Source organism: Candidatus Omnitrophota bacterium (assembly GCA_016209275.1).
Classification (GTDB): Bacteria; Omnitrophota; Gorgyraeia; order Aquiviventales; family Aquiviventaceae; genus JACQWM01.
The window spans coordinates 1-56,668 of record JACQWM010000015.1; the positions used below are offsets into that span (position 1 = coordinate 1).

The following is a 56,668-nucleotide window of genomic DNA, read 5'->3' on the forward strand; positions in this document are numbered from 1 at the left end:
CGGAGCTGATACAAATCCGCGAGTCCGAAGCTCTCGGCATCGTTGACGATCAGCGTATTCGCGTTAGGAATGTCAATGCCGGATTCAATGATCGTTGTGGTCACCAGCACATCGACCGCGCCTTCCATGAAGGCCATCATCGCCTGCTGCAGCTCCGCTTCCCCCATCTGGCCGTGCGCGATACCGACCCGCGCTTCAGGCACCAGCGCCGACACGTCCCCCGCGACCCGGTAGATATTATGCACCCGATTGTGCACCACGTATACCTGGCCACCCCGTTTGAGCTCCCGGAGCACCCACCGCCGCAGGCTGGCATCATCCTTTTCAAGGATCTGTGTCGCGATCGGATGGCGATTCTCCGGCGGGGTCGTGATCATGGAGAGCTCCCGCGCGCCCACCAAGGCTAAATACAGCGTGCGCGGAATCGGCGTGGCCGAGAGTGTGAGCACATCCATTTGGCTGCGCCATTGCTTGAGCCGTTCCTTATCCTGCACCCCGAACCGCTGCTCCTCATCCACGATGAGCAGCCCCAGCGCGTTAAAGCGGATATCCCCGGAGAGCAGCCGATGCGTGCCGATCACGATATCGACCGCCCCGCCGGCCACATCGCGCGCGATCTGCCGCTGCTCAGCCTCGGATTGAAAGCGGCTGAGCATCTCCACGCGAATCGGAAAGCCCCCCACGCGCTTGGCGAATGTCCGGTAGTGCTGATACGCCAGGATAGTCGTTGGCACTAGCACGGCCACTTGCCGCTGGTCCATCACGGCCTTAAAGGCGGCCCGCAACGCCACCTCGGTCTTGCCGTAGCCCACATCGCCCAGCAGCAAACGATCCATCGGCCGTGAGGCCTCCATGTCGCGTTTCACATCCGCCACGGCGGTGAGCTGATCCGGGGTTTCGCGGTATGGAAACATGGCCTCGAATGCGCGCTGCCAGTCATGATCTTTCGCGCACGCGTGGCCGGGAAGGGCCAAGCGCTTGGCATGCACATCCAGCAGCGCTTTCGCGTACGTCCATGCGCCGACATAGGCGTTGACCTTGGCCCGCTCCCAAGCCGTGCCACCGAGCGTGTGCAGCGCCGGACTCCGGCCGCCGAAGGCCACATAGGTTTGGAGCAAATGGACCTGGTCGATGGGGACGTAGAGCAGATCGCCGCCGGCATACTCCACGACCAAGGTCTCTTGCGGCCCCTGGCTGCCCTCAATGGTCGCGCGCCGCAGATAGCGTCCGATCCCGTGGTCCAGGTGCACGACATACTGGCCTTCGCGCAGATCCAAAAACGCTTCAAACGGCACCTGCGCCGAGACCCGGGAATGCACCTGCCGCGGCAGGACCACGAGCATGGTGTGGCGATCCAGCGTCTCAAGCGTTTGGGGATTAAAGCTGCGGATAGAGTTCAGGCGCGAGCCGTCCCATTCGAGCCGAACCGGCGATTCAAAGGTGGCAGGGAACAGATCCAGAATGCCGCCGCGGAGTGCCACCTCTCCTGGGTCGGCTACGGCATCGACGCGCTCGTAGCCGAAGGCGAGCAGCTGCTTCAGCACAGGCTCGAGCGATTCGCGCGATCCAACAGAGAGCCGACAATACTCTAACATCGAAGAACGATATCAGATATCAAACGGCCGTTTGATATCTGATATCGCCTTTGCGTTACATCCGGGTGGGAGCCGAAATGCCCAGCAGGCCTAGGCCGTTGGCCAGCACCTGTTGGGCGGCGCGGATTAACCCTAAGCGCGCGGCCGTCAATTCCTGGTCCTCGCTGATGACGCGGTGCTTCGTATAAAACACATGGAACGTCTCGGCGAGCTTGCGCAGGTAGATGGTCAGGCCGTGCGGCTCAAGCGAGGCGGCGCAGAGCCGCAGCACCATCGGGTATTGGACAATCGCGCGCAGCAGCAGCCGCTCCTCGGTTTCGGCGAGCCGTTCGAGCGCCTTAGGGGAGGGCTCGCGCGGCGCGCCATTAGCTTTCGCCAGGATGCTGCAGATGCGAGCGTGGGCGTATTGCACGTAATAGACCGGGTTCTCTTGAGATTGCGCGGCGGCGAGCTCCAGATCGAAATCAAGGTGGCTCTCCATCGTGCGCATCACGAAGAAGAATCGCGTCGCATCCACGCCGACTTCATCCAGCACCTCTTCAAACGTCACGAATTCGCCGGCGCGCTTGGACATCGGCACCGGCGCGCCATGGCGCGACAAGGTGACCAGCTGCACGATCTTGACCGTCAGGCGCTCGGCCGGTAATCCTAAGGCTGCCACCGCCGCTTTGACGCGCGCGATGTACCCGTGATGGTCCGGCCCCCACAAGTTGAGGATCTGATCGTACTTCCGCTCAAACTTGAACTGATGGTAGGCGATATCCGGGGCGAGATACGTCAGCTCCCCGTTGCGCTTCTTGATCACGCGGTCCTTGTCATCGCCATAGGCCGTCGAGCGGAACCACATCGCCTCCTCAGCGTCATACACGGCCCCGGCCTCGCGCAAGGCCTTGAGGGCGGCGTCGATCCGGCCTGAGGTGCGCACCCATTGCTGGCTGGTCCACACATCGAACACCAGGTTGAATCGCGCCAGCACGCGGCGGATCTCGGCAAGCTGCTCGTCCATCCCGAACGCCATAAAGGCCTCGAGCGGCTGATCCGCCCATCGATCGCCGTGCTGCTGGATCAGGCGCGCCGCGCTCTCGGTGACGTACGAGCCATGGTAGCCGTCCTCGGGAAACGGCTCGTCGCGTCCCAGAGCCTGGAGGTATCGCGCCCGCAGCGAACGTCCGAGCATTTCAATCTGGCGGCCTTCATCATTCAGATAGTACTCGGTGGTCACGCGGAAGCCCTGCGAGCGCAGCAGCCGAGCGAGCACATCCCCGACGCCGGCTTGGCGGCCGTGGGCCAGGCTCAGCGGGCCGGTCGGATTCGCGCTGACGAACTCGATGTTGATCAACGGCGATGGGTCGCGGCGGCAATGGCCAAAGCGGCCGCCCTCTTCAAGCGCTTGCGTGAGCGTCTCAATCAGGGCGCTGGGGGAGAGAAAGACGTTGAGAAACCCTGCGTTAGCTTCCGCGCGGTCAATCGCCTCCCCGGCGTTTGTCTGCCGGCTGCACGCCACAAAGGCCTCGGCGAGCGCTTCGGCAAGCCGGGGCGGCGGCTGGCGCAGCGAGGCGGCGAGCTTAAACGCCGCCGCGCTTGAGACATCGCCGAAGCTGGGGTCTTTGGGCATGTCCCAGCGCAGCAGCGCCTCAGGCACGGCCGCTTCGGGGGAGAGCCGGCTGATGGCGCTGCGTAAGATCTGGCTGAGTTGGGTCTCAAGCGTCTGTACAACCATGCCCTATGCGGTGCGTGGCGCTGGGGTGCTGGCGATTATGATTTCAAGGTGGGATGCTCTTCCACGGCAATGCGGGGGGCGTCAGCCCACAGATCTTCCAGCCGGTAGAAGTCTCGCGCGGCGCTGTCCAACAGGTGCACCACGAGGGGGCCGAAATCCATCAGGATCCACGGCGCGCCGGATGCGCCCTCGATATGCCACAGCGAACAACCCGCCGTTTCCAAGACCGCTTCCAGATGCCCTTTGATCGCGTCAAGCTGCCGCGAGCTGGCCGCCGTGCAGAGCACAAAGAAATCGGTGACGTTCGACAACCCGCGCACATCCATCACCAGCACGTTCTCCGCCTGCTTCTCCAGCGCGGCGCGTGCGGCGATCAGCGCGTAGGTCTGGCTGGTCAGCGTTATTTGCCCAGAATAAGGAACACCGAGGTGCCGCACGAGGCGCACTTGCCCTTCATGGCGGAGCGGCCGTTCTTCATCTTCACTTCCTTGCCGTCCTTCATCTCTTTCTTACCCTTGCACTTCATGCAATACGCCTGCATCATGCCTCCTTGTGATCCGCGTGCTGCGTGCCTCTTCAGCCGTCTGAAGATTGGCACAAGCCTAGCATGGCGTTCCGCCTGCTGTCAAGCGCGCCGCGTGGGGGGCCGCTCTTCATGGATTTCTCCGACAATTTCTTCCAGCAGGTCCTCGATCGTCACCAGGCCCACGGTCGCTTTGCTTGCATTCTGCACGATGGCGATCTGCGCCTTTTGCTGCTGGAACTCGCTCAGGAGCTCGGCGATGCGCTTGGTCTCGGGCACGAAGGCCACCGGACGGATCAAATCGGCCAGCACGAACAAGCCCCCATGCCGCACCATGGTCAGCAAATCCCGCGCGTAAATCACGCCGACGACGTGATCCAGGCTGCCCTGGTAGACCGGAATCCGCGCATGCCCTTGCTCAATGAGGACGTCCAGCACCGCCTCCGGCTTGGCGCGCAAATCCACGCCGGCGATCTGCGCGCGCGGCACCATCGCATCTCTGACAATCGAATCGCTGAACTCGAAAATCCGATGCAGCAGCCTCAGCTCCTGCTCCGCCAGCACGCCGGCCTCCCGCCCCATCTGGATCATCACTTTAATCTCTTCTTCGGTGACGAGCGGCGCGCGGCGCTTCACCGGCACCCGCAGCAGGTGCAGCAACCCGCGGCCGAGCCACGTCCAAAAGGTGGAAAGCGGGTACAACACCGCGGTCAGCAGGCGAAGCGGTCTGGCCATGATCAGCGCCACCGTCTCGGGGTGTGTCACCGCGAAGAGCTTCGGCGTGATTTCCCCGATCAGCAGCAGCAGTGCCGCCAGCACGATCGTGGCGATGGCTAGCCCGGGATCAGAGCCGAAGATCGACACGATCCACCAGGAGCCGATGGCGGTAAAGACCACATTCACCGTCGTGTTGGCCACCAGCAAGGTGCTGACGAGATGATCGAGTTGTTTGAGCAGGTCAAAGGTGATCTGCGCGCTGCGATTGCCCTGCTCCACCAGGTGGCGGAGGCGGACTTTGTTGATCGAGAGCATCGCCGCCTCAGAGGCTGAAATGAGGGCGGAGGCCAGCAGGAGAAGGCCAAGCACGATACTCATCGGCACATGGATCATGAGGCGGCCAAGGCTCCTGCGCCGTAGAGGCGCTGCGAGTACAGGTGGCGCGCCACGGCAGGAGGAACCAGATAGCGGATCGACCGGCCCGCCTTCAGGCGCTTGCGGATGTCAGAGGAGGCGATGTCGACTTGCGGCATGTCCAGCCATTTCACCCCGGCCTCCCGGCGGCACTTCGGGCTGTTGGGGCGATGGGCGATCACGATGGCGCACAGTCCTTTAAGCTCCTTCCACGACAACCAGCGCACCGCGAGCATGTCTTCGCCCATCAGGAGGAAGAGCTTGGCCATGGGCAATTGCGCATGCAGCGTCTTTACCGTCTCGATGGAATAGGAGGGCCCGCCCCGGGTCAGCTCAATATCCGACGCGACGAAATTCGGATGGTCCTTGATCGCCAGCTGCACGAGCTGAAACCGCTCAGCACCGGGGAGCAGATTCGCGGCCGTCTTATGCGGCGGCTGATGCGTCGGCACGAAGAGGACCCGGTCAAGCGAGAGCTCTTCCCGCGCCGTCTCCGCCAGCAGAAGATGGCCGATATGAATCGGATTGAACGTCCCGCCGAAAATGCCGAGTCGCATGCCTTGTCAGGTGCGAAGCTGTCCGGTGCCATACACGACATACTTATAGGTCGTCAACTCTTCCAGCCCCATCGGTCCGCGGGCGTGCAGCCGGTCGGTGCTAATGCCAATCTCCGCCCCGAGGCCGAACTGGAAACCGTCGGTGAACCTGGTCGAGGCGTTGACGTACACCGCGGCCGAATCTACCTCGCGCGTAAATCGCTGCGCATGCGCCGCATCGGCTGTCACGATGGCATCCGAGTGCGCCGACCCGTACCGCTGGATGTGCTCGATCGCTTCTTCCAGCGAGTCGACCACGCGGACCGACAGGATCAGATCCAGATACTCCGCGGTCCAATCGTCTTCCGTTGCCGGTGCCACGGATGGCGCGATGGCGCGCGTCTTCTCGCACCCGCGCACCTCCACCGCCGCCTCCTGGAGCTTCTGAATCACCTGAGGCAAAAACGATGCCGCGACCGTTCGATGCACGAGCAGCGTCTCCATGGCGTTGCAAGTGGCCGGCCGCTGGCATTTGGCATTCAGCGCGATGGCGCTGGCCATGCGCAGATCCGCCGCCTCATCCACGTAGACATGGCACACACCCTTGGCGTGCTTGATCACCGGAATCCGCGACTGCTCGGCGATCTTGCGGATCAAGGTCTCGCCTCCACGGGGGATCACCACGTCGATGAAGGCCTCCATCTCGAGCATCGCATCAACGCCGGCCCGATCCGCGGTTGGAATCATGGTGACCGCGGCCTCGGGCAGTCCTGTCTCACGCAAGGCCGCCTGCAGCGGTTTGGCGATCGCGTGGTTCGAGGCAAACGCCTCCGAGCCGCCGCGCAGCACGACCGCATTGCCGCTTTTAACACAGAGCGAGGCGCACTCGCTCGTCACATTCGGACGCGATTCATAGATGATGCCGATCACACCCAGCGGCACGCGGACCTTCTTGATCGCCAGGCCATTCGGCTGCTGCCAGCTGCGGATGACAGCACCCACAGGATCAGGCAGGGCGGCCACCGCCTCGATGGACTGCGCCATCTCCGCGATGCGCGGCTCGGTCAAGGCCAGCCGATCCACCAGTGCCACTGAGAGCTGGGCGTGCTTCGCCGCCGCGACATCGCGCGCATTCGCGGCAAGGATCTCGGCCGCCGCGCTCCGCAATGCCGCGGCCATAGCGCTAAGCGCATTGTTCTTCTGCGCCGTTGAGGCGCGGGCCAGGACGCGGGAGGCCTCTTTCGCCGCCCCGACAACTTCGCGAATCGCCTCCTGAAGCTCACCGGCAATGGTCATGGGGCAAACCTCGTTCCCACCTGGCGGCCGCTGACTGCGTGCGTCACAACACCGGCCATCGTGCCATTCGCCAGGATCATCGAGATTCCGCGGCGCCCGACAATCCGAGCCGCGTCAAGTTTTGAGGCCATGCCGCCCTTCGTGGTGTGCCGCGTCCCGGGCTTCACCGAAGAGTACAACCGCGTGACCGATTGCACCCGGGCGAGCGGCTTGCCATCCTTGAGAAATCCGTCCACATCGGAGAGGATCACCAGCAGTTGCGCTTCAACCGCGCACGCGACGTAGGCGGCCAAGCGGTCGTTATCGCCGAAGGTGATCTCCTCCACCGAGACCGTGTCGTTTTCGTTGACAATCGGCACGACGCGCCGATGCAGCAGAGTCAGCAGCGTTTGCTTCGTATTGCGCAGCCGGGCGTCCTGCGAAAGATCATCTTGCGTGAGGAGCACTTGAGCGGTCAAGACGCCGTGCTCGGCAAACAGCGTCGTATAGCGATGCATCAGCTCCCCTTGCCCCACCGCGGCGCAGGCTTGCAACTGTGCTAAGGCCGTCGGACGTGGCGCGATCCCAAGCTGGGCCATGCCGCAGGCGATCGCGCCTGAAGACACGACGATGAGCTGGCGGCGGGCGCGATGAGCGGCCGCGATCTCCTCGACGAGTTGCGCCATGCGCTGGGGCAGCAGCCGGCCTTTCGCATCGGTCAGGACGCTGGCACCCACTTTCACGACAACACGTTGCGCGCGCAGTGCGTGGCGCTGGGTCATGTGGGTAGCTTAGCGAGTGCTTGCGCGATCGCGCGAAGCAATGCCGGGATCCCAGCGCCTGTCGCACAGGAGATCGGCCACACGGCAGCCTGAGGTGCTGCGGCTCGGAACGCCGCCAGATGCGCCTCCGCCTGCGGCAGGTCCATCTTATTCGCCGCGATGAGCTGCGGTTTTTCCTGAAGGGACGGGCTGTACACCGCAAGCTCCTGGTTCACGTGCGCGTAGGCGTCCGCCGGGTCGCGCCCATCGATGGCCGCCATGTCGATAAGATGCACAAGCAGGCGCGTGCGCTCGATGTGCCGCAGAAACTGAAATCCCAGCCCTTTGCCCTGTGACGCGCCTTCGATGAGCCCTGGGATGTCGCAGGCCACAAACCGGGCTCCTCCCGCCGCCTCCACGACCCCCAGCACCGGGTAGGTCGTGGTGAACGGATACGGGGCGATTTTCGGATGGGCGGTTGAGAGGCGCGACAGCAGCGAAGATTTTCCCGCATTGGGGAACCCGATCAGCCCGACATCGGCGAGGAGCTTCAGCTCAAGGGTGAGGCGCTTTTCCTCCCCGGGCGAGCCCTCTTGCGCCTCCGGCGCTGCGGCATTGCCGAACCCCCCGCCTCCGCCGCACGCGATCACGACATGTTCCTGCGGGCTGGACAGATCGCGCAGCACGGCACCGGTGAGGGTCTCATGGATCACGGTGCCCACCGGCACGTGAATCGTCAGGAGTTCGCCGCGCTTGCCTGTTTTCGTATTGCTGCCGCCGTGCCCGCCGCGGCCGGCTGAGAATTCATGCCGAAACTGAAAATCAAGCAGGGTCGCGATATTGGGGTCAGCCATCACGATGACGTCGCCGCCGTCACCGCCATTGCCGCCGTCAGGATACGGATACCGGGTATACGGGGGGTGGGCAAAGGAGGAGCAGCCGCGGCCGCCATCTCCGGCCTTCACAACAATGTCGGCCTGATCGACAAACCACATCGCGGCTCATTTCAGGGGTTCAATGCTCACAACGCCGGGTTTGGGAAACCGAACGATACCATCCGCCTTCGCGTACAGGGTCCAGTCGCTGCCGATTCCGACAAACCAGCCCGCGGCAAACTTGGTGCCGCGCTGCCGCACCAAAATCGAGCCGGCGGTGACGCGCTCGCCCTCGAAACGCTTGACGCCTAATCGACGCCCGGCGCTATCGCGGCCGTTCTTCGTTGATCCTGCTCCGGCTTTATGCGCCATCGTTTACTCCTTAGTCGTCTTTTCGTCCAGTGGTAATCTTTCGTGGTTTGGCAGTGACTGTCGGGGTTTTCTTCACCACTCCGGTGCCGCGAGGCTTGGCCGCAGGCCGCGCGGCGGCCTCGATCTGCGCCTTCGGCGCGCTGCCCGGCCAGAGAATATCTTTCACGATCAGGCGGCTCATCGGCTGGCGATGCCCTGAGGTCTTTCTCCAGTTCTCCCGCCGGCGATAATGATACGTGATGATCTTCGGGCCGCGCCGGTGCTCAAGGACCTCGCACACCACCTTGGCCCCCTCGACATACGGCCGCCCGATCTTCGCCTCATGCCCGTCGTGAGCAAAGAGCACCTGCTCTACCGTGACAGACTCGCCGACCGGTGTGGCGAGCCGGTTGATATCCAGCCGCGTGCCCGGCTCAACCTTCCATTGGCGTCCGCCAGCTTCAATAATCGCGTACATGTTGTGCTCCTATGGCAGTGGGATAGTATAACTTGACTTCTTCAGCCGGTCAACGGAAAGCTATTGATTGCCGACGTTCACCTTGATCTGCTCAAAGTGCAGGCTCGGGTCCGAAAGTACGAGGATCTTGGCTCGGCTCGTGTTCTCAAGCGCGGTCAGGCTGGGCCGATCCTCCTGCAGCAAGCGGACAGCCACCTGCGGATGGACCAGCAGCTCGACCGTCTTGTGGTGCCCTGCTTTCAGCACCCGCTTCGCCTCCCGGATCGCCTCGATGGCCATCGTGACCGCCGACTTGATGCTGCCCTTGCCGTTGCAGTAGGGGCAGGACTGATGGCTGACGGTTTCGAAGGAGCGCCGCATCCGCTGGCGGGTCAGCTCGGCCACGCAAATCTCGGAGAACGACACCAGGTTCGTCTTGGCCCGGTCGCGCTCCAGCGCATCCTCCAGCGTCTTCACCAGCTCCCGGCGGTGGGCGGCGATGTCCAAATCGATGAAATCGATCACCACGATGCCGCCGATATCGCGCAGCCTCAGTTGCCGGGCGACCTCGATCGCCGCCTCTTTATCCACATGGAACGCCGTCTCCTCCAGGCCTCGCCGGCCGGTGAACTTCGCGGTGTTGACGTCGATCGCGACCATGCTCTCGGTCGGCTCAATCACGATCGATCCGCCGGAGGGCAATTGCACCCGCTTATCAAACAGCGAGGCGATTTGATCCTCCAGCCCCTCTTTCTCAAACAGCGGCTGATCGCCCTGATACCAATCGACCCGCACCCGGACCCCGGGAATCAGCACTTGCAGGAAATGGCGCAGCTCGTGGAACGGCTTTTTCGAGTCGACGACAATGCGGTGGGTATCCTCGGTGAAGCTATCCCGGATGACGCGCTGGGCCAGCTCGTATTCCTGGTACACGCAGGCCGGGGCCTTGGCCCTCGCCGAGCGGCGCTTCGTCTCTTGGTAGATCCGCGAGAGGTACCGCACGTCCCGCGCAAACTCTTTTTCCCCTTTGCCGATGCCGGCGGTGCGGATGATCAGCCCGGCCTCCTGGGAGAACCGCAGTTTCGAGAGGATCTCGCGCAAGCGGCCGCGCTCCTTGCCGTCCTCGATCCGCTTGGACACCCCGAGCCTTGAGTCGTTGCACATCAGCACCATGTAGCGGCCGGGCAAGCTGATGTGGGTGGTGAGGCGCGCTCCCTTGGTGCCGAAGGGCTCTTTCACGTCTTGGACCAGGATTTCCTGCCCGACCTTGGCGTCGTCCTCGATTCTGGAGCGCCGTTGGCCGCCGTGGTGCTGCGGCCGCGCTTTCTGGGCCGGAGCCTCGCCTTCAAGGATCGCGTCTTCTTCCGGCTTGGGCTCGACGATATCCGCGACGTACAAAAATCCATTTTTCCCCAGCCCGATGTCGACGAACGCCGCCCCGATGCCGGGCACCACCGACGTGATCCGGCCCTTATAGATGCTGTTCACCATGCGGGTATCCGAGGCGCGCTCGACGTAATACTCCTCGAGCCGTTTCTCCTCGGTGACCGCCACGCGGGTTTCCTGGGCGTCCGCGCTGATGAAGATTTCTTTGAGCTTAGGCATGGGACGTTTTATTATATCAGAAGAACCGCCAGCACGCTGATCGCCGCCGTCTCAGAGCGCAAGACCGCGCGGCCCAACGAAACCGCCACAGCCCCTGCGGCCGAGGCGTGGCGGACTTCCTGCGGCGTAAAATCGCCTTCCGGCCCGATGCAAACGAGCATTGACGATAAAGCCAGAGTCGGCTGGGGGCTAGGAGCTGGGGGCTGGGGGTTCAGGGAGGATAGCACCTCGCGCAAGGGGATGGTGCCAGGACCGAGGGTGGGCAACAGCACGCGGGAAAATTCATGAAAGCGCTGTGTAAGTTCGGCGAAGCGCTGCGGCGACTCGATGATCGGCAGCACCGCCTGGCCGCATTGCTGGGCGGCCTCCCGGCTGATCGCTTGCCACCGGCCAACCTTGCGCTGCCCCTGTTCCTTGGTCAAGCGGATGATCGTCCGCTCTGTCACCAGCGGGATGATCTGTGCTGCCCCAAGCTCGGTCGCCTTCTGGATGGCCCAATCAAACCGATCCGCAGGCAGCAGGGCCATGGCCAGCGCGATCCGACGCTGCTGTGCCGGGACTTGCCGATGCCTACGCACCGCCACGCGCACCTGGCCTGACGCGCACTGGTCGATCACGCCGTCATAAATCGCGCCAGAGCCGTCGAAACATTCAAGGCCGTCCCCGGCTCGCAGCCGCAGCACGCGCACCAGATGATGCACGTCCTTCGGGTTAGCGATGGTGATGGTCGAGCCCTTGATGTCTTCAGGCGGGACAAAGACGCGGTGCATCATTGTCGTGGTTCCCTCGGACAGCCTTATTGATCCCGGCTGTCCTCGGGATCAGATTCCCGTCCCTTTCCGGGACGGGAATCCGTGGAGCTGGCGGGAGTTGAACCCGCGACCTCTTGGGTGCGATCCAAGCGCTCTCCCAACTGAGCTACAGCCCCTCGTCGAGCGTGTGACGTTTAACGTGAAACGTGTAACGTGGAAGGGTAGACGTCGCGGCCTAAGACACAGAAACGGCCATATACGCGGAATGCGCCTGTGGGTGCGGAATCGGCGAGCGGTCCTCTTGAAGTCCCAGCACATGAAATTCGATAGCTTCACGAATACTGCGCTCGACCGCCTTCATGGTCTTGCCGGTTGCCACACAACCAGGCAAATCTGGGACATAGGCAGAGTAGTTCCTCTTGGCTTTCTCAATGACAACAAGAAATCTGTACATTGGCGTTCCTCATCCAGGCTTTCTTACTTGAGCCTGCTTGAAAACGCTATTCAACGTGCCAGGCGCTAATTTGTCACTCGGGTGCCCCGCAACCGTCACACGGCCCGGCTTGCGCAGGTGTTTGTATTGTCTGTGACTGCCCTTTGTCGCAACCAGGTACCAACCATCTTCCTCGATTAATTTAATAATATCACGAATTTTCACAATTTACCAACCTTACGCATTAACCATCACGGCGCCATGACAGCACAAATCCACTGTGACGGCACCGTGTATGATACCACAAACCGATTATGCCGTTCTAACTCACGATCTGAGTGATGGCAATAGCAGCGCGAGCTTAAAGAATGCATAGCCGGCTGCAAACGCCAGCACCCCCATCACATACCGGTGCTTGATGAGCCACTTATCCAGCACCGTAACGGTTCGATTCATCCGAGTGCTCACCTTCAGGAGCGCGCTAGGCTGTAAAAATAGCAGACTGCCCATCATCAGCCCTAGTAAGGCAAGCAGCAAACAACCTGTATCAGGCATTGCGCTTCCCTCCACGTTTACGGGCCTGGTGCTGGTGCTGGCGCGCCTGCGCACGCGGTCCCTCCATAGGTGGCCGGATCATCCGTACACACATCACCGGTCGAAAATGTAATCTTTATGATCTTATCTTTACTATCGCCCCCGTTTCTTTTAGCGGTGGCTGTTCCGCCGGCCGCATCGACAGTAAAGTCCCACGACTTGCCCGCGGCGGCAAGGTCGATATCAAGGTCAGCAAATGCCGCGTACGCACCAGTGTTCGAGAGCGCTTTCGCGCGAATTTCCGAGCTTCGGACTGCAGCCAGCGCGCTTAACGCTTCCGCCGCGCGAGCGCGCTCGCTGGTTCGCAAATATTGCGGCAGCGCAATGGCCGCAAGAATCGCAAGAATGATGACCACCATCATCAGTTCCAACAGCGTAAACCCTCCCCTACTCCTGGCTCGTCTCATGCTCTCCTCCTTTTTCTTGGTTACGCCCGCAATCCTGTCCCCGTCGTCATCTGAAAGATCGGTAGGAAGATGGATAATACCACAAACAGCACGATGCCGGCCATGATGATGATCGCCACCGGCTCAAACAGCCGCGTCATGCGCGCGATGAACGTGTCGGCCCGCTCTTCGTAATATTTCGCCAGGCGGGAGGCCATCTTGGCCAGCTCGCCGATTTCCTCCCCCACCTGGATCATCTGCACGACGATCGCCGGAAACATGCCGGTCGCCTCCATCGGCCCGGCCATGGGTTTGCCTTCCCGCACCTGCTGCTGCACCGAACTGATCGCTTGGGCATAGAGCTTGTTGCTCGCACTGCTCGATAAGATTTCCAGCGTCGTCAGCATGGGCACGCCGCTTTCCAGCATGGTCGCCAGCCCGCGGGAAAACTCCGCCAGCTGGATGTACGTCAGCAGCGTCTCCACCACCGGCAGCCGAAGCACCAACCGATCCCTGGTCCATTGGCCGGCTTCAGTCCTGAGATACCGCTTCACCAGGAAAAATCCTCCGATTCCCGCGGCGACAAACAGGAAGAAATACTGCCGGGCCGCGTGGCAGAACCCCACCACCATCCGGGTCAGCAGCGGCAGCTCCATGCTGCCCATGTACGACTCAAAGATCTTGGCGAACTTCGGGATGAGCCAGTACACGAAGACCGCCATGACCACCGCCGCGACCACGGCCAGAAACATCGGATAGGTGGCGGCGGTCTGCGCTTCGTTTTGCAGATGCCGCACGCGCTCTAAGTGATCCGCCAGGTGCCTGAAGGTCTCGGCCAGCCGGCCGCTGGCTTCGCCGGTTTCCACCATGTTGAGCCAAATCTTGGAAAAGATGGCCGGGTGCTTGCCCATCGCCGCGCGCAGCGAGCTGCCCGCCCCCACGTCGCGGTGCACCTGCTCAAGGGCCGCGAGCATCGAGCGGCTTTCCACCTGGGCCGAGACGACCTCAAGGCTCCGTAAGAGCGGAACACCGGCTTCAATCAGCGTGCCCAGCTCCTCGCACATCAGCACCTGGTCATCGATCGTGACCCGCTGGTGCATGCGCAGCATGCTGCGCCTGGCCACCGGCCGAGGGGCTGCGGCCAAATCCCTCTTGGCTACAGACGTCACGAGCAGCCCGCGGCCCTGCAGCACTGTGATCACTTCATCTTCGCTGGCCGCATCGAGCTGCCCGGCTTGGGCGGCCCCTAACTGGTCGCGTGCAACGTAAGAGAATGTTGGCATTGTACTGTGATTACGGTGATTTCAAATTCTGATTACAATGATCAGACGTCCACGATGCGTTATCACTGTAATCGCTTTGTAAAATCACTGTAATCATCGTCGAATTATCTGTCGAGTAACACCACGTTGCCAAGCTCCTCAAGGCTGGTCAGGCCGGCGCGCACTTTCTTCAGCCCCTCCTGCCACAGGGTGCTGAAGCCGTTCTTCAGTGCCGCATCCTTCAGCATCGGAGCCGCAGCCCCCCGCGCGATCAAATCCCGGATCTCCCGGGTGAGGACGAGCACTTCATACACGCCCAGGCGGCCTTGATAGCCGGTATTAGCGCACTCCTCGCACCCTTTCGGGCGGTAGAGCAGCTCTTCGGTGATACCGTACTGCGCGCGAAGCTCCGGCAGCGGCTCATACGCCTCTTTGCACCGCTCGCACAGCTGCCGCAGCAGCCGCTGGGCGATGACCAGGCTTAACGTGGAGGCGAGCAAAAATGGGGCGAGCCCGATGTCGATCAGCCGGGTAATGGCGCTTGGCGCGTCATTCGTGTGCAGTGTTGAGAGGACCAGATGTCCTGTGAGCGCCGAGCGCAGGCAAATCTCGGCGGTTTCCTGGTCGCGGATTTCTCCCACCATGATGATGTCCGGATCCTGCCGCATGAACGCCCGCAGCCCGCTCGCAAAGGTTAACCCGATGGCCGGCTTGATCTGCACCTGATTCACACCCTCCAGCCGGTACTCCACCGGGTCCTCGATCGTGATGATGTTCTTGGTCGGCGAGCTGATTTCGATGAGCGACGCATACAGGGTGGTCGACTTGCCTGAGCCGGTCGGCCCGGTGAGCAGGATCAGCCCGTACGGATCGCGGATCGTTTTGCGGAAGACCTCCAGGCTCTGCGGCGAAAAACCGAGCCGCCCGAGGTCTAAGAGCGACTCTGGCTTATCCAAAATCCGGATGACGAGCTTCTCGCCGTAGATCGAGGGGATGGTCGAGACGCGGAAGTCCACCTGCCGGCCCTCCATCATCATCATAAAGCCGCCGTCCTGGGGCAGCCGCTTTTCGGCGATGTCCAGCTTGCAGAGGATTTTGATGCGCGAGACGATCGGCGGGTGGAATTGCTTGGCCGGCGGCGAAATTTCCTGCAGCACGCCGTCGATGCGGTAGCGCAAGCTCACGCGGTCCTTGAACGGCTCGATGTGGATGTCGCTGGCGCGCTCTTTGATGGCTTGGCGGATGATCAGATCCACCAAGCGGACCACCGGGGCTTCCTCGGCGGCTTGCTTGATCCGATCCAAATCCAGCACCTCGCCGCCTTCGAGCGTGTCGGCCTCGGCACCCTCGTAAGACCGGCCGATGGCCTCGGAGAGCATGGAGCTATCGGTGTAAAATTTGTTGATCGCCTCTTCAAGATCCGATTTCGTGGTCACCACCGGGTTAATCTCGCAGCGCGTCATCCGCGTGAGGTTATCCATCGTGATCAAATCCAGCGGATTGACGCACGCGACCGTGACCGAGCTGAGCGTCCTGGAAAGCGGGAGTACGAGGTACTGGCGGGCGAAGCTGGCCGGTACGAGCTGCGCTAACTCGTCCTCTTTCCGCGGTGTCAGCAGGCCGGAGGCGCTGGTGGCAAACGGAATGCCGAGCTGCTTGCTCAGGGTGAGGGCCAGATCCAGCTCGCTGATTAAGCCCAGCTCAATGAGCACTTCGCCCAGTCGCTTCGTCGTGCCTTTTTGCACCTCCAGCGCCTTCGAGAGCTGCTGCTCGGTGATCAGGCCGTTTTGGATCAAGATTTCGCCGACCTTTTCTGTCGTTTTGAGCATGATGTCTCTACTTCCGCACACTAGAGGTAGCGCAGGTTTAAACCTGCGCTACCTTGTGTGCGCTACTTTTTACTCTGTTCTTGCTCGAGGGCGTTGAGGGTTTGCTCAATCGCCTGCTGCTGGCTGCCCCCACCTGGCTCCTGCTCCCGCAGCATCGGCGTCACGCCGCTCGCCACCGCTTTTGGCAGCCGATCATGGAGAATGCGTGGTGTCACAAACACGATCAGCTCGCTATTGGTGCGCGTGGTTTCCTTGTTCTTAAACGCTTCGCCGACGATCGGGATCCCGGAGAGCACCGGGACTTTCCTCACCGTCTGCTCATCGCTGTTGTCGATCAGCCCGCCAAGGACCAAGGTTTCGCCTGCCCGGATCCGCACCATGGCCCTGGCACTGCGCGTCTTCGGATCGAGCACGCTATTGCCGAGCCCACTCGGCGGTGTGAGGTTCGAGGTCACGGTCTTCGTCACCGAGGGCTCCACCAGCATGGTAATACCCCCCCCTTCATTGACTTGAGGGGTGACCACTAAAATGACACCGGTGATCGTCCGTTCAGGCGTTGCCGTCACCGAGGCGGTCCCGCCACCAGTGCTCGTGGTTTGCGTCTGGAACCCGATGACCTGATTGGCGCTGAGCCGGATCACCGCGGCTTCATTGTCCAACGTCAGCACCTTCGGCCGGGCCAAAATTTTTGTGTCGGTGTCTGTCTCCAGCGCCTGCAACGTGGCGACGGCGCTGCTGGCGTCAAGCGTGCTCAGGCCGAAATGCGTTGGGGTTGTTGACGGCTGGATCTTCTGTCCGAACACATTGAAGGGAAACCGCGTGGTGCGCGATCCCGGGGTGAAGGTGGCGAATGTCCCTTCGGAGCCAGTACCCCATTCAAGACCGAGGTCTTTGACTTTGCCCAGGGTGGTTTCAAGCACTTCGGCCTCGATCAGGACTTGGGCGGTTCGGATATCCAGCGCTTTGAGCACCGCTTCAATCCGCGGAAAGTTCTCCGGGATATCAGTCACGATCAAGCTGTTGGTCCGCTCATCCACGACGACCGTCCCGTCTTCGGTCAATAACTTCGCCACCACTTTATCCACACCGATCTCCTTCGCCCCTCCGCTCGTACCTGTTCCCCCGGCCGTGGAGCCGCCAGCGCCGCTCGAACCGCTTGTGCCGCCGGACCCTGAGGAACCTCCCCCGCCGCTTCCAATCGAGGCGTTGATCGCGGCGTTGGTCGCTTGCGCCGCCTCAAACGGGGTTTGCGAACCGAGGGCCTCCGCCGCGCGGGCCAGCCGCGAGGTGGACACTCGCGCGTATTTCAGCCGATACACGCGGGTGATCGTCTGCACCAGGCTCTCGGTGGATTTCTTGCCCGGCTCCTTCGGCCTAACCACGTAGATTTGGCTGCCCACCGGCCGCTCATACCGCAAATCCGCCGCCTCAAGAATCCGATCCAGCGCATCGAGCACGGTGACATCTTCCAGATACAGCGTGATCGGCTTATCACCCACCTTCTCGCTGGCGATGACGTTGAGCCCGGTCTGCTGGGAGAAGGTCTTCAGCACGTTCTTCAGCTCGGCGTCTTTGAAATCCATCGAGATGCGCGTGGGCTCTGCCTCCGCGGCTGCATCAGGCGCGCCGCGAGAGGGGGCCTGCAGGGCCGGCTCCGGAACGGATGCGGCTGAGCCTGAGCCGCGATCGCCCTCCAAGGCTTGCGCCGACGCTCCGCACAGCGACAGGAGCGCCACCCACAACACCACGTGCCCGCATCTCGCGTTCATCAGCCCCCCTTCGGCGTTAAGGTCAGCACCTGCCCTTGAAATTCAACCTTGACACCGGTTCGATCCACCGATTTGATGATGACACCCTTGACGGCTTCTCCCACCCCATACACTTCGCTGTTGATGATCGCCGAAGGTTTCGGCCCGCCCCAGAGCACTCCTTGCAACTCCAACACCGGCATCGGGGTTTTGGCCAGCTTCTTCGCGTTCTTCCCATCGTCATCGCGGGCCGGGCGAAGCATCTCCTCATGCTGCGGTAGCAGGCTTTTCATCGGATCGCGCAGCGATTGCGCGGTATAGAGCGGGTCTCCTGAAATCGCCGGCGCTGCCGAGACCTCTTCACGGGTTGCGGCAAGCGCCGACTCCCCGATGATGAGCGCCCCGAGCCCTCCCACCACGATGAGGTTCCGCGCAGCCAAGTACTTCAACAGATGCATGTCACGCCCCTTTCTTCGTGGCGGGCTGGATGCGGGGCAGATGGAATGTGCTCAGGACCAGCAGCACCGAGGAGAGCTCCCGATCCGTCTGCGGCTTGGCCATCTCCATTCGCTCCACGCGGAAGAAATGCTCCGCGCGCTCGAGCTGGTCGAGAAATGCGCCGAGCTGATGATAGGAGGCTTGAAACTGCAGCGTCACCGCCAGGCGCGTGTAGTGCGCGGACGCCTGCGGGGCCTCGCGGTCGATGGTGGTAAATTTCAATCCGGCTTGCTCCCCGAGGGCCACCACGCGGTTCGCCAGCCATGAGGGATCCGGCTCAGGGGCGAGCCGCGCGCGGTAGCGCTCAACCCGGCCGTACAACGCCGCCACATCCGCCTGAAGCTTCTGGGTCTGCTGTTCCTGGACCGTCAGCGCGCGCAGCCGGCTCACGGTCGCCTGATGCCCTTTGTAGATGACATGATAGCCGAAGAGCCCGGCGAGGGCAAACATCACCGCGCTGAACACGAGGACCGGTCGCATCACCTTCTCCTGTTATAACCTTCGCTCGGCTTTCGCGTTGAGCTCAAACGTCCGATACGTGTACTCTTGCTGATTGCGGCGCTCCACCTGGTCGTGGATTTTCTCGACACCGGCCGACCCGAACGCCGCCTGGCTTTTCACGCGGGATTCAAAATTCCGGATCACTTCATCCTGGCGGCCTGGATCATCCAAGTAGCAGGCACCGGAGACCCGCAGCGTGCTCTGCCCTCTGCCGGTCGGATCCGGCCGATCCTCGAATGCCACGCCGGTCAGCCACACCCCATCCGGCAGCAACCGGGCCAGCACATCAAGCTTGGCGGCGACCCCGCTTCGCTGATCGACGAGCGCGGCCAGCACCCTGGCTTGCTCGCTGGCCTGCTGCATGAGCGGGGTCAACGCTTGCTGCTCCAACGCCGCCAGCCCAAAGCCGACATCGGGCCGCGAGCGTCGCTTCTGCGCGAGCGCGCGCTCTCCCTCCGCGTCTTGCTGCGCGAAAAACGCCCACGCGCTGATGAGCGCAATCACCGCGATGCTGACCGCGGCGAAGCTCTCCGTCGTTAGAAATTGCTCGAGAAGGTGTTTCAGCGCGGCTCGTCCTTGAGCCGCCCGAGCGCGCTCGGCCGGTTTGATCGTGCTGCGCTTCAAAAAGTCCAGGGCGGCGGCTGACCGATCGCCGCGGTGCCGCTGAAGCAAGCCTAAGGTCGCGGCAAACATCAAGGGCAATTCCTGGCCCGCCACCAGGGGCTTGAGCAAACCGCTTCCAAGCTCGACGACGCATCGCAGCTGATCCGACAGCCAGGCCTGCCACGCGCCGATTAAGGCGTCATCCCCGAAGAGCAGCACGGTGGGGATGATGGCCGAGGGATTCTCCCGGGTGAAGAAATCCATCGAGACGCGCAATTCGCTGAGGAGCCGCTGGGCGCGCGGGTCAACGCTCTCAAGCCCCGCCCCCCCCTGCGGCGATGCGGACAGGCTCGCGTGAGCATCCTCCGGCAACGCGATGTCCCTCGTCAGGTACGGCACCCCGCCGCGCGCGATCACCAAATGCGCCTGGCCAGGCTCCATATCCACCAAGCAGATATATTCGTTCGGATTGGAGGTCCGCTCTTTCTTTCCGATGGCCAGGCGGGCCAAGCTGAGGCTGCCGGGCTCAATGCTCGTCGGCTCCACACCGGCTTCGGTGAGCGCTGACAGAAATTGCTGGAACGCCGCGCGCTGGATGGCGGTAAACACCACGTGCAATTTCTTTTTGTCTTTGGATTCGAGCACATGATAATCCCACACCAGGTTTTCCGGCTTAAACGGCACGTAGCGGCGGGCCTCAAACTGCACCGCCCCCTCCCACTCCGCTTTCGGCAGCATCGGAAGGGTGAAGAAGCGCACCAAGACGTCCTTCGTCGGGATGGCCACGGCCAGCCGCGCGTCCGCCAGATGCGCCTCGGCCACCGCCTGCCGGATGGCGGCGATCAGCTCTTGCTTCTCCGGCCCGCCGAGCGGCACGCGCACGCGCGCCGAAACTTTTAAGCCCTGCATGGCCAGTAGTTCGACCTCATGCGCCCGAATCACCAACCCTGCCGACGGTCCCGCGCTAAAGAAGCCCATCTCTTAACCCATCCTCATCTGCGTCATCTGTGTCATCATCTTTTCATAATCTCTGTAATCATCCACGAATATCACTTAACGCTTCATAGCATTACTCAAAAGCTTGCCTGATCTGCATGTCAAATGTCAAGCCCACCCCTGTTTTTCTTTACAGGCACGCCCCTGCCGGCGGCGGACTCACGTTATTCACGTCGATCCCAGGCCCGGTATCTCCTGCCGGCACCTGGGCATTGGACTCGGAAATGAGTCGAGCGATGGCTTCCCCGGAAAAGACGTGGGTATTGCCAGCACCATCATTCCAGGTGAACGCATATTCAACAACGTTATTGCCCACAGCACCCGGCAGCGCACCGCTTTCGTTGCGGAAGTTGAATGTCAGCGCAGTGATTTGGTTGGCCAGCACCTTGACCGGCGCGCAGGGAGCACCTGCGCCGCGCTCGATAAATTCCAGCGCGTTGCCAACGGTGCGCCGGTATTCTTCCCACCGGTAGTTGGCCGCGTTATTAAAGCACGCTGGATCGCCTTGGGGAGCCGGCGGCGGCGGGCACTCCACATGCCGCGCCTGCAGCACAGTTCCATTCAGGATGCGAATCCGGTTGGCGCGCTCGATCGCTCGTGTGAGCGTCATCGTGGCCAACCCGGCGTTGGCTTGCTCGCCTTGGGTAAGCTGATACGTGTCTTTCAGCGCATCGTGCATGCGCGTGCGCCCCGCGTCAATCATGGCCATGCCGACTAAGACGACCACGGCGATGGCCGAGGCCACGAGAAGCTCCAGTAAGGTGATCGCTCGATGGCTAACGATGTCTACGTGCATGTTCCACACGCTTGCGCGGTATTCCAACAAATTTGGACATCGATGGCTATGCATCCTCCCCCAGGACAATCCACTCCGGCACCAAGTTGGCGAACTCGATAGCATCGAAGAGGACCCGCCAACCCCTTGCTTCCCCTGGCATCAGCAATGTTATCGGCCTGCCATCCTTGCGCGATCAGGTTGCAGTTCGCATCAAACCATGCTGGATCATCACATGCAATGTGGTTTCGCAATCGCTCAATCGTCTGCTGGGCCAGGGCGCTGGCCTCCGCATAGCGGGTGTTGTTTTCATTCTTTGACATGCGGGCGGTGGACATGATGGCCATCATCGCGCCGGCCGCTACCACGGCAAACAAAATCGCGCCGATCATCACTTCCATGAGCGTAAACCCTTTTGGGGCGATCGGCTTCATGGTCATGGTTCAGGCCACCCTGAAACATCCAGCCTTCCAGCTTCATTCATCGTCATCGACTGTGCACCGCTGCTGGCCGTGGCTGTAAACGTGGCGTTTGGTCCTGTGCCAGCGCCAGCCGCGATGGCGTAGCCGACAGGACCCCCATTTGGGTTATCCATAAAAATGTCCGCCCAGTTGGCGCTGTACTGATCGGCCTTGGACCAATAGGTGATCTCTCCGGCGCGGATGGTATGGAGCATGTCCCGGGCCTGCATCCAATGGCTGCGCTCGATGGCGCGCTGATACATGGGCAGCGCGATCGCGGCCAAAATGGCGATGATGATCACCACGATCATGAGTTCCATTAGGGTCATGCCGTGCGCAACGCCTGCCGTCGTTCGTCTCATTCGATCACCGGCTCTTCCGGCAGCGGATCACCAAGCAACGGAGGAGACCCGCCGCCAACCGGCCATGTCTGATCCGCGCCTGGCGGCTTCGTTGTCGGATCCCAGGCATGAGTGACAGACAGAAACGAGTTGACGCCCTGCCGTTGCGCTGTGGCCGTAAACGTTGCCAATGCCCCTGCTAAAGGTCTGCCGGTCCCATCGGTTGAAACCGCCACCCGAAACACGACCCCATCAACCGTGGGCAGCGGAGTGTAAATCTGCCGAAAGTCCGCCACGGCGGTGCCCGCAGTTGAGTCGACCGGCAGGAAGGTATTGTTCTGCGCCCAGTAGGCCCGTTCGCCAGCATAGATGGCACGAAGGATATCGATGGCGGCTTCCCGACGACGATTTTCAACCGCGCGCTGATACTGCGGCAGGGCGATCGCGGTGAGGACCGCCAGCAGCAAGACCGCAGCCAGCATCTCCATCAAGGTGAACCCTTGCGATCGCATCAATACGCCACTCGGGTTGAAATTTCACGCGGCGTTGGACATGGCCCGGGAGGAGTGCACACCCCCGGACACGCAGAGACCGTCACCACAACACTCACTCCATTTACCGCCAGCGGCCCGGCAGGGCTCCAACAGCCATTGAGTCTGAGCTGCTCTTGCGCCCACGTGACGCCGGCTTCGGAGGCGTAGAGCGCTTGGCTGCGCAGGCGGTGGAACCTGGCCCGGTGCGCCTCATTGCTCGCCATGGCCAGCAGCGCCATGCACACGATGGCGATCAAAATCGCCGCCACCATCGCGAACGTCAGCACAAATCCTCTATTCTTCATCGTCTCCAGGCGATATCAGATATGAAACGGCCGTTTCATATCTGATATCAACAAAAAACCGAGCCACCTGATTCGGTAGCTCGGCAATCTCTGCCTCTGGTCGGCCTCGGACTTCGTCCTCGGCACGCTCATCGGCGACCACGCACGCTGTGCGTGGTGCCCGCCTCGAGCGGCAGCTCGGCCATCTCAAGAGACCCGTAGCTTTGCCCCTCCTACGCTCAAACGTTTTCACGTTTGAGCTTCGGAGGGCCCTGCGTAGCTCAATCGTGCAAACGATTGAGCGAAGCAGGGGTCCCCAGATTACTCTGGGTTTGCCTTTATCGACAATTATAAGTATGCCTCATCGTCAGGTGCGCGTCAAGGCAGGGACGAGTCGTCACGCCCATGTGTTGGCGATCACCCAGGACAGATACGGGGGATGACCGGCCGTGACCGGCCAGGCAATGATCTCAGGGACATCATAAGGATGGAGCGCGCGGATCGTCTTGGAGAGCTCGGCAAATCGCTTCCGCGCGGTCTTGATCACGAGCAGGATTTCCGGGGCGCGCTCAATCTTGCCTTGCCACCGAAACACCGACGTCAGCCCTGGAACGATGTTCACGCACGCGGCCTGCCGCCGTTGCACGAGCCGCCCTGCGAGCCGCTTGGCCACCGCCATCGTTGGGCATGTCACGAGCACGACGACCACGTGCCCCGAGCGCGGCTTCATCGCCTCAGCGCGACGCTGAAATCATCCCCCTCGGCTTTCACGATCACATGGCCTTCCCGCGCGAGCCAGCCGAGGCTCATGAGGGCGATGGCATTCGTGCGGGCAATGCCTGCGGCGATCTGAGAAAACCGGCTGTCCCCATGCTCGTCCAGGTAGTGCCAAATTTCTCCGGCGACAATGCCGATTTCTGTGATCATCCCACCTCCTGCTCTTATTGAGCGGATTCCCGCCGCTCGCGGCGCAACGCGGCGAGGCGCTCTTCAACGACGTTGGCTTCAGGAATCGGCTCGGCGGCCAGCTCTTGGTAAATCGCCTCGGCGGCGTCAAAACGCTCCTGGCGCTCCAGCAGCTTGGCCAGCGCCAGGCCGCCCCGCACGCGCCACGGAGGCTGGTCAATCCGCTGGTACCAGGCCATGGCGGTCTCAAGATCCCCGCCTTCCTCATAACACGACGCGATGCGATACATCGATTCTCCGCGATCCGTCGGCCAGATCCGCAACGCCTCATCATACCATGAGATCGCATCCGCGTGCGCATCCGCTTGCCGCGCAAGGTCCCCAAGGCGGACCGCGAGTTTCGCGCGGTGGCGCGCGCTGAACGTGCCCGACTGGTACCACTCGCGCAAGCGCCGCGCCATCGCATCGCCCGGCTGCTCGCTCGATTGCACATCGATCAGCAACAGCTGAGCCTCAAACGCCTCATCCGTGCGCGGGGCCCCTGCGATGGCTTCTTGGCACAAGCGCAGTACCTCCGCCGGCTCCTCGCGATTGAGGGCGAGGAGTGCGGCGTAATACGCGGCCCGGGCCGCGAGCAGCGCGTTGGCAGGCGCTTGGCGAAGGCCCTCCAGCGCGCGCGCGGCGCGCTCCTCATCGCCCTGATTGAGGTAGGCGACCACCAGAGTCAGCTTCGCGTCATCAGCGATGGAGGCCTGAGGCATGGCGGCGACTCGCTCAAACATCGTGACCGCGTCATCAAACGCCCCGTCCTGCAGATGAATGCGGCCGAGCTGGTACGCGGCGTACGCGCCCAGCGGCGTTTCCGGTGCGACCGCGGCCGCCCGCTCAAACTCATGCCGAGCGGCGGCGAGATCGCCCATGACGATCTGCGCTTCGCCAAGCCCATTGAGCGCGGCCTGACGGATGGCGGGATTTGCCGAAGCGGCCGCTAATTCATAAATCGTCTTCGCTTGCACCGGATTGCCCGCATCCAAGGCAATGGCCGCCAGCGGCACCTGGAGACGCTCGCGGGAGGCCGCATCAAGGTGGAGGCGCAGCAGCGTATGCAGCACGCTCTTGGCGGCCTCCAGCTGCCCCCAGCGACGGTGGAAATCCGCGATGACCACCCCGGCATCAAGCGCCAGCGGATGCCCGGGATCCTTGGCCATGAGCTGCCTCAGCGAAGCCATGGCCTCGGTGTCCTTGCCGGCCCGCAGCAAGCAGCTGCCCTGCGCAAACAGCGCTTCGGTCTGATGGTCGCCGGCAGGCCGCGCGAGGTACTGTGTGACGAGCGGCACGCTCTCCTCGCACCGTGCCTGTTGATACCGCGTCCAGCCCAACCCGAAGAGTGCGACCCCGGCCCACGAACTTTCCGGTGCCGCCTCGCGCACCCGCAAGTACGCGGCGGCCGCTTCGTCGTACCGCTTCAGCCCTCCATAGGCCTCGGCCAGGTAGAGCGAGGTTTGGGCGATGAGCTCCGGCCCTTGCGCTTGCTCCAACAGCGGCTCCAGCATGTCCGCGGCTTCCCGGTAGTCCTGCAATCGCAGATGGCAGAAGCCTTCAAACAGCTTGGCGTCGACCGCCACAGCACCCGACTCCTCGCGCAGAGCGACACGGTGAAAGTGCGGAAGCGCGCCTCGCACGTCCTGCTGATGCAAGAGGACCAGCCCAAGGCCGATTTCAGCTTGGGGTCCCCAAGTCGATTCCGGATAGGCCTCGAGCAGATGTCTGTAGGCTCGCGCGGCCCGGACCATTTGAAACGATTGGCGGCACACCTCACCCTCCCAAAACAGGACCTCCGACCACCAGAGGCCGTCGTCTTTGGCCAGCCGGAGCTTGAGCTGGTCCAGCTCGCCGAGCGCATCGCTGGATCGCTGCAATCGATGGAGGCTCAGGGCTAACCACAGCCAGACGCGCCGCGTTTCCGGCGCGGCAGGGCTCTGGGTCAAAAACCGCTGGGCTAAGACGGCGGTCGTTTCGAAATCTTCGCGCAGAAACGCTTGCTGGACGGCCGCATAGCTCGACGCGAGCTCCGCCTGCGCCCCTGAGGCCCAAGCGCTCAGAAGGATCAGGATGAGCCCGGCACGAGCCGAGCGGAGAGAACCGGTTCTAGGCATGCGCATGGTGTGGCGCGCGCGATGGGCGCAGCAACGGTTGCAACCACGTCCCGGTCGAGGAGCCGGGGGTGGCCGCAACCTCTTCCGGCGTGCCGCTGGCGATCAAGCGGCCGCCCGCCTGGCCCCCCTCGGGTCCCAAATCAATCACGTAATCCGCGGTCTTGATCACTTCGAGATTATGCTCGATGACGATGACGGTATTGCCATAGTCCACCAGCTGATGCAGCACCGCCAGCAGTTTCTCCACATCGGCGAAATGCAGCCCGGTCGTCGGCTCATCCAGCAGGTAGAGCGTTCGGCCGGTCGCCCGGCGGGAGAGCTCCTTGGCCAGCTTGATGCGCTGCGCCTCCCCCCCGGAGAGTGTGGTGGCCGATTGCCCCAGCTCCAGATAGCCTAAGCCCACCGCCCGGGTGGTCTTCAGCTTCTGCGCGACGGCGGGAATCGGCTCAAAGAGTTCCAACGCTTCTTCGACCGTCATCGCCAAGACATCCGCAATGGAGCGGCCCTTGTACGTCGCCTGCAGCGTTTGCTCATTAAACCGCCGGCCCCGGCACGTTTCGCATCGCACATGCACATCCGAGAGAAAATGCATCTCGATGCGCTTGATCCCATCGCCCTGGCACGCCTCGCACCGGCCGCCTTTGACGTTAAAACTGAACCGCCCCGGGCGGAACCCGCGCAGTTTCGCCGTCGGTGTTTGGGCGAACAGATCCCGGATCGGGCCGAAGGCCTCCGTATACGTGGCTGGATTCGAGCGCGGGGTCCGCCCGATCGGCGATTGATCGATCACAATCACTTTGTCGACCAGGGGCATCCCGGTGATCCGCCGATGGCGGCCCGGGTGGTCTTTCGCGCCGTAGAGCCGGCGAGCCAGCGCGCGGTAGAGGATATCATCCACCAGGGTGGATTTGCCTGAGCCTGACACGCCGGTGACGCACACGAAGCAGCCCAGCGGGATCTTCACGTCGATCGCTTTGAGGTTGTGCTCGGCCGCCCCCTCGATCACCAGCGCTTGGCCCTTGCGCTGCGGCCGCCGACGCGGCGGCACCGCGATGAATCGTTTGCCGCAGAGGAATTGGCCCGTGAGGCTCTGCTCGGCGCGCATGATATCCTCGATCCCGCCGCAGGCGACCACTGCTCCGCCATGTTTGCCGGCTCCGGGCCCGAGATCGACGAGATAGTCCGCGCGGCGGATCGTGGCCTCATCATGCTCCACCACCACCAGGGTATTGCCCGCATCGCGCAGCCGCTGCAAGGTGTTCAGGAGCTTTTCGTTGTCCCGCTGATGCAAGCCGATGGACGGCTCATCCAGAATATAGAGGACCCCCACCAAGCCTGAGCCGACTTGCGTCGCCAAGCGGATGCGCTGCGCTTCCCCGCCGGAGAGCGTTCCGGAGGCTCGATCGAGTGTTAAGTAGCCAAGACCAACGTCGATGAGAAATTGCAGGCGCCGAGAAATTTCCTTGATCAGCGGGTCGCTAACACTCCGTTGCTGGGCGGTCCACTGAAGCCCCTGCACCCACCGTTGGGCGGCCGTCACCGCATCCGTGGTCACCTCGGCAATGGACCGGCCGGCGATCAGCACCGCGCAGCTCTCCGGTTTCAGACGAGCGCCCTGGCACGCTTGGCAAGGCAGCACGCTCATGTACCGGCTGATGTTTTCTTTCACGTAGTCGGAGTCGGTGTGGCGAAACCGCCGCTTGAGATTCGGGATCACGCCTTCCCATGGCTCGCCCCAGATGATCTCTTCGGAGCCGTAGAGCAGCGCTTTTTGGATGCGGCGGTCCAATCGATGAAAGGGCGTGCCCAAACCGACACCGAAATGGCGGGCGGCCTCGCGCAACAGGCGGCTGTAATAGATGACCATGTGGTGCCCGCTTCGCCGCCATGGCGCAATGGCGCCGTCCTGAAGGGATGCGCTGCGATCCGGAACGACGAGCTCTTCATCAAGCTCCAGCCGGGTGCCCAACCCATCGCACGTCGGACACGCCCCATAGGGCGAGTTAAAGGAGAAGGTCCGCGGGGAGAGTTCCTCAAAACTGAACCCGCAGCGGGAGCAGGCGTAGAGTTCGCTCAAGAGCTGTTCGTGTTTGCCATGAACAACGGCCACGAGGCCCTTGCCGACTTTCAAGGCCGTTTCAATGGATTCGGTCAGGCGGATTTTGTTGTCGGGCTGGGCGTTCAAGCGATCGATCACGATGTCAATCGTATGGGCGCGCTTTTTCTCCAGCGCCATCGGCTCATCCACATCGTGGAAGGCGCCATCGACGCGGACCCGCACGAACCCCTGGCGTTTGGCATCGCGAAAGATCTCGGCGTATTCGCCTTTTCGGCCGCGGACGACGGGTGCCAGGATGGTGAGCGGCGTTTCTGCGGGCAACGCCAAGACGTGGGCGACAATTTCCTGCGCCGATTGCTGGCTGATGGGCATTTGGCATTTCGGGCAGTGCGGCTGCCCCAGCCGCGCAAACAGGACGCGGAGATAATCATAGATTTCCGTTTGCGTGGCGACGGTGGAGCGGGGATTCGACCCTGCGGTGCGCTGCTCGATGGCGATCGCCGGCGAAAGCCCATCGATGGCGTCAACATCAGGCTTTTCTAGCCGCTCCAGGAACTGCCGGGCATACGCCGAGAGGCTCTCCACATAGCGGCGCTGCCCCTCGGCATACAGCGTATCGAATGCCAGAGTGGACTTGCCGGAGCCTGAAAGCCCGGTCACCACGATGAGGGCTCCGCGCGGCAACTGCACATCAATCGACTTCAGATTATGTTCCCGAGCGCCTTGAATCGTAATGCACCCATTGGCTCCGGGAAGCGTGGGGTCTCTGCTGGAGGGCATCGCAATCGTTCAACACGCAACAACGATTATCGCAGATAGCACATAGCACACAGCACATAGCAACAGCGTCATCTCTCTGCTATTGGCTATCTGCTATGTGCTATGCACTATCGGCTTCACGAGCAGTTTCTTACCGACGACGACGTCGGCGTTGGCCGCCCCGCGCCATCTTCGCGCGAGAAATGTCACCCTGCTTGTCTACGAAGTACAGATAGCCGGCCTGCTTTCGAATGCCCACTTTCGCTACTTTCTCTGCCACGACAAGTCACCCCCTTCCACCAGTTGTCGGTTGTCACTCCGCTGTCGCCCCGGGTCGTGACAGCGAATCGCCTCAGGTGCCGATGTGCACGCGGTCGAAAATCCGTCCGAGCGTTGCGACGGCGGACCGCACCGCGAGCTCGCTTGTTTTCGGGTTAGCGCTCGGCGCGCTTTCAATCTGGCAACGAATCGACCCGCAATCGGCGTCCACTTCAAGTTCGTGGCGGTTGACGCGAATTGTGGGGTCCGCGACCACCCGAATGCGCGGGGTCGCGGCATGCTTGGCGGCGGCCAACGTCAAGGTGGCGGCGATATTCGTATTTTGGGGGAACGCGTTGACGACGGCAGCCGCGGAGCCTTCGAAAATGACGAGGGGTCGCTTCAGACGGTCCAGCCGAAGCCGCTTGCGGCGGATATACGGCGCGCTCATCAGAGCCTTCGGGGGTTTGCGCGTCGTCAAGGCCAGGCGCGTGATGCGCCCGATGGCGAGGGCCTTGAGGCCATCCACGGCGGCGAGGGCTCCGCTTGGCAGATAGACCCGCCCTCTGGAGCGCCGTGCTGCGCGTTGCCAGGCCCGGCGTCCGAGCAGTCCGCCGACGCTCATGATGAGCACATCATGATTCGCGCGGAGAGCGGCGAGTGCCACCGAAGCGGCCACGTCGGCTGAGGCGGCCTCAAGCACCAAGCGGCTTCGCCGGATGAGTTCAGCGCGGGAAACAATCGAGGGATGGTTTGCAAGCCGGCGCTGCAGGGCGCGTGCGCGCGTCTCATCCACATCATGTAGGGCGATCAGTCGTGCGGTTGATCGATAGGTTCGCTCAACAGCTCTTGCGAGTTGCGAGCCGATGGTCCCGCAGCCGATGAGGCCGACAGGCACCATGGCTACGATCGCCGCGAGGGATTCCCCGCCGTCTCCTCGAGAAATCGGCAGCGCTCGCGAACAACATCCCGGATGCGGTTGCCCGCGTCCACCATAATCACCGTAGGTGAAAAGGCCTCAACCTCTTGCTCCGTCAACTGCGCGTACGACATGATGATCACGCGATCGCCGACCGTGATCAGCCGGGCCGCCGCGCCATTGATGCAGACGGTGCCGGACCCCGCCTGGCCCTCGATGCAATACGTCACGATGCGGGCTCCGTTGTCCACGTCGACGACATGGACCTGCTCATACGGCAGGATGTTGGCCGCCTTCATCAGCTGCGCATCCAGTGTGAGGCTGCCGGTGTAATTCACATTGGCATCCGTCACGACGGCGCGGTGGAGCTTGGACTTGCAGATCGTTCGCATCATCGACGAGGTATTATGGCACGTCGACGAGAAGATTGTCAATCAATCGTGTGCGGCCGAATCGGACGGCCAGCAGCAGGGCGACGCGCCCGGAAACGCGCGTCAATGGCTCGAGCGTCGCGGCGTTGACGAGTGCGACATAATCAATCCGCGCCTCAGGTGCTGATCGGATGCGTTGCGTCATCGCGCGCTGCACGCCTTCGGCGCGACGTTCGCCGGCTCGAATGCCGCGTTGCGCCTGTTGGAGCGCTTGACGGAGCACGGCGGCTTGCCGCCGATGGCTCGGCGATAAGTAGATATTGCGCGAGCTCATGGCCAGCCCATCCGCTTCGCGAATCGTGGGACAGAGGTGAAACCGAATCGGCAGATGCGCATCGCGAATCATCTGGTGAATGATCCGGGCTTGCTGATAATCTTTTTGGCCGAAGTAGGCGTTGGTCGGCTGCGTGATCTCAAAGAGCAGCCACACCACCGTCGCAACCCCGCGAAAATGTCCTGGGCGGATCTTCCCTTCCCATCGCTGCGCTAATGGGCCAGGGTCGATCGTTGTGTGAGATCCCTCAGGATACATGTCCTGGGCCGCCGGCGAAAAAATCACATGAGCGCCTGCGGACGCTGCCAGACGAACATCGCGCGCAAACGGCCGAGGGTAGCTGGCGAAATCTTCCTTCGGCCCAAACTGCAATGGATTCACGAACATCGTCACGACCACGACATCGTTCTCGCGAGCCGCGCGCCGTATCAAGGACAGATGCCCTTCATGCAGCGCGCCCATGGTGGGCACAACCCCAATGCGCTTGCCTTGAGCCCGCAGGCGCACCGCGCGCTGCTGCATCTGTCGCACTGACCGAATGATGGTCATCTTCAGGGCGATATCAGATATGAAACGGCTGTTTCATATCTGATATCGCTTGGAGGAGGGCGACGATGGGCTTCCGCAGCACCGGGTGGATGCACTCAGGGGAAAGTTGAGCAAGCGGCTGCAGCACAAAGAGCCGCTCATGCAGGCGGGGATGTGGAATCTCCAGATCCGGCTCATTGACGGCCCGATCTCCATAGAGAAGAATGTCCAGGTCGATGGGGCGAGGACCCCATCGTTCGGTTGAGGGCACCCGCCCCAGCTGCCGCTCGATCGCTTGGAGCGTCTGCAGCAGCGCACGCGGCGCAAGCGTCGTGTCGATTTCAACCACGGTGTTGAGGAAGGGGCCTTGCGGAGGACCTCCCGCTGGTTCAGTCTCGATGATCGGCGCCATCTGGGTTACCTGGACCCCAGGAACCCGATTCAACGCCTGGACCGATGTTGAAATCAGCGATAGACGGTCGCCTTCATTAGATCCGATTCCGATGAATACTCGGCTCATCTGCAGACTAATTCGTTTATGCGAGCGCCTTGGCCAGACGGGAAATCGCATCCTGCAGGCGTTCGATGGGTGAGGTGAGGGACATGCGGACGTACCCTTCGCCGGAGGGGCCGAAGCCCACGCCGGGTGTGATGACGACGTGCGATTGCTCAAGCAGCCGAGACGCAAAGGTGATGGAATGTTCCTTGGTCGGCACGCGGGCCCAGAGATAGAAGGACGCCTTGGGTTTCGGCACCTGCCAGCCAGCGTTGGCTAATCCCTCCACGAGCAGGTCACGCCGTTGCTGATACGTCGCCACTGCCTGTTGCAACGGGGTCTGATCACCGGTGAGGGCTTCGATCCCGGCCCACTGGATCGGCTGAAAAATCCCTGAGTCAATATTCGTCTTCAGTTGTGTGAGCGCTGCGATCAGCTTGGCATTGCCGCAGGCAAACCCAATGCGCCAGCCGGTCATGTTGTAGGTTTTGGAGAGGCTGTGGAACTCCACCCCAACAGATTTTGCATCCGGCAGCTCGAGAAAACTCATCGGCGTGTAGCCGTCGAAGGCAATTTCCGAATACGCCGCGTCATGCGCGATCGCAACGCCATACTCTTTCGCCAGCGCAATCGCTTCCTGAAACTGCTCAGCCGTGGCGGTGGCCGCGGTCGGATTGTTCGGATAATTGAGGAACATGAGCTTGGCTCGACGAGCCGCTTTTTGGCTCAGCGCACCGAGATCCGGGAAAAATTGGTTCTCTTCCAGCAGCGGCATGGAGACCGGCTCAGCCCCGGCGAAGATCGTGCTGCTGCGATACGGCGGATAACACGGATCCGGGACCAGCACCACATCGCCAGGATTCGCCACCGCCAGCGGAAGATTCGCGATGCCCTCTTTGGAGCCAAGCAACGGCAGCACCTCGGTGCTGGGATCCAGGGTCACGTTGAACCGTCGCTGATACCACTCCGCGATCGCTTTGCGCAGCTCAGGAATGCCTTCGGTAAAGCTGTACCGGTGATTGGCTGGATCATCGATGGTGTGTTTGAGCTTGGCGATGATATGAGCTGGCGTGGGCAAATCAGGGTCACCGACTCCCAAGTCAATGACATCCATGCCCTCAGCTTGCAGTTTCCGCTTCGCCTTGTCGATCTCAACGAAGAGATACGGCGGCAACTGCTTGAGCCGATCCGCCTTCTCGAATTGGTTCGTCGTTGCCATTTGTGAGCTCATTTCTCAATAAGGCGACCCATGACCCATGACGCATGACGCATGACTAAAACCAAGCACGACAGTGTGGGTCGTGTGTCATGGGTCATGTGTCTTGTGTCACTCTTGACTTGAGGACGTGACTCATATCGTAGAGGCCGGGCTGCTGCTTGACGACGAACTGGGCGGCGCGTAGAGCGCCTTGGGCAAAGACGTCGCGGCTATGGGCGCGATGCGTCAGCTCCAGCCGCTCGGATGGTCCGGCCAAAATCACCGTGTGATCACCGACAATGTCGCCGGCGCGCACCGCATGGACCGTGATGGCGCTCGTCGGCTGCTGGCGCGCCGCCGCCAACTCCTCGGCAAGCCGCTTGGCCGTGCCGCTCGGCGCGTCTTTTTTCTGCTTGTGGTGCGCTTCGACCACCTCAACGTCATAGGACAAACCCAGACGCTGCGCGGCCAAGTGGGCCAGCTCAAACAGGACGTTGACGCCAACACTCATGTTTGGGCTGAACATAATCGGAATGGCCTTGGACGCATTGCGAATGCTCACCAGCTGGGCTTCAGATAATCCGGTTGTGCCGATCACCATCGGCTTGCGCAGCTCCTGCGCTAACGCAAGATGCGCGATCGTAGCCTCAGGTGAGGTGAATTCGATCACCACATCGCCCTGCCCCATCGCCTGCTTCGCATCGGTGCTGACGGTCACCATCGGTGTGACTGGCCGGCCAAGGACTTGGCTGTACGCTTTGCCGATCGCTTCATGGCCTGAGGCTTCAAGGACGGCACCGAGGCTGAAGACAGCATCCCCCAGCGCGCACCGGGCAATCGCTTGCCCCATCCGCCCACACGCACCGCTAATCACCAATTTAACGGCCATGTCGCCCTCTGTGTGCTGTGTGCCTTGCTGGATTTCAACAACCCATAGCTTTCGAGCGTCATCTGCAACCGTTCATGGTTCGTCTCGGACATCTCGCATAATGGCAATCGCAGCTCAGGCTGGATCATGCCCAAAATCCCCATCGCGGTCTTGACCGGAATGGGGTTCGTCTCCAAGAACATCGCCTTGGTCAGCGGCAGCAGCCGGTGATGCCACTGGATGGCTTCGGCCCGCTCGCCGGCCTCAAATGCCGCCACCATCGCGGCCACATCCTTCGGCACGATATTCGCCACCACCGAGATGACCCCTACCCCGCCGATCGCCAGGACGGGGAGTGTCAGCGCATCATCGCCGGAAATCAGCGCGATCTTGCCCTGGGTCAGCTGCAGAATCCGGCTCATCTGCTCAAGGTTCCCGCTGGACTCTTTCACCGCCACGATATTCGGAATTTGTGCCAATTGCGCAAAGGTCTCCGGCTCGATGTTGACCGCCGTGCGCGACATGATGTTATAGGGAATCAGCGGCAGCTCCACCGCATCGGCAATCGCCTTAAAGTGCAGGTACAAGCCCCGCTGGGTCGGCTTATTGTAGTAGGGGCTGATCAAGAGCGCCGCATCCGCGCCGGAGTCCTGCGCGTGCTTGGTGATGCGGATGGCTTCTCGCGTGCTATTGGAGCCCGTACCAGCGATCACCGGAATCCGGCCGCGGGCGGCTTTGACCGACAGTTTAATGACGCGGTCGTGCTCTTCAAACGACAGCGTCGCCGATTCGCCGGTGGTTCCGCAGGGCACAATCGCGGTCGTGCCGGATTTCACATGCCAATCGATGAGATGCTTGAGCGCCTTCTCATCAATTGCATCGTCGCGAAACGGCGTGACGATCGCCACCATGGAACCCCGCAAGCGCAGTGTGCTCATACCGAAACCTCGCCGTCGAAGACGCGTTGTGCAGGCCCTTCCATGACGACATCAGCCACGCGCCAGGTTCCACGCTGCGGTTGCGCCATGCATGAGACGGCCACCAACTCCCCGCTGCGGGGTTGAAGGGTCATGCGAAATCGCTGCGGACGAGATGATGCCTTGGCTCGGCCCAATACTGCGACGATCGCTGAGGCCACCATGCCAGTGCCACAGGCCAAGGTTTCATCCTCCACCCCCCGCTCGTACGTTCGGATCTTCAGTCGATGGGGACCCAGCCGCTGGATGAAATTGACGTTGGTGCCCTGCGGCGCAAACACCTTGTGAAATCGCAACCGGCGCCCCAAGCCCTCGACGTCAATCGTCTCAAGGTTGGGAACGGCCACCACCATATGCGGCACGCCAGTATTCACAAACCCATAGCGAATCGTCCGTGCGCCGACCTTCAGCGACTGCTGCAGCTGCAACTCGGTTGGCTCCATCATTCGCGTCGCCACACGGTTGCCCTGCACCCGCGCCGATAACGTCCCCGCCAATGTCTCTAAGGTGATGGCTTTGCTGCTGTGTGCTGTGTGCTGCCCGCCCCGGCTCTGCGGGTCGGGCCGGGGTGTGCTGTGTGCCAAATACAGCGCGACACAGCGCGCGCCATTGCCGCACATCTCAGCCTCAGAACCATCGGCGTTGAAGATGCGCATTTTCGCGGCGGCTGAGCGCGATGGCTCCAACAGCAGCATCCCATCCGCGCCGATGCCGTGGTGCCGGTCGCACAAGGCTTGGCTGACAGCGCTCCATCGTCTTGAGACGCCGTTACACTGACGGCGCCTGGCATCCACGACAATAAAGTCATTGCCGGTGCCGGCCATTTTGGTAAAGGGAATCTTCTTCATGTGAGAAACCCAGATGGAATCACATCATGGCGAATAAGATCAGACCGAGTCTCGCGGCGTCGGATGACGGCCCAACGGTTGCCGCGCACCAGCACCTCGGCCGGCCTCGTGCGTCCGTTGTAGTTGGACGCCATGGTAAACCCATAGGCGCCAGCACCCAGAATCGCTAGTCGCTGCCCGGCGGCCACGCGTCCCAGTGATCGATTTTTCGCGAACACATCAGCGCTTTCACAGATCGGCCCAACGATGTCGAACCGACCTGTCCCATTGGCGGCACCCGCACCTGATCCGACAGGGATCACCTCATGATACGCTCCATACAAGGCCGGGCGGATCAAATCGTTCATGCCCGCATTCACGACGGCAAATTGTTTTCGGCGCGAGCGTTTGACATAAAGCACTTCAGCCACGAGAATCCCGGCATTGCCCACGATGAACCGGCCTGGCTCAAGAATCAGCCGCACTCCTAAGGGTTCAATCAGCGGCAGCACCGCCTTGGCAAACTGCTGCGGCGTTTGCGGCCGTTCATCTTTATAGATGATGCCAAGCCCGCCGCCAAGATTGAGCCACTCCAGAGGGGCCCCGTCTCGCCGCCCCTGCCGGATCACCTCGCCGGCTCGCCGGATCGCTTCCACAAACGGCTCGGGCTTGGTGATCTGCGAGCCGATGTGCAGGTGGATCCCGATCATCTCGACACCGCGAAATTTCGCATGCGAGCGCAGCAAGGTTTCAGCCGCTGCCCGGTCGATGCCGAATTTGGTCTCGGCCACTCCGGTCGTGATGTAGCGATGCGTATGCGCTTCGACGTCAGGGTTGAGCCGCAGCGCTACCCGCGCGGCCGTGCGCATCGATTGCGCGATGCGATCAATGGCGCGCAGCTCTGGCTCGGACTCCACATTGAAGCAAAAGATGCCGGCCTTTAGCGCTTCGTGAATTTCCGCATCGGTTTTTCCAACGCTGGCAAACACGATCTTCGATGGCGGGCAGCCGGCTTTGAGCGCCTTAAACAGCTCGCCTCCGGAGACGATATCCAGCCCGGCCCCATGGCTGACCAGCAGCCTGAGAATCGCCAGGTTGCCGTTGGCTTTCACGGAGAAACAGATCAGCGGCTGGATTTCGCGAAAGGCCGACCGCAGCTTCTCCAGATGCTCCACCAGAGTTTTGCGGCTATAGATGTAGACCGGCGTGCCGACCTGCTCGGCAATCTGAGCCACCGGCACGCGCTCGCAATAGAGCTGGCCTTTCACTTGATGAAAGTCGTGTGGATAGTACATGAAAGTCTTCCAAACGATATCAGATATGACACCGCCATTTCATATCTGATATCGCTCTTAGGTTAGGGTTTTTCGCCAGCGGGCGATCGCCTGTCGCACCATCTGCGGATTCGTGCTGCCTAAACTTCGTTTGCGATTCACCGACTGCGCCGGATCCATAACCGCCAGCGCATCCCGCCCAAACCGTGGCGAGAATCGCTGCAACTGAGCCCAGCGGAAATCGCGCAAGGCGTTCCCTTGGGATTCGGCGGCAGCAACGATGCGGCCCACGATCTCATGAGCCGTGGCAAATGGCTCACCCTTCTTGACGAGATACTCTGCAAGATCCGTCGCGCAGAGCGTATCGGACGCAAGGAGCCGAGCCGCGGATGATCGGCGGATACGCACATGGTAAACCAATCGCGCGAGCACGGTCAAGGCGTCGTCGGAGGCTTCCACCGACTCAAACACGAATCGCTTGTCCCATTGCAAATCGCGGTTGTACGTCAACGGCAAGCCCTTCATCATCGTCAGAAACCCGGTGAGATTGCCGATGATCAGCCCCGCCTGCCCACGGATGAGCTCCAGCACATCCGGATTTTTCTTCTGCGGCATCAGACTCGATCCGGTGGCAAACGCATCATCCAGCGCCGCAATGCCGAATTCTGCCGTGGACCAGAGAATGAGGTCCTCGGAGAAGCGCGACAGATGCATAGCAAGCACCGCGAGCGCCGAGACGACCTCCAGCGCGAAATCTCGATCCGACACCGCATCCATGCTGTTGTCTGACACCTGAGAGAATCCCAGGAGCTTGGCCACGTAGCGGCGGTCGATTGGCCATGACGTGCCGGCAAGCGCCCCTGAGCCGAGCGGCAGCACATCGATGCGCGCTCGAGCATCAGCCAGCCGCGCTCGATCTCGCTCAAGCATCTCGACGTACGCGAGCAGGTGATGCGCCAGCAGCACCGGCTGGGCTTGTTGAAGGTGCGTGTAGCCTGGAATTACCACCTCGACATGCTTGTGGGCCATCGACACAAGGGCCCGCTGCACCTCCTGAATCCGCCCCATGAGGTTGGCCACGGCCGATCGAGCGTACAGGCGCAGGTCAAGACTCACCTGATCGTTGCGGCTGCGCGCGGTGTGCAACTTCTTGGCCACCGGCCCGATCCCTCGCGCCAGTTGCTGCTGAATTTGCGTATGGATATCTTCGGCTCCAGCGTCCAGCGTCCCCGGCCCGCCACGTGCCGGGGCGGGCCAGCGTCCAGCCTCAATTGAGCGGAGGATTCGTGTCAGTCCTTTGACGAGTTTCTGGCTGTCAGACGATGGAATAATCCGGCACTTCCCCAGCATCTTGGCGTGAGCCATCGAGCCGATCACGTCATATTTCGCCAGCCGGTAATCCACGCTGATGCTTGAGGTGAACCGCTCCACCATCGGATCCGTCTTCTTCGTGAACCTCCCGCCCCACAATTTGCGCTGAGTGCTCATGTTGGGCTTCCTTCATACGCTAATCCGAACAGTTTAATGAAGCCTTCGGCATGGCGCTGGTCGAACTGATCTTTCGCCGAATACGTCGCCAGGCGCTCGCGATAGAGGCTGTGCGGCGATTGTCGGCCCACCGCTTGACAGCTTCCTTTATAGAGCTTGACCCGAACGCGCCCGGTCACACGCCGTTGCGTCTCATCCACGAAGACATCCAGGCTGCGCTTCAGCGGCGTGAACCACAACCCGCTGTAGACCAGCTCAGCGTACTTGGCTGACATCCCCTGCTTAAACTGCAGCAGCAGTCGATCCAGCACCAGCCGCTCCAACTCCTGATGCGCCTCAAGCAAGATCGCGCCGGCCGGCGACTCATACACCTCGCGCGATTTGATCCCGACCACCCGGCTCTCCATCATATCAGCCCGGCCGATGCCATGCTGAGCCCCGATGGCGCTGAGACGCTTAATGAGCCGCACGCCAGACAGGCGGGTGCCATTGAGCCCTGTGGGCGTGCCACGAGTGAAATCGATCGTGACATAGCCCGGTTTCGAGGTCGCTCGCTCGGGTGCTCGAATCGACCGATACGTATCCGAGGGCGGCTCAATCCAAGGATGTTCCAGCACCCCGGCCTCGATGCTCGTCCCCCAGAGATTTTGATCGATGCTATACGGGCTGCGCTTGGTCACATCGATGGGAATGCGGTGCCGTTTGGCGTAGTCGATTTCCTGATCGCGCGAACGGAATTCCCACTCCCGCACCGGAGCAATGATCTGCAATCGCGGATCAAGAATCCTGGCCGTGACCTCGAATCGCACTTGATCATTGCCTTTTCCAGTGCAGCCATGAGCCACGGCTGTCGCTTTCACCGCATGGGCCACATCAACAAGATGTTTGGCAATGAGCGGGCGAGACAGCGCGGTCGCCAGCACATATTTGCCTTCATAGACCGCATTGGCTTTGAGCGCCGGCCAGATATAGTCGCTGACAAACTCTTGGCGCACATCTTTCACCACGACGCTGGCAGCGCCCGCGATTTTTGCGCGCGTAACCGCCGCGGCTGACGGATCGCCCTGGCCCACATTGGCCATAAACGCGACGACGCGATACCCTCGTTCGGTTAACCACTTCACGCAGACCGATGTGTCAAGACCGCCTGAATAGGCCAGCACGACCGTTTTGCTCATCAACTCAACCCTTTCCACATAGCCACATGAGGAGCGCTTTCTGAACATGCAGCCGATTCTCCGCCTGATCGAAGACGCGCGACTGCCGATGCTCCATGATATCGTCAGTAATCTCTTCCCCGCGATGCGCCGGCAAACAATGCAGCACGATGCAACCTGGCTGAGCCGCCTTCAACAGGCGCGCGTTGATCTGATAGGGCCGGAACACCTTCAAGCGCGCCTCGCGCTCTTTCTCCTGCCCCATGCTCACCCAGACGTCGGTGTAGAGGACCTCAGCGCCTGTTGCCGCTTCCGTGGGATCGGAGGTCCAGCGGATCACAGCGCCATGATGTTTCGCGCGCGCAACGGCATCCTTCCACATCGCGTCATGCGGCTTGTAGGCTGGCGGCGTCGCCACCGTCACATGAGCGCCCATCATCGCGCAGCCGTGCAGCAGCGAGTGCAGCACGTTGTTGCCGTCGCCGATGTAGGCCACGCGCAATCCCTTGAGCCGACCGAAGGCCTCCTGGATCGTGAGCAGATCCGCCAGCGCTTGGCACGGATGCACCGCATCTGAGAGCCCGTTGATGACCGGGCAATCGGCGGATGTCGCAAACGCTTCGGCATCCGCATGGGCAAAGGTGCGCACAACGATCGCGTCCACGTAGCGCGACAGCGCACGGGCCACATCGTTGATGGGTTCGCGCACCCCCAGCTGAATATCCTGTTGGTCCAGATAGATCGCCGCTCCGCCCAGCTGGTGGACGGCCACTTCAAAGGCCACCCGCGTGCGCATCGACGGCTTCTGAAACACCAGGGCCACCGTCTTGCCTTTCAGGGCGCTGCCGCCGAAGCGTCGATTGGCCTTGCATCGAACCGCCAACATCAGCAGCCGGGAGAGCTCTTTTTCACTCACATCCGTGATGGTCAAAAAATCTCGCATCATTGTTGTTGAATGAGCACTTCTTCGAGCATGTTCAGTCCGTGGTCCAGTTGCGCTTTGGTGATCGTCATCGCCGGCAGCAACCGCAGCACCCGCTCTTGGGTGCAGTTGATCAGCAGCCGCTTGGCCCGGCACGCCTCCACGATGGGCCGCCCGTCGATGCTCAGCTCCACGCCGATCATCAGTCCGCGGCCGCGGATCTCTGTGATGAAGGGCGCCTGCTCCTTGAGCCGCTGCAGCCGCGCCATCACATGCTGACTCAGCGCGCGGACGCGTTCAAGCAGTCGCTCTTGGTCGATGACTTCAATCGTCGCCAGGATGCAGGCACAACCAAGCGGATTGCCGCCGTAGGTGGTGGCATGGGTCCCTGGCGTCAGCAAATCCGCAAACGCCGGCTTGGCAATCACCGCGCCGATCGGGAATCCCCCGCCGAGCGTTTTGGCTAACAGCATGATATCAGGCGTGACCCCGCTGTGCTGATACGCAAACCATGTGCCGGTGCGCCCCATGCCGCTTTGGACCTCATCGAAGATCAGCAGCAGATGGCGCTCATCACAGATGTGGCGAAGCCCGGCAAGGAACTCGTGGCTCGCCACGCGAACGCCGCCTTCGCCTTGAATTGGCTCCACCAGCACGGCGCACGTCTTCGGCGTGATGGCTCGGCGCACCGCCTCAAGATCATTCAGCGGCGCGCGCACAAATCCCGGCAAGAGCGGTTCAAACCCTTGCTGGTATTTTGGCTGCGCGGTCGCACTCATAGCTCCGGTGGTCCGGCCATGAAATGAGCGCTCCATCACGATGATTTCAAATCGGCCATCGGTGGCGCCAAACTTCCTCGAGAGTTTAATGGCGGTTTCCACGGCTTCTGCGCCGCTGTTACTGAAAAAGACCTTGCCCTCAAATGACCGCTCCACCAGCGCTTTCGCGGCTTTGGCCTGCAGCGGATGATAAAAGTTATTCGGCACGTGCATCAGCCGTGTGGATTGTCCTCGCAGCGCGCGCATGACCCATGGATGGTTATGCCCCAAGCCGCTCACCCCCCAGCCCGGGAAGAGGTCCAGGTACTCCTGGCCCTCGACGTCCCAGACCCGGCTGCCTTTGCCTTTGGTCAGCACGAGGGGCTGGCGCACGTACGTGTTCATCACGTATTTGTCGTACTGCTTGATCACTTGATTCGTTGTCTCTGCCATCGTCAGTGAACAATCTCCGTGCCGATGCCTTGCTTCGTAAAGATTTCCAAGAGCATGGCGTGCGGGATGCTGGCGTCGATGATGTGCGTCTTCTTCACACCGATGCGCAACGCATTCACGCACGCTTTGACCTTCGGAATCATGCCTTCTTGGATGACCTGGCGCTCGATCAGCGTCTTGGCCTCCTTCACGGAGAGGGTTGAAATGAGCGAGCCTTCATCGCTGGCGTGCCGCAAAATGCCTCGGACGTTCGTGAGCAGGACGAGCTTCTCCGCCTTCAGATACGCCGCCACTTCGCTGGCCACGTCATCGGCGTTGATGTTGTACAGCTGCTCCCCATCCCCGATCCCCACCGGCGAAATCACCGGAATCGCGTTGTGCCGCAGCGCCTGGCGGATCCGGCCGGCCTGCACCATGCGCACCGACCCGACGAATCCCAGCTCAGCGCACCTGGCATGCGGCTGCGCGATAATCACCCAATGCCGCGGCACCAACCCCTCGGCGTCTCCGTTGAGCGCCTTGATCTGTGTCACGAGCCGCCCATTGACCTTTTCGAGCTCCTCATTGACCACGCGAATGGCCTCGGCATCCGTCACGCGCATGCCATCGATGAACGCGCTTTTCTTGCCGCCCTCCGAGAGCTTTTTCGTGATCATCGGCCCGCCGCCATGCACGAGCACTGGGTGGATGCCGACCGCCCGCAGGAAGACGAGATCCTGCAGGATGCCTTTCATGGCTGTTGGATGATCAATGGCGCTGCCGCCATATTTGACCACGACCACCTTCTGGTGAAACTGCTGAATGTACGGCAGCGCCTCAATCAGGATGTCGGCCTTCCTAATAGATTCCTCCATCTCAGGACCGACCCATGACCCACGACTCATGACACATGACCAAAGAACCGTTAGCCGTTTGAGGTCGTGGGTCGTGCGTCATGTGTCGTGTGTCGCCGTTACGTTGAATACCGTGCGTTAATATGGACATACTCTTCAGTCAAATCGCAGGTGCGCATGCGACTCGCGGCCCGCCCGGCATGCAGATGCACGTGAATGCGAACGCTCGGGCCTTGCATGAGACGACGCGAGACGGCAGCACTCAATCGCACGGCCACGCCGCCTACGACCATGCGCTGCCCTTCGATCCAAATGTCCAGGCGATTCGGATCGAACACGGCCCCTGAAGCTCCGGCCGCCGCCGCCACCCGGCCAACATTGGGGTCGGCACCCGCCACCATCGTTTTCACCAGCGGAGAATTCGCAATGCTTCGCGCGCACCGTGAGGCTTCGCCCTCCGTCCGAGCGCCTTCCACAATGATTTCTGCCATGCGCGTGGCTCCCTCGCCATCGCTCACGATCATCAGTGCCAGTCGCTCCATGACCGCCTGGAGCATCTGGACAAAGGGCTTCTGAGCGGCTCCGGTCACGCGCGCTCCGGATCGGCCGCTCGCCAGCGCAAAGACCGTATCATTCGTGCTCATGTCGCCATCAATCGTGATCTGGTTAAATGTCCTCGCCGCGGCCTGCCGCAGGAGACGCCGCAACAGCGAAGGGGCCACGGCCGCATCCGTGGTCATCACGCAGAGCATGGTGGCCATCGAGGGAGCAATCATGCCGGATCCCTTCGCCATGCCGCCAACCCGCACGGCGCTCCCATGGATGCGGGCTTCGACCGCCGCTTCCTTCGGCTTCAGATCCGTCGTGAGAATCCCCAAGGCCGCTGAGGTATGATTCGCTCGATGCAGATGCTGCACGAGGGCTGGGATGCTCCGCAGCATGCGAGCCACGGGAAGCCGTTGCCCGATCATTCCGGTCGACGCCATCAGGACATGCCGCTCCGTCAGCCGAAGGGCCCCTGCGACGGATCGGCTGACCACCATGGCATCCCGAAGCCCGGCCACACCGGTCATGCAATTAGCGCACCCGCTGTTGAGGAGAATCGCCTGAGCCTGACCGGCGCGGATGCGCTCTTGGCTGATCAGCACCGGAGCGGCTTTCACACGATTTCGCGTCACCACCGCTGCGGCGACAGCGAGCTCATCGGCAACCACGAGCGAGAGGTCGGGTTTATTGAGCCGTTTGATCCCCGCGTTGACCGCTGAAGCTCTAAACCCAAGCGCGGCGGTCACCCCGCCATTCATCCATTTCATCAGAGGAGTCCGGTGGTCTCTGGCCAGCCGTGCATGATATTGAGATTTTGCACCGCTTGGCCGGCGGCGCCCTTCACCAAATTGTCCAAAGCGCTGGCGATCAGCATGGTGCCGGTCGCCGAGTCAACCATGATCCCGAGATCGCAGTAGTTGGTGTGCGTCACTTCGGATAGCTGCGGAAAACCGGATGAGCGCACGCGCACGAACGGCGTGGTCTCCGGGGAGTAGGCCGCGGCGAAGGCGGCTCGAGCCTGCGCTTCAGTCGTCTTCGCCTGCAGGTAGAGCATGGAGATCAAGCCGCGGGTGGCCGGAATGACTTGGGGCACGAAGACCATCTGGATCTCGCTGCCGGTCAGTTGGCGAATCGTCTGATTGATCTCCGGCATATGCTGATGCGCATTGACCTTATAGGCCCGCAGGTTCTCGGACATCTCCGCATAGAGCAATGAAGGCTCGGGTTTGCGTCCGGCCCCGCTGACGCCTGATTTGGCATCGATGATGACGCGGCGGCTATCCACCAACTTGGCCCGAAACAGCGGCAGCAACCCTAGCAGCACGCTGGTCGCGTAGCAGCCAGGATTCGCCACCAGCGTGGCCTTGGCAATCTCCCCCTGACAAAACTCGGCCAGGCCATACGCAGCGGCTCCTGGTTTGAGCCACTCAGGATGCGTATGCGAGAAGGTGTACCACTGTGGATAGAGCGAAGGCTCGTGCAGGCGGAAGTCGCCGGAGAGGTCAATCACCCGTTTGCCCGCGGCCAGCAGCTTGGGGGCGAGTTCCATCGCCATGCCATGCGGCAAGGCGAGAAACACCACGTCGGAGACATCAGTACAACGGGAGAGGTTGAGCGCTTCGACGGCGAGATCTACGCGGCCGGCGAAACGAGGATAGACCTCAGAGACAGGAGTCGGGCGGCCCCATTTGGCCGAGGCGGCCAGATAGGTAAGCTGAACATGCGGGTGATGGATGAGGATCCGCAGGAGCTCTTCGCCGGTGTAACCGGTCGCTCCTGCAATCGCGACGCGTATCGTTGGCATCTGTGAGGTTTCATATTATCACAAGCTAAGGCGATATCAGATATCGAAATCGATATCTGATATCGCAGTTATCGTTTCGTCCACTGGAAGCGCTTACGGGCACCCTTCTGCCCGTACTTCTTCCGTTCCTTTTCCCGCGGATCCCGAGTGAGGAGCCCAGCGCTACGCAAGGCCGTTCGATACGACTCGTCCGTTTTTAGCAGCGCGCGGGCGATCCCTAAACGGATCGCATCGGCCTGGCCGGTGAGCCCGCCGCCTTCAACATTCACGACCACGTTATATTTGCCCATCTGGTGCGTCAGCAACAGGGGAGCTCGGATCGACAATCGAAGCGCTTCGCGCGGAAAGTATTGCTCATAGGGCCGCCGGTTCACCTCAATCGCGCCTGGCCCCTGCAGCAAGCGCACGCGAGCCACCGAGGTCTTGCGGCGGCCGGTGGCCATCAGGCTCGCCGGCGCCTTCGGCGTTGACGCCGCCCCTCGGGCGCTGGACGCGGCGGCATCGACTTGCGTTGTCTCCGATTCGTTCATTCTCACACTCGCTTAGTTCGCCAACGGGGTTGGCTGCTGTGCCGCATGGGGGTGCTGCGCTCCTGCGTACACCTTCAGCTTGGTCAACAGGTGCCGCCCGAGCGACCCGTCCGGCATCATCCCTTTGACCGCTTGGCTGATCACGCGCTCCGGATGCGTCTTGAGCAACCGCTCCAAGGTGATTTCCTTATGACCGCTGGGGTAGCCGGAATACCGGCGGTACACCTTGTTTTTCAACTTGTTGCCGGTCACCGCGACTTTGTCCGCATTGATGACCACGACAAAATCCCCCGTGTCGAGAAACGGCGTGAACGTCGGCTTGTGCTTGCCGCGCAGGATCATGGCGATGCGAGTCGCCAACCGTCCCAGGACCTGATCCTTGGCGTCAATCACCATCCAACGGCGTTGGATACTCTTGATTGCTGGAAATGTCGTGGTCATTCGAAAGTTGTTATTATAGCTCGGCTTCAAGATGTTGTCAACGGCGACCAGCTCCCGGCGGCTTTTCCAAAACGAGGGCGATGTAGCGAAGGCGCCGGCGAACCTCATCGTGGGCCCGCAGCACTTCCGCCAGCAAGATCCAATCCTCCGGAGTGAGCCGGCGAAAGGCGGAACGCATGGCGCACAGCGCCCACCGCGTGGCGGGCCGCTGCCCGCACCACAGGACGCCCTGGCCGATGCGCTGGCAACGCTGCAGCACCGGCTCGCTCCAGTCAAGGAGCCGCCGCTCCGCGAACCCGCAGTCTCGCGCCATCGCCCGGTAGCGCTCCATGGACTCAAAGCTTTCAAATTGCCACGTCTGGCGCACGATGCCGGCGGGATCCGCCGCCTCAATCTCCGCGGGCTGCGCGGATCGCCACATGAAATCGACCAGCACCAGCCGTCCGCCGGGCGTCAGCAGCCGGAACGCATCCTTGAGAAACACCTCGCGTCCCGGGAACCCGAAGTGAAACGCGGATTCTAGGCAGTGGATCTTATCGAGTGAGGCTTCGCCGAATCCCCGAGCTTCCAACGTCTCCCACAGCCGGGTCGCATCTCCCAGAATAAACTCCAAGCGCTCGGAGGCGGGGTACGTTTGCCGGGCGGCGCGCACATGCGCCTCGGCGATGTCAAGGCCGATGGCGCGCGCCGCCTGGGACGCGATGCGGCTGGTGGTCCAGCCGAAGCCGCAGCCGGCATCCAGCACCACATCGCTTGATTGAAGATCCAGCAGCGCGATGGAAAACTTCGCCAGCCTCCGCTGGCCTGAATTAAACCCGGTGATCAGACTGTGGATATCGTAGAAGCGATAGTAGCCGAGGTTCAGCAGGGGCTGGCCCCACCCGCACGCCCCCATGAAATCCACCATGACGCTGGCACGCTGGTAGCGGCCGACGCCGCGGGGCCCTGGCCGGAAGATGGCATCCGGCGGTGGGGTCGGCTTTTTCATGGCTCAATCATCATAGCCGACGCAAACGAGCGTGAGCCCCTTCGCCGGCGCCGTCGCGCCGGCCAGCGACCGCTGGCCCTCCCGCAGCATCCGCCGCACGATGCCACGCGGCAATCGCCCGCGGCCGACATCCATCACGGTGCCGGCGAGGCTTCGAACCATCGTATGAAGAAACCCATTGCCCTCCACCTCAAGATGAAGCTCCTTGCCGCGCCGGATAAGCGCGATGCCATAAATGGTCCGGCGCGTCGACCGAAGCGTCTTTCCTTCCTCGCGGGCAAACGCGCGAAAATCATGCGCGCCCTTAGCCGCTGCGGCTTCCCGGCGCATGGCTGCGAGATTCAGCGGCGCATGCACGCGATGCACATACGGCCGAATAAAGGGCGGGGGCGCATCCCCAAGAAAGATCCGGTAACGATACCGCTTGCGCTTCGCAGCATACTGCGCATGGAACCCCCTTAAGGCCTCCTCAATGCTGGTCACGACGATGTCAGAGGGCAAGAGGTGGTTGGCGGCTTTGCGCAACGTCTTGGTCTCGATCATCGAGCGGGTTCTGACGTGAGCGACTTGAGCTTCGGCATGCACGCCGGCATCCGTCCTGCCGCTGCCGATGACCCGCACGTCTTCGTGGAGGATGGTCTTGAGAACCTTCTGGAGCGTTCCCTGGATGGTTGGCGTCTGCGTGTTGCGTGTCTGAATTTGCCAACCCGCATATCGGGTGCCGTCGTAGGCGATGGTGAGTTTGAGGGTGCGAGTTCCGGTGCCAGGTCCTCTCTTCGTCATGTCTTCACAAAATTGGACCTGGCACCGCCGATGAGGAGTTCAGCGATTTGGATGGCGTTGGTGGCCGCCCCCTTGCGCAGGTTATCGCCGCTCACCCACAAGGCGAGGCCCCGTTTCACCGACGCATCCCTGCGCAGCCGGCCGACAAGGACGTTGTCTTGCCCACCCGCATCAATGGGCAGCGGATAGGCGCCGCGCGCAGGATCATCGACCAGCGTCACGCCTGGCGCCTTGCGCAAGAGCCTGGCCGCCTGCTCGGCCGAGAGCGGCCGTTTCGTTTCGATCCAAACCGCCTCGGAGTGCGCTCGGAACACCGGCACCCGAACGCATGTGGACGTCACGGCAAGCTGCGGCTCCCCAAGAATCTTCCGAGTCTCGTTGACCATCTTCATCTCTTCTTTCGTGGAGCGGTTCTTCAGGAAGAGGTCGACCTGGGGGATCACGTTGAACGCAATCTGCTTCGGTAAGACGGTTTCATGTTTCAGGTTCCAGGTTTCAAGTTGAGGTTTAACCTGAAACGTGGAACGTGAAACCTGAAACTGCCGCAAGGCTCGCTTCGTTTCGTCATAAAGTTGAAACATGGCTTTCGCGCCGGCCCCTGAGACGGACTGATAGGTGGACACGATGATCCGCGTGATCCGCGCCGCTCGATGCAACGGGGCCAGCGGGACGAGCATAATGATGGTCGAGCAGTTAGGATTGGCGATCAAGCCCTGATGGCCTTTCAGCGCGCGAGGATTGACCTCCGGAATAACCAGCGGGACCTCCGGCGCCATGCGGAACGCGCTGGAGTTATCCACGACAATCGCCCCGCGTTTGACGGCTTCAGGAGCAAACTCCAGGCTGCGGGCAGCCCCGGCGCTAAAGAGCGCCACATCGATTCCGGCAAACGATCGCGGTGTCAGCTCCTCCACGCGATACGTGGAGCCGTTGAACGGCACTCGACGGCCTTCTGACCGCGCTGAGGCCAGCACTTTCAGCCCCACCACCGGAAAGCGCCGCTGCTGCAAGACTCGCAGCATCTCGGTGCCCACAGCACCTGTGGCTCCGACAACTGCAACGTTGATTTTTTTCATCGGTGCCTAGACCAAAAGCCCCTTGACAACAAGATCGCCGACTTCGCTGGTGGAATACCCCATCTTGCCGGCGGCAAGACTCTTCAGTTTCGTCGCGGTGATGTTTATGACCGCGCGCTCGATGGCGGCGGCAGCCTTCATCTGACCCAAATGCTCGAGCATCATCGAACCGGCACAGATGGCCGCCAGCGGGTTGATCACATGCTTGCCGGTGTACTTGGGGGCCGAGCCTCCGATCGGCTCAAACATGGAGACCCCCTGGGGATTCAGATTGCCGCCGGCCGCGATCCCCATGCCGCCTTGGATCATGGCGCCTAAGTCCGTGATGATGTCGCCGAACATGTTATCCGTGACGATCACGTCAAACCACTCGGGGTTCTTCACCATCCACATGCAGCAGGCATCGACATGGGTGTAATCAGTTTGAATATCCTTGTACTCCTTGGCGACGTCTTCAAACACGCGCTGCCATAAATCGTGCGCGAAGGTCAGCACATTGGTCTTGCCGCACAGCGTCAGTTTCTTTCTGGATCGCTTGCGCGTCGTCTCAAACGCGAAGCGGATGCAGCGCTCAACACCCTTGCGCGTGTTCACCGACGTCTGCAGCGCGACCTCATCGGCCGTGCCTTTGCGCAAAAATCCTCCCACGCCGGCGTAGAGCCCTTCGGTGTTCTCGCGCACCACCACGAAGTCGATGTCCTCAGGCTGCTTATCCCTCAAGGGCGTCCACACCCCGGGATACAGCTTCACCGGACGCAGATTGATGTATTGGTCCAGCTCGAAGCGCAGCCGTAGCAGAATGCCCTGCTCCAGGATTCCCGGCTTGACGTCGGGATGCCCGATGGCGCCGAGATAAATGGCGCCGGCCTCGCGCAGCTCTTTCAAGACGCTCGAAGGCAGGGTCTCTTTGGTTTTCAAATACCGAGCACCCCCCAGGTCATACTCGCGCCACTCAAGACGAAAATGGCCCTGACTCGCCGCCGCCTCAAGCACTTTGCGGCCCTCGCGGATCACTTCAGGGCCGGTGCCATCTCCAGGAATCACCGCAATCCGATAAGACGCAGATTTCCGCAGATTGCTACGCCGATTACCACTGATCTGCGGCGATCTGCGTTGAAGATCTGCGGTAATCTGCGTTCTAGTCGTCCGGGTGGTCATCGTTGACTCGCAATGGTGTTGGGCAGCTTGGCATGAAGCCTCGCGCCCGAGCATACGAAAAGAGATCCCCCGCCTCCAACATCGGAACAATGTCGCTCAGCGGACTCAGCGTCCATGAGGTCTTCAGGGCCGGCACATACAGCACCGGCTTGCTCGTATTCGCCAGCACCAGCTCGCCCTCCATGCCGGTGTGAACCACGTCGCAGAGCCGCTCAGCCGGCGAATCGCACGGCAACAGATACCCGCCGTTGACGCAGTTACGGTAGAAAATCCTGGCAAAAAACTCGGCGATCACCGCGCGCACGCCGGCTTGCTGCAGCGCGATCGGCGCATGCTCCCGAGACGAACCGCACCCAAAATTTTTGCCTGCCACAATCAGGGGAAACCGGCCGGGCGGCTGCCCTTCGCGGCTAAACGGCGTGCCGCCCTTGGGCAACCCTTGCGCGGCTTCCGGCACCCCAGAGAGCGCGTACCAGCCGAACTTCGCCTTCTCGTCGGACCGTGAGGGATCCAAACTCAGATACTGCGCAGGAATGATCTGGTCGGTGTCGATATTATCCCCAACCACATAGATCGCGCCCTTGATCACATCAGAAATCTTATGATTCGAAGACGGCATGATCATGCCAAAAACTCCCGAGGGTCGGTGATGACGCCGCGCACCGCTGAAGCCGCCACGGTCAGGGGCGACGCCAGGTAGACTTGCGCCAGCTTATGCCCCATCCGACCCGGGAAATTGCGGCTGGTCGAGCTGATACACACCATCGGCTCATTGAGGCGCCCCAGGGTGTCCAAGGGCCCGCCCAAACAGGCCCCGCATGACGGGGGCCCGATCACGCAGCCGGCGTGCTCAAAAATCTGCTTCAGCGTCTGCCCGTCGATCTTGGCGGTCTCGAGTGCCCGTTCGATCTCCGTCGTGGCCGGCACGACAAAGGTGTTGACCTTCACGCGGCGGCCGTTCATCACCCGCGCCGCAGCGAGGAAGTCCGTGAGCTTGCCTCCGGTGCAGGACCCCAGGTACGCCCGGTCGATCGCCACCCCGCTGACGGATCGCACGGTCGCGTGATGGTCGGGGCTCGAGGGTTTCGCGACAACCGGCTCCAGGGCGCGGCAGTCGAAGCGATACTCCTTCAGATACGAGGCGTCGGCGTCCCTCGTGAGGGCTTGAAACGGTTTCTTCGTTTTAGCCGCAACGCTGTTGATCGTCACCTGATCCGGATTGATCAGGCCGTTTTTCCCTCCGGCTTCGATGGTCATATTCACCAAGGTCATGCGCTCTTCCATGCTCAGGCTATAGACCCCGTCGCCATCAAACTCGAGCGCTTTATACGTGCCGCCATCAACGCCGATCGTTCCAATCACGGTCAGCATCAGGTCTTTCGCCATGAGATACGGCGGCAGCGCGCCCTCGAACACGAACCGCAGCGTGTGAGGCACGCGCAGCCATAAGGTGCCGGTGCCCATCACGAACGCCGCTTCGGTATTGCCGATGCCGGTGGCAAACTCGCCGAAGGCGCCGGCCGTGCAGGTATGCGAGTCCGTGCCGAAAAGGACTTCGCCGGGGCGCGTGTGCCCTTCCTCGGCCAAGGCGATGTGGCACACCCCCTTATACCGCTTCGTGCCCGGGTCGTAGTAGTGCGGCAGCCGCTGCTCGCCCGCAAACGTCCGCAGGGTTTCGACGTTGCGGCGCGCCTTCTCATCCTTCGTGAAGATGTAATGATCCGGGATGATCACGACTTTTTCCCGATCCCACACCTTGGCCGAGCGCCCGAATTGCTCGTGGAAAATCCCGATGGTGGGCGGCCCGCACACATCATGGGTCATCAGCACGTCGGCCTTCACCCATACGGTCTCGCCCGGGCAGACCGATGAGCGATTCGCCGCTCTGGCGAGGATTTTTTCTGTCAGTGTCATGCCCATCGTGTCTCCGTTCGATATCAGATATCAAACGGCCGTTTGATATCTGATATCGCCCTTGCTCAAGCCTTCCATAGGGCTGGAGGCCGACGCGTACGGCTTCTTCGGGATCCGTCCGGCCTCAAACGCCAGCCGGCCGGATTCAACGGCCAGGCGCATTGCCGTCGCCATCTTCACCGGATCCGAAGCGCCGGCGATCGCGGTATTCATGAGCACCCCGTCAGCCCCCAGCTCCATCACGATCGACGCATCCGACGCTGTGCCCACCCCGGCATCCACGATCACCGGCACGGAAACGGCCTCGAGAATGAAGTGGATGTTCAGCGGATTGATGATGCCTAATCCCGAGCCGATCGGAGCGGCCAGCGGCATCACGCACACCGCCCCGGCATCCTGAAGCTTTTTGGCCATGATCGGATCATCATTCGTGTACGGCATGACCACGAATCCCTCCCTCACGAGCTCCTTCGTGGCGCGCAGGAGCGCTTCCGTATCTGGCAGGAGCGTCTTCTGGTCGCCGATCACCTCAAGTTTCACGAGATTGGACAGCCCAGCCTCCCGACCAAGCGCGGCGGTGCGAATCGCCTCCTCAGCCGTGTAGCACCCCGCCGTATTCGGCAGCAGGGTGAGGCGCGTTCGGTCAAGATAATCCAGCAGGCTCTCCTCATTTGGCCGATCCAGATTGATCCGTCGCACCGCCACGGTGACCAGCTCTGCTCCGCTCGCCTCAATCGCCTGGCGCATCAGCCCGAACGTCGCATACTTCCCCGTCCCAACAATCAGCCTCGACGAGAAAGCACGATCACCAATCTGTAATCCGTTCGCGTTCATCTTCCTCTTGTGTCCAGGTGGCCACGTGGTCACACGCTACGTTCCCACCAACGACACCGCCGGCCGCGGCTCTTCGATCACGGTCCCTTTGCCGACGACCACGATGCCGGATTCGGTCACATGAAACCGACGACGGTCTTCCTCGAGGTTGTAACCAATCTCCGCATAGCGCGGAATGATGACGTCTTTATCGATAATCGCCCGACGGATCTTCGCGTACCGCCCGACTTCGACGTGCTCCATCAGAATCGAGTCTTCCACCGTCGCGTAACTATTGATGCGCACATCAGGCGAGAGCACGCAGCGCTTGACCTGCCCCCCGCTGATGATGCAGCCATTCGACACGAGCGAATCCAGCACCGACCCCACGCGGCCGGTGGCTTCATCGGCGAACACGGTTTTGGCCGGCGGCCACTGCTCATGGTACGTGCGGATCGGCCAGGCGCGGTCATAGAAATTGAACTGCGGTGTCACTTGCACCAACTCCATGTTGGCCTCGTAATACGCGTCCAAGGTCCCGATGTCGCGCCAATATTTTGAGGTGTGCTTGTTCTCGTCCTTGAAATGGTACGCCACCACTTTCACGTTGCGGGCCGCGGCCGGCAGCACGTCCCGGCCGAAATCGTGGCTGCTCTCCGCGCGGCGCGCATCGCCCACCAGCGCGTGCTGCAGGAGCTCCCGATTAAAGACGTAGATGCCCATCGAGGCGAAGCAGCGGTCCGGCTGCCCCGGAAGGGTCTTCGGGCGCTCCGGCTTTTCTTCAAAGCCGACGACCCGATCGGCCTCGTCCACCTCGACGATCCCGAACCCTTTCGCCCGCGCGAGATCCATCTCGATGACCCCGACCGTCACTTCCGCGCGCTGCGCCTCATGGAAGGCCACCATCTCCGCGTAATTCATCTTGTAGATGTGATCGCCCGCCAAAACGAGGACCTGATCCGGGTTTTCCTGCTCAATGGAATTGATGTTCTGGTAAATCGCATCCGCCGTGCCTAAGTACCAGTGATCGCCGGTGCGCTGCTGAGCCGGAATCACGTCGATATATTCGCCCAGCTCGCTGTGGAAGATATTCCAGCCCATGATCAGATGCCGCTGCAAGGAGTGGGACTTGTACTGCACGAGCACATGGATTTTCCGAATGCCGGAGTTGATGCAATTGGAGAGCGTAAAATCGATGATCCGGTACGTGCCGCCGAAAGGCACGGCCGGCTTGGCCCGATCCTTGGTCAGCGGCAGCAGCCGCTCGCCTTTTCCTCCCGCCATCACAAACGCCAGGATCCGACGCATCACAGGATGAGCGGGCGATTCAGCATCGCGCCAATCCCTTCCCGCATCAGCATGATCCCGAAGGCCGTGAGGATCAGGCTGGTGATTTTTGAAATGACCTGGGAGCCGTCGCGCCCCAGCCGGCGCATGAGCCACTCGCACGCCTGCAACAGCGCCCAGATGACCAGCATGTTCGCCACGAGGGCGGCCACGGCCAGCCCCCAGCCGTAGCGCTCCCGCACCAAGATCGTCATCGTCAGCACCGCCGGGCCGGCGAGCAGCGGCACCCCGACGGGGACGACGCCGACATGGACATCGCGGATCCTCGAGGACTTGCCCGGCATGAGCAGCTCGCGCAGTGAGAGCACAAAGAGAATGGATCCGCCGGCCACCATCACGTCGGCCAGCTCCAACCCCATCAGCCGAAACAGCGGCCGGCTCGCCCAGAGAAAGACGGCAGCGACGAGGAACGCGGTCGCCACCGCCTCGGTGGCGGCGCGCTGCCGCTGCCGGCTGCTCAGGCGATGCGAGAGCTGCCAAAACACCGGCAGCAAGCCCACGCCGTCGAAGGCGATAAACAGCGGCACAAACGCGTGCCAAAAACGCTCCATCATAGGAAGAAATATTATAACGCCAATCGGCGGAGATTGCGAGAGCTACGGATCCGACGTGAGGCGCTGCCGGGCGGCTGCCAGGTTGCGGCGCGCAGCCGCATGGGCGGGCTGTTGCCGCAAGAGCTCCGCGTACTGGGCGATCGCATCAAGCGTCTTCCCTTGATGCAACAGGACATTGCCGAAATTGAGCCGAGCCTCCGCCAGCGTAGGATCATCGCGGATGGCCGCGGCGTACGCGGCGGCGGCCTCCGCCCAGCGGTCTTGTTGCGCATACGCATTGCCGAGATTGTACCGGACGGTCGCCGCATGCGGAGCGATCTGCAGCGCGCGGTGATAGGCGGCGATGGCCGCCGACGGCTGTCCGAGCCTCATGTGGACATTGGCCGCGTTGTTGTGCGCCTCGATCAGCAAAGGGTTGATCGCCAGCGCGCGCTGGTACCGCCGCATCGCCGCACCCAGATCGCCTTGCTGCTCCAGGATCTTGCCGAGATTGCTGTGCGCCTCGGCGTAGTCAGGCTTCAGCTGGAGCGCTCGTGTTAATTGCGCGCGCGCCTCATCGCGCCGTCCAGCGTCGATCAGCGCATTGCCGAGATACAGACGCGCTCGGGGATTATCCGGGCGCGCCGCCACCGTCGCCGCCCAGATCGCGTCGCTGCTGCGATAGTCGGCGTTTCGCCGAATCGTGCGGCTCCCCAGCACGACGACCGACACCGCGAGCAGTCCGGCGGCGATCCGGGGACGCGCAGACGGCGGAGCGAACCGCCCGAGCAGGCGCCATGCGCCGAGCACGATCAGGGCGATGATCGGAGCCAGCGGCAGATACATGCGGTACTCGCAGGCGGCATCGGCGAGCGGAACGACGCTTGAGCTGAGGGCTAGCAGCGCCACGGCGATCGCCGCGAGTCCGCCCGCGACCGGCGCTCGGCGCAGCGCCCAGCCAATGAGGATGAGGACCGCCACGCATCCCAGCGCCGCCGGCCACACATCAGCCAACCGGGTGCTGAGCGGCCACGCGTAATCCAGTGCGAGCGGCGAAGGCCACACGACAAGCCGCAGATAATGCCACACGACCTTCGTCTGCGTGAGCAGGTAGGCCCATGGGGTGACCGGCTGATACGGGAAGCTGGCCTCCGGCGCTGCCAGGACGGTGATGAACGGCAACACCCCGCCGATGATCGCGCACACCGTGATCAGGGAGAGGAACAGGGAGCGGCGCTGACACCGCGCATCTGCCTCTGTTCGTGATAGGACAAACCGATCGTACGCGAAGGCGACGAACGGCAAGGTGGCCATGCTTGGCTTGCTGGCCATGCCGAGCCCGCACCAGACCACGGCCGCCATGCGCCACCTTCGAGGATGCGCCGCCTCAGCGCTGCGGATGACGCTGTAGAGCGCGGCACAATAGCAAAGCCCCATCAACGATTCGGAGCGTTGGATGATGTAGGTGACGCTCGCGGTCTGCAGCGGATGGACCAGCCAGATCAGGGCCACCGCCAGTGCGAGCCCCTCGGCAGCGCCTGAGGTGCCCGGCCCTTCAGGAAGCCTCTGGCGCATCCTGATGGTTCGGCGGGCGATGCCGAAGAGCGCCAGCGACGCGGCAAGATGAATCGCCAGGTTCACCGCGTGATACCCCCACACCGTCACCCCGCCCAACGCGTAGTTGAGGGCCAGCGTGAAGGTAATGAGCGGGCGGCCGTTGAATGCGCCGCGCTCGGCCGCCGTCAAGACATCCCACAACGGCCAGAGATGGTGGACGTGCCGATTCGTCACGATCGCGGGAATATCGTCGAAGATGAACGGCCCGCCGAAACTATTGTGGTACGCCCAGAGCCCGGTGAGAATGATTAAAATCTTAAACCATGAGGACGCAGATTGCGGCAGATGGCTTCGCAGATGACCGCTGATCCGCGGAAATCTGCGCTGAGAATCAGCGGTGATCGGCGTTATCGGCATCAAGATCTAGGGCGGCACTGCGAAGCAGCAGCTGGGTATACGCCTGCTGCGGCTGCGTGGTGATCAACTCGGTCGGTCCGACCTCGACGAAGCGGCCGCGGCGCATCACGGCGATGCGCTCACACAAGGACGCCACGGCCCGCACATCATGGGAGATGAAGAGCAGCGCCATCGTTCGCCGCTGCGAGAGATCGCGCAAGAGGTCGATGATCTGCGCGCCCACCGAGACATCCAAGGAGGCAATGGGCTCATCGCAGATCACGGCATCAGGTTCAACCGAGAGTGCCCGCGCAATCCCCACCCGCTGACGCTCCCCCCCGCTGAGCTGACGCGGATACCGCGCCGCGAATGAGGCGGGCAGCTTGACGGCCTCCAGAAGCTCTGCGACCCGCCGG

60 protein-coding genes and 1 tRNA gene (1 of these 61 cut by a window edge) are annotated in these 56,668 nt (G+C 61.9%); all 61 read right to left on the minus strand.

What is annotated here, in order from left to right:
• Positions 1-1,595 (minus strand): DEAD/DEAH box helicase (locus HY737_02430; protein ID MBI4597242.1); only part of this gene is annotated, 1,595 nt, incomplete at its 3' end.
• A 55-nt stretch (positions 1,596-1,650) separates the two neighbouring features.
• On the minus strand, positions 1,651-3,315 hold the full coding sequence (locus tag HY737_02435) for an arginine--tRNA ligase (GenBank protein MBI4597243.1): 1,665 nt from the start codon (positions 3,313-3,315) through the stop codon (positions 1,651-1,653).
• Between the two features lie 35 nt (positions 3,316-3,350).
• Positions 3,351-3,692, minus strand: coding sequence for a ribosome silencing factor (gene rsfS / locus HY737_02440; GenBank protein ID MBI4597244.1), 342 nt, complete (start codon positions 3,690-3,692; stop codon positions 3,351-3,353).
• A gap of 23 nt (positions 3,693-3,715) precedes the next feature.
• On the minus strand, positions 3,716-3,859 hold the full coding sequence (locus HY737_02445; protein MBI4597245.1) for a hypothetical protein: 144 nt from the start codon (positions 3,857-3,859) through the stop codon (positions 3,716-3,718).
• A gap of 81 nt (positions 3,860-3,940) precedes the next feature.
• On the minus strand, positions 3,941-4,948 hold the full coding sequence (locus tag HY737_02450) for an HlyC/CorC family transporter (GenBank protein ID MBI4597246.1): 1,008 nt from the start codon (positions 4,946-4,948) through the stop codon (positions 3,941-3,943).
• The gene (gene nadD / locus HY737_02455; protein MBI4597247.1) at positions 4,945-5,526 is read right to left on the minus strand and encodes a nicotinate (nicotinamide) nucleotide adenylyltransferase; all 582 of its coding nucleotides are present in this window, start codon (positions 5,524-5,526) and stop codon (positions 4,945-4,947) included. The genes HY737_02450 and nadD overlap by 4 nt, the downstream gene beginning before the upstream one ends.
• A 6-nt stretch (positions 5,527-5,532) precedes the next feature.
• Positions 5,533-6,801 (minus strand): glutamate-5-semialdehyde dehydrogenase, encoded by a 1,269-nt coding sequence (locus HY737_02460; protein MBI4597248.1) that lies wholly within the window; start codon positions 6,799-6,801, stop codon positions 5,533-5,535.
• Positions 6,798-7,562 carry a glutamate 5-kinase gene (proB, locus tag HY737_02465; GenBank protein MBI4597249.1) on the minus strand — a complete coding sequence of 255 codons (765 nt, stop codon included), beginning with the start codon at positions 7,560-7,562 and terminating at the stop codon, positions 6,798-6,800. Before proB ends, HY737_02460 begins: the two co-directional genes overlap by 4 nt.
• Entirely contained in the window at positions 7,559-8,536 is a 978-nt protein-coding gene (gene obgE / locus HY737_02470; GenBank protein MBI4597250.1) for a GTPase ObgE, read from the minus strand. Before obgE ends, proB begins: the two co-directional genes overlap by 4 nt.
• A gap of 6 nt (positions 8,537-8,542) precedes the next feature.
• Positions 8,543-8,788: a 50S ribosomal protein L27 gene (gene rpmA, locus HY737_02475; GenBank protein ID MBI4597251.1), complete on the minus strand. Its 246-nt coding sequence runs from the start codon at positions 8,786-8,788 to the stop codon at positions 8,543-8,545.
• Between the two features lie 10 nt (positions 8,789-8,798).
• A complete protein-coding gene (gene rplU, locus HY737_02480) occupies positions 8,799-9,245 on the minus strand; it encodes a 50S ribosomal protein L21 (GenBank protein MBI4597252.1) in 447 nt (148 codons plus the stop codon).
• Between the two features lie 60 nt (positions 9,246-9,305).
• The gene (locus tag HY737_02485; GenBank protein MBI4597253.1) at positions 9,306-10,829 is read right to left on the minus strand and encodes an Rne/Rng family ribonuclease; all 1,524 of its coding nucleotides are present in this window, start codon (positions 10,827-10,829) and stop codon (positions 9,306-9,308) included.
• Between the two features lie 11 nt (positions 10,830-10,840).
• On the minus strand, positions 10,841-11,602 hold the full coding sequence (locus HY737_02490) for a 16S rRNA (uracil(1498)-N(3))-methyltransferase (GenBank protein ID MBI4597254.1): 762 nt from the start codon (positions 11,600-11,602) through the stop codon (positions 10,841-10,843).
• An 82-nt stretch (positions 11,603-11,684) separates the two neighbouring features.
• Positions 11,685-11,757 (minus strand) — tRNA-Ala (locus HY737_02495).
• A 59-nt stretch (positions 11,758-11,816) separates the two neighbouring features.
• On the minus strand, positions 11,817-12,035 hold the full coding sequence (locus HY737_02500) for a type II toxin-antitoxin system HicB family antitoxin (GenBank protein ID MBI4597255.1): 219 nt from the start codon (positions 12,033-12,035) through the stop codon (positions 11,817-11,819).
• Positions 12,036-12,044: 9 nt separating this feature from the next.
• Positions 12,045-12,239 carry a type II toxin-antitoxin system HicA family toxin gene (locus HY737_02505; protein ID MBI4597256.1) on the minus strand — a complete coding sequence of 65 codons (195 nt, stop codon included), beginning with the start codon at positions 12,237-12,239 and terminating at the stop codon, positions 12,045-12,047.
• A 347-nt stretch (positions 12,240-12,586) separates the two neighbouring features.
• Complete coding sequence (locus HY737_02510; GenBank protein MBI4597257.1) at positions 12,587-13,015, minus strand: prepilin-type N-terminal cleavage/methylation domain-containing protein; 429 nt, start codon at positions 13,013-13,015, stop codon at positions 12,587-12,589.
• A 20-nt stretch (positions 13,016-13,035) separates the two neighbouring features.
• Positions 13,036-14,277: a type II secretion system F family protein gene (locus HY737_02515; GenBank protein ID MBI4597258.1), complete on the minus strand. Its 1,242-nt coding sequence runs from the start codon at positions 14,275-14,277 to the stop codon at positions 13,036-13,038.
• A 104-nt stretch (positions 14,278-14,381) separates the two neighbouring features.
• Entirely contained in the window at positions 14,382-16,085 is a 1,704-nt protein-coding gene (gene tadA / locus HY737_02520; GenBank protein ID MBI4597259.1) for a Flp pilus assembly complex ATPase component TadA, read from the minus strand.
• A gap of 62 nt (positions 16,086-16,147) precedes the next feature.
• A complete protein-coding gene (locus HY737_02525) occupies positions 16,148-17,854 on the minus strand; it encodes a type II secretion system protein GspD (GenBank protein MBI4597260.1) in 1,707 nt (568 codons plus the stop codon).
• The gene (locus HY737_02530; GenBank protein ID MBI4597261.1) at positions 17,854-18,291 is read right to left on the minus strand and encodes a hypothetical protein; all 438 of its coding nucleotides are present in this window, start codon (positions 18,289-18,291) and stop codon (positions 17,854-17,856) included. Before HY737_02530 ends, HY737_02525 begins: the two co-directional genes overlap by 1 nt.
• Position 18,292: 1 nt before the next feature.
• Positions 18,293-18,811, minus strand: coding sequence for a type 4a pilus biogenesis protein PilO (gene pilO, locus HY737_02535; GenBank protein ID MBI4597262.1), 519 nt, complete (start codon positions 18,809-18,811; stop codon positions 18,293-18,295).
• A gap of 12 nt (positions 18,812-18,823) precedes the next feature.
• A complete protein-coding gene (gene pilM, locus HY737_02540) occupies positions 18,824-20,413 on the minus strand; it encodes a pilus assembly protein PilM (GenBank protein MBI4597263.1) in 1,590 nt (529 codons plus the stop codon).
• Between the two features lie 148 nt (positions 20,414-20,561).
• Positions 20,562-21,227 carry a hypothetical protein gene (locus tag HY737_02545; GenBank protein ID MBI4597264.1) on the minus strand — a complete coding sequence of 222 codons (666 nt, stop codon included), beginning with the start codon at positions 21,225-21,227 and terminating at the stop codon, positions 20,562-20,564.
• Positions 21,218-21,646 (minus strand): prepilin-type N-terminal cleavage/methylation domain-containing protein, encoded by a 429-nt coding sequence (locus HY737_02550; protein MBI4597265.1) that lies wholly within the window; start codon positions 21,644-21,646, stop codon positions 21,218-21,220. The genes HY737_02545 and HY737_02550 overlap by 10 nt, the downstream gene beginning before the upstream one ends.
• Positions 21,643-22,029, minus strand: coding sequence for a prepilin-type N-terminal cleavage/methylation domain-containing protein (locus HY737_02555; GenBank protein ID MBI4597266.1), 387 nt, complete (start codon positions 22,027-22,029; stop codon positions 21,643-21,645). Before HY737_02555 ends, HY737_02550 begins: the two co-directional genes overlap by 4 nt.
• Positions 22,026-22,520, minus strand: coding sequence for a prepilin-type N-terminal cleavage/methylation domain-containing protein (locus HY737_02560; protein MBI4597267.1), 495 nt, complete (start codon positions 22,518-22,520; stop codon positions 22,026-22,028). The genes HY737_02555 and HY737_02560 overlap by 4 nt, the downstream gene beginning before the upstream one ends.
• Entirely contained in the window at positions 22,520-22,846 is a 327-nt protein-coding gene (locus tag HY737_02565; protein MBI4597268.1) for a hypothetical protein, read from the minus strand. Before HY737_02565 ends, HY737_02560 begins: the two co-directional genes overlap by 1 nt.
• Positions 22,847-23,222: 376 nt before the next feature.
• Positions 23,223-23,555: a divalent-cation tolerance protein CutA gene (locus tag HY737_02570; GenBank protein MBI4597269.1), complete on the minus strand. Its 333-nt coding sequence runs from the start codon at positions 23,553-23,555 to the stop codon at positions 23,223-23,225.
• A complete protein-coding gene (locus HY737_02575; protein ID MBI4597270.1) occupies positions 23,552-23,752 on the minus strand; it encodes a winged helix-turn-helix domain-containing protein in 201 nt (66 codons plus the stop codon). The genes HY737_02570 and HY737_02575 overlap by 4 nt, the downstream gene beginning before the upstream one ends.
• 14 nt (positions 23,753-23,766) lie before the next feature.
• Positions 23,767-25,887: a tetratricopeptide repeat protein gene (locus HY737_02580; protein MBI4597271.1), complete on the minus strand. Its 2,121-nt coding sequence runs from the start codon at positions 25,885-25,887 to the stop codon at positions 23,767-23,769.
• Entirely contained in the window at positions 25,880-28,726 is a 2,847-nt protein-coding gene (gene uvrA / locus HY737_02585; GenBank protein MBI4597272.1) for an excinuclease ABC subunit UvrA, read from the minus strand. Before uvrA ends, HY737_02580 begins: the two co-directional genes overlap by 8 nt.
• Before the next feature lie 331 nt (positions 28,727-29,057).
• Positions 29,058-29,864 (minus strand): DUF108 domain-containing protein, encoded by an 807-nt coding sequence (locus HY737_02590; protein ID MBI4597273.1) that lies wholly within the window; start codon positions 29,862-29,864, stop codon positions 29,058-29,060.
• A 2-nt stretch (positions 29,865-29,866) separates the two neighbouring features.
• Complete coding sequence (locus HY737_02595; protein ID MBI4597274.1) at positions 29,867-30,277, minus strand: aspartate 1-decarboxylase; 411 nt, start codon at positions 30,275-30,277, stop codon at positions 29,867-29,869.
• A 10-nt stretch (positions 30,278-30,287) separates the two neighbouring features.
• Positions 30,288-31,136 (minus strand): pantoate--beta-alanine ligase, encoded by an 849-nt coding sequence (locus tag HY737_02600; protein MBI4597275.1) that lies wholly within the window; start codon positions 31,134-31,136, stop codon positions 30,288-30,290.
• Between the two features lie 13 nt (positions 31,137-31,149).
• On the minus strand, positions 31,150-31,635 hold the full coding sequence (folK, locus tag HY737_02605) for a 2-amino-4-hydroxy-6-hydroxymethyldihydropteridine diphosphokinase (protein ID MBI4597276.1): 486 nt from the start codon (positions 31,633-31,635) through the stop codon (positions 31,150-31,152).
• A gap of 16 nt (positions 31,636-31,651) precedes the next feature.
• Positions 31,652-32,830, minus strand: coding sequence for an LL-diaminopimelate aminotransferase (locus HY737_02610; protein MBI4597277.1), 1,179 nt, complete (start codon positions 32,828-32,830; stop codon positions 31,652-31,654).
• A 94-nt stretch (positions 32,831-32,924) separates the two neighbouring features.
• Positions 32,925-33,698, minus strand: a complete 774-nt coding sequence (locus tag HY737_02615) for a 4-hydroxy-tetrahydrodipicolinate reductase (GenBank protein MBI4597278.1) — start codon at positions 33,696-33,698, stop codon at positions 32,925-32,927.
• Entirely contained in the window at positions 33,680-34,615 is a 936-nt protein-coding gene (locus HY737_02620) for a 4-hydroxy-tetrahydrodipicolinate synthase (GenBank protein MBI4597279.1), read from the minus strand. The genes HY737_02615 and HY737_02620 overlap by 19 nt, the downstream gene beginning before the upstream one ends.
• Positions 34,612-35,502 carry a diaminopimelate epimerase gene (locus HY737_02625; GenBank protein ID MBI4597280.1) on the minus strand — a complete coding sequence of 297 codons (891 nt, stop codon included), beginning with the start codon at positions 35,500-35,502 and terminating at the stop codon, positions 34,612-34,614. The genes HY737_02620 and HY737_02625 overlap by 4 nt, the downstream gene beginning before the upstream one ends.
• Positions 35,499-36,776 (minus strand): diaminopimelate decarboxylase, encoded by a 1,278-nt coding sequence (gene lysA, locus HY737_02630; GenBank protein MBI4597281.1) that lies wholly within the window; start codon positions 36,774-36,776, stop codon positions 35,499-35,501. Before lysA ends, HY737_02625 begins: the two co-directional genes overlap by 4 nt.
• Positions 36,777-36,833: 57 nt before the next feature.
• On the minus strand, positions 36,834-38,243 hold the full coding sequence (gene argH / locus HY737_02635; protein ID MBI4597282.1) for an argininosuccinate lyase: 1,410 nt from the start codon (positions 38,241-38,243) through the stop codon (positions 36,834-36,836).
• Positions 38,240-39,424, minus strand: coding sequence for an argininosuccinate synthase (locus tag HY737_02640; protein ID MBI4597283.1), 1,185 nt, complete (start codon positions 39,422-39,424; stop codon positions 38,240-38,242). The genes argH and HY737_02640 overlap by 4 nt, the downstream gene beginning before the upstream one ends.
• Before the next feature lies 1 nt (position 39,425).
• Positions 39,426-40,346, minus strand: a complete 921-nt coding sequence (argF, locus tag HY737_02645) for an ornithine carbamoyltransferase (protein ID MBI4597284.1) — start codon at positions 40,344-40,346, stop codon at positions 39,426-39,428.
• Positions 40,343-41,533, minus strand: a complete 1,191-nt coding sequence (locus HY737_02650; GenBank protein ID MBI4597285.1) for an aspartate aminotransferase family protein — start codon at positions 41,531-41,533, stop codon at positions 40,343-40,345. Before HY737_02650 ends, argF begins: the two co-directional genes overlap by 4 nt.
• A gap of 2 nt (positions 41,534-41,535) precedes the next feature.
• A complete protein-coding gene (argB, locus tag HY737_02655) occupies positions 41,536-42,417 on the minus strand; it encodes an acetylglutamate kinase (protein ID MBI4597286.1) in 882 nt (293 codons plus the stop codon).
• A gap of 68 nt (positions 42,418-42,485) precedes the next feature.
• The gene (gene argJ, locus HY737_02660) at positions 42,486-43,679 is read right to left on the minus strand and encodes a bifunctional glutamate N-acetyltransferase/amino-acid acetyltransferase ArgJ (GenBank protein ID MBI4597287.1); all 1,194 of its coding nucleotides are present in this window, start codon (positions 43,677-43,679) and stop codon (positions 42,486-42,488) included.
• Complete coding sequence (locus HY737_02665) at positions 43,679-44,716, minus strand: N-acetyl-gamma-glutamyl-phosphate reductase (GenBank protein MBI4597288.1); 1,038 nt, start codon at positions 44,714-44,716, stop codon at positions 43,679-43,681. The genes argJ and HY737_02665 overlap by 1 nt, the downstream gene beginning before the upstream one ends.
• Positions 44,717-44,784: 68 nt before the next feature.
• On the minus strand, positions 44,785-45,159 hold the full coding sequence (rpsI, locus tag HY737_02670; GenBank protein MBI4597289.1) for a 30S ribosomal protein S9: 375 nt from the start codon (positions 45,157-45,159) through the stop codon (positions 44,785-44,787).
• 99 nt (positions 45,160-45,258) lie between these two features.
• Entirely contained in the window at positions 45,259-45,687 is a 429-nt protein-coding gene (gene rplM / locus HY737_02675; GenBank protein MBI4597290.1) for a 50S ribosomal protein L13, read from the minus strand.
• A 37-nt stretch (positions 45,688-45,724) separates the two neighbouring features.
• Complete coding sequence (locus tag HY737_02680) at positions 45,725-46,675, minus strand: class I SAM-dependent methyltransferase (GenBank protein ID MBI4597291.1); 951 nt, start codon at positions 46,673-46,675, stop codon at positions 45,725-45,727.
• A 3-nt stretch (positions 46,676-46,678) separates the two neighbouring features.
• Positions 46,679-47,458 (minus strand): tRNA pseudouridine(38-40) synthase TruA, encoded by a 780-nt coding sequence (gene truA, locus HY737_02685; GenBank protein ID MBI4597292.1) that lies wholly within the window; start codon positions 47,456-47,458, stop codon positions 46,679-46,681.
• The gene (locus HY737_02690; GenBank protein MBI4597293.1) at positions 47,455-48,534 is read right to left on the minus strand and encodes an aspartate-semialdehyde dehydrogenase; all 1,080 of its coding nucleotides are present in this window, start codon (positions 48,532-48,534) and stop codon (positions 47,455-47,457) included. Before HY737_02690 ends, truA begins: the two co-directional genes overlap by 4 nt.
• A gap of 6 nt (positions 48,535-48,540) precedes the next feature.
• Positions 48,541-49,692: a 3-isopropylmalate dehydrogenase gene (locus HY737_02695; protein MBI4597294.1), complete on the minus strand. Its 1,152-nt coding sequence runs from the start codon at positions 49,690-49,692 to the stop codon at positions 48,541-48,543.
• The gene (locus tag HY737_02700) at positions 49,673-50,290 is read right to left on the minus strand and encodes a 3-isopropylmalate dehydratase (GenBank protein ID MBI4597295.1); all 618 of its coding nucleotides are present in this window, start codon (positions 50,288-50,290) and stop codon (positions 49,673-49,675) included. Before HY737_02700 ends, HY737_02695 begins: the two co-directional genes overlap by 20 nt.
• A gap of 23 nt (positions 50,291-50,313) precedes the next feature.
• Positions 50,314-51,612, minus strand: coding sequence for a 3-isopropylmalate dehydratase large subunit (locus tag HY737_02705; GenBank protein ID MBI4597296.1), 1,299 nt, complete (start codon positions 51,610-51,612; stop codon positions 50,314-50,316).
• Positions 51,613-51,636: 24 nt separating this feature from the next.
• On the minus strand, positions 51,637-52,440 hold the full coding sequence (locus HY737_02710; protein ID MBI4597297.1) for a thiazole synthase: 804 nt from the start codon (positions 52,438-52,440) through the stop codon (positions 51,637-51,639).
• Between the two features lie 36 nt (positions 52,441-52,476).
• Positions 52,477-53,727, minus strand: a complete 1,251-nt coding sequence (glgC, locus tag HY737_02715; GenBank protein ID MBI4597298.1) for a glucose-1-phosphate adenylyltransferase — start codon at positions 53,725-53,727, stop codon at positions 52,477-52,479.
• Positions 53,727-54,320 carry a MarC family protein gene (locus tag HY737_02720; protein ID MBI4597299.1) on the minus strand — a complete coding sequence of 198 codons (594 nt, stop codon included), beginning with the start codon at positions 54,318-54,320 and terminating at the stop codon, positions 53,727-53,729. Before HY737_02720 ends, glgC begins: the two co-directional genes overlap by 1 nt.
• Before the next feature lie 42 nt (positions 54,321-54,362).
• Positions 54,363-56,273: a tetratricopeptide repeat protein gene (locus HY737_02725; GenBank protein ID MBI4597300.1), complete on the minus strand. Its 1,911-nt coding sequence runs from the start codon at positions 56,271-56,273 to the stop codon at positions 54,363-54,365.
• Positions 56,248-56,668, minus strand: partial view of an ABC transporter ATP-binding protein gene (locus HY737_02730; GenBank protein ID MBI4597301.1) — the 3' portion only. 347 nt of this gene lie beyond the right edge of the window; 421 of the gene's 768 nt are visible here — the last part of the coding sequence; its start codon lies beyond the right edge, outside the window; its stop codon occupies positions 56,248-56,250. Before HY737_02730 ends, HY737_02725 begins: the two co-directional genes overlap by 26 nt.

Bases quoted from the DNA above. Each gene is read 5' to 3' on its own strand.
- HY737_02435 (MBI4597243.1), bottom strand. From the start codon at position 3,315: ATGGTTGTACAGACGCTTGAGACCCAACTCAGCCAGATCTTACGCAGC.
- HY737_02445 (MBI4597245.1), bottom strand. From the start codon at position 3,859: ATGATGCAGGCGTATTGCATGAAGTGCAAGGGTAAGAAAGAGATGAAG.
- HY737_02450 (MBI4597246.1), bottom strand. From the start codon at position 4,948: ATGATCCATGTGCCGATGAGTATCGTGCTTGGCCTTCTCCTGCTGGCC.
- nadD (MBI4597247.1), bottom strand. From the start codon at position 5,526: ATGCGACTCGGCATTTTCGGCGGGACGTTCAATCCGATTCATATCGGC.
- HY737_02460 (MBI4597248.1), bottom strand. From the start codon at position 6,801: ATGACCATTGCCGGTGAGCTTCAGGAGGCGATTCGCGAAGTTGTCGGG.
- proB (MBI4597249.1), bottom strand. From the start codon at position 7,562: ATGACCCAGCGCCACGCACTGCGCGCGCAACGTGTTGTCGTGAAAGTG.
- obgE (MBI4597250.1), bottom strand. From the start codon at position 8,536: ATGTGGTTTGTCGATCAGGCCGACATTGTTGTGAAGGCCGGAGATGGC.
- rpmA (MBI4597251.1), bottom strand. From the start codon at position 8,788: ATGGCGCATAAAGCCGGAGCAGGATCAACGAAGAACGGCCGCGATAGC.
- rplU (MBI4597252.1), bottom strand. From the start codon at position 9,245: ATGTACGCGATTATTGAAGCTGGCGGACGCCAATGGAAGGTTGAGCCG.
- HY737_02485 (MBI4597253.1), bottom strand. From the start codon at position 10,829: ATGCCTAAGCTCAAAGAAATCTTCATCAGCGCGGACGCCCAGGAAACC.
- HY737_02490 (MBI4597254.1), bottom strand. From the start codon at position 11,602: ATGATGCACCGCGTCTTTGTCCCGCCTGAAGACATCAAGGGCTCGACC.
- HY737_02500 (MBI4597255.1), bottom strand. From the start codon at position 12,035: ATGTACAGATTTCTTGTTGTCATTGAGAAAGCCAAGAGGAACTACTCT.
- HY737_02510 (MBI4597257.1), bottom strand. From the start codon at position 13,015: ATGAGACGAGCCAGGAGTAGGGGAGGGTTTACGCTGTTGGAACTGATG.
- HY737_02515 (MBI4597258.1), bottom strand. From the start codon at position 14,277: ATGCCAACATTCTCTTACGTTGCACGCGACCAGTTAGGGGCCGCCCAA.
- tadA (MBI4597259.1), bottom strand. From the start codon at position 16,085: ATGCTCAAAACGACAGAAAAGGTCGGCGAAATCTTGATCCAAAACGGC.
- HY737_02525 (MBI4597260.1), bottom strand. From the start codon at position 17,854: ATGAACGCGAGATGCGGGCACGTGGTGTTGTGGGTGGCGCTCCTGTCG.
- HY737_02530 (MBI4597261.1), bottom strand. From the start codon at position 18,291: ATGCATCTGTTGAAGTACTTGGCTGCGCGGAACCTCATCGTGGTGGGA.
- pilO (MBI4597262.1), bottom strand. From the start codon at position 18,811: ATGCGACCGGTCCTCGTGTTCAGCGCGGTGATGTTTGCCCTCGCCGGG.
- pilM (MBI4597263.1), bottom strand. From the start codon at position 20,413: ATGGGCTTCTTTAGCGCGGGACCGTCGGCAGGGTTGGTGATTCGGGCG.
- HY737_02545 (MBI4597264.1), bottom strand. From the start codon at position 21,227: ATGCACGTAGACATCGTTAGCCATCGAGCGATCACCTTACTGGAGCTT.
- HY737_02550 (MBI4597265.1), bottom strand. From the start codon at position 21,646: ATGACCATGAAGCCGATCGCCCCAAAAGGGTTTACGCTCATGGAAGTG.
- HY737_02555 (MBI4597266.1), bottom strand. From the start codon at position 22,029: ATGAGACGAACGACGGCAGGCGTTGCGCACGGCATGACCCTAATGGAA.
- HY737_02560 (MBI4597267.1), bottom strand. From the start codon at position 22,520: ATGCGATCGCAAGGGTTCACCTTGATGGAGATGCTGGCTGCGGTCTTG.
- HY737_02565 (MBI4597268.1), bottom strand. From the start codon at position 22,846: ATGAAGAATAGAGGATTTGTGCTGACGTTCGCGATGGTGGCGGCGATT.
- HY737_02570 (MBI4597269.1), bottom strand. From the start codon at position 23,555: ATGAAGCCGCGCTCGGGGCACGTGGTCGTCGTGCTCGTGACATGCCCA.
- HY737_02575 (MBI4597270.1), bottom strand. From the start codon at position 23,752: ATGATCACAGAAATCGGCATTGTCGCCGGAGAAATTTGGCACTACCTG.
- HY737_02580 (MBI4597271.1), bottom strand. From the start codon at position 25,887: ATGCCTAGAACCGGTTCTCTCCGCTCGGCTCGTGCCGGGCTCATCCTG.
- uvrA (MBI4597272.1), bottom strand. From the start codon at position 28,726: ATGCCCTCCAGCAGAGACCCCACGCTTCCCGGAGCCAATGGGTGCATT.
- HY737_02590 (MBI4597273.1), bottom strand. From the start codon at position 29,864: ATGGTGCCTGTCGGCCTCATCGGCTGCGGGACCATCGGCTCGCAACTC.
- HY737_02595 (MBI4597274.1), bottom strand. From the start codon at position 30,277: ATGATGCGAACGATCTGCAAGTCCAAGCTCCACCGCGCCGTCGTGACG.
- HY737_02600 (MBI4597275.1), bottom strand. From the start codon at position 31,136: ATGACCATCATTCGGTCAGTGCGACAGATGCAGCAGCGCGCGGTGCGC.
- folK (MBI4597276.1), bottom strand. From the start codon at position 31,635: ATGAGCCGAGTATTCATCGGAATCGGATCTAATGAAGGCGACCGTCTA.
- HY737_02610 (MBI4597277.1), bottom strand. From the start codon at position 32,830: ATGGCAACGACGAACCAATTCGAGAAGGCGGATCGGCTCAAGCAGTTG.
- HY737_02615 (MBI4597278.1), bottom strand. From the start codon at position 33,698: ATGGCCGTTAAATTGGTGATTAGCGGTGCGTGTGGGCGGATGGGGCAA.
- HY737_02620 (MBI4597279.1), bottom strand. From the start codon at position 34,615: ATGAGCACACTGCGCTTGCGGGGTTCCATGGTGGCGATCGTCACGCCG.
- HY737_02625 (MBI4597280.1), bottom strand. From the start codon at position 35,502: ATGAAGAAGATTCCCTTTACCAAAATGGCCGGCACCGGCAATGACTTT.
- lysA (MBI4597281.1), bottom strand. From the start codon at position 36,776: ATGTACTATCCACACGACTTTCATCAAGTGAAAGGCCAGCTCTATTGC.
- argH (MBI4597282.1), bottom strand. From the start codon at position 38,243: ATGAGCACTCAGCGCAAATTGTGGGGCGGGAGGTTCACGAAGAAGACG.
- argF (MBI4597284.1), bottom strand. From the start codon at position 40,346: ATGATGCGAGATTTTTTGACCATCACGGATGTGAGTGAAAAAGAGCTC.
- HY737_02650 (MBI4597285.1), bottom strand. From the start codon at position 41,533: ATGGCAGAGACAACGAATCAAGTGATCAAGCAGTACGACAAATACGTG.
- argB (MBI4597286.1), bottom strand. From the start codon at position 42,417: ATGAGTCGTGGGTCATGGGTCGGTCCTGAGATGGAGGAATCTATTAGG.
- argJ (MBI4597287.1), bottom strand. From the start codon at position 43,679: ATGAAATGGATGAATGGCGGGGTGACCGCCGCGCTTGGGTTTAGAGCT.
- HY737_02665 (MBI4597288.1), bottom strand. From the start codon at position 44,716: ATGCCAACGATACGCGTCGCGATTGCAGGAGCGACCGGTTACACCGGC.
- rpsI (MBI4597289.1), bottom strand. From the start codon at position 45,159: ATGGCCACCGGCCGCCGCAAGACCTCGGTGGCTCGCGTGCGCTTGCTG.
- rplM (MBI4597290.1), bottom strand. From the start codon at position 45,687: ATGACCACGACATTTCCAGCAATCAAGAGTATCCAACGCCGTTGGATG.
- HY737_02680 (MBI4597291.1), bottom strand. From the start codon at position 46,675: ATGAAAAAGCCGACCCCACCGCCGGATGCCATCTTCCGGCCAGGGCCC.
- truA (MBI4597292.1), bottom strand. From the start codon at position 47,458: ATGACGAAGAGAGGACCTGGCACCGGAACTCGCACCCTCAAACTCACC.
- HY737_02690 (MBI4597293.1), bottom strand. From the start codon at position 48,534: ATGAAAAAAATCAACGTTGCAGTTGTCGGAGCCACAGGTGCTGTGGGC.
- HY737_02695 (MBI4597294.1), bottom strand. From the start codon at position 49,692: ATGACCACCCGGACGACTAGAACGCAGATTACCGCAGATCTTCAACGC.
- HY737_02705 (MBI4597296.1), bottom strand. From the start codon at position 51,612: ATGGGCATGACACTGACAGAAAAAATCCTCGCCAGAGCGGCGAATCGC.
- HY737_02710 (MBI4597297.1), bottom strand. From the start codon at position 52,440: ATGAACGCGAACGGATTACAGATTGGTGATCGTGCTTTCTCGTCGAGG.
- glgC (MBI4597298.1), bottom strand. From the start codon at position 53,727: ATGCGTCGGATCCTGGCGTTTGTGATGGCGGGAGGAAAAGGCGAGCGG.
- HY737_02720 (MBI4597299.1), bottom strand. From the start codon at position 54,320: ATGATGGAGCGTTTTTGGCACGCGTTTGTGCCGCTGTTTATCGCCTTC.
- HY737_02725 (MBI4597300.1), bottom strand. From the start codon at position 56,273: ATGCCGATAACGCCGATCACCGCTGATTCTCAGCGCAGATTTCCGCGG.